The following is a 40,669-nucleotide window of genomic DNA, read 5'->3' as shown; positions in this document are numbered from 1 at the left end:
AAATGCTGTTTTATGAAAATACGTTAATGGTTTTACTATCGATTAGTAATCGGCATTGTAATTGGTAGTTTACTTTCAAAATCATTCCTTCAGTTATTAGTAAGCATGATGGAATTAGGCGTAAACGTTCATTTTGAAGTACCGATTGGAGCGGTTATTGATACAGCATGTATTTTTTTGTTTCATTTTTCTTTATACATCTTTTAAAGGATATAGCGTTATTTATATTAGTTATTATTTCTTAACGGTTCATTCTTACTTTCGGATTGTGAGTAAATGAAAATAGTGATAAAGTTTTTCGGGAAACGAAAGAGAACATAGTGAAAATTATGTTCTCTTTCGTTTTTTATTAGCTAAAATGAGGTGTGCATAACTAAGGTTTGATAAGGGGAATTTGAAACAGAAAAGAGATGGAAAAACCATCTCTTTTCTGTTTCAATGTTTTACGCTATTATCTATTTTCTTTCTATTCACATATAGGAAATGCATCTTGTAGATAAGGAGAAAGATAATCCTTTATTCTAATATTTAAAGTGGAGAAAAGCAGAAGTTAGAGCTTTTGTAATAAACGCTCGCTACTATTCATATCATTTTTGCATAATGGACATTTTGGTTCTTCTTCTAATGAAAAATTTTTACGCATCCATCCACGGCAGTCTTTTGCCGTGCATTCCCATATAGCTATCGCTTCGGGATCTTCTACAGGCTTATCATTTTTTCTCCAATACATGTGATCGCTCCTCTAAAGTGAAAAGTTTTTTTGAAAAAATAAAAAGGTTGTTAACATTTTTTGTTAACAACCTTTTACTTATTAATTATACTGTATTTTTCGCAAAAATGCGAAGTTTAGTAATTATTAAAGTATAATAAAGTATTGATTACACAACCGCAGGATTATAAATCATCGTAAAGTGTCCTTGTAATAGTTCAATATGACAAGGTGTATGAAGCGAGCTTTCTCCATCTGTATCTACTTCTTTTTCTTCTTCTGTTTCAATATGAATGGATTTCGCTTTTACGTGGAAGATGTCATTTTCATTTGAGTCTTCAAATAGTTTCTTTCCGATATAATCTTTAAACGCTTGAATGCCTGTTGATTTGACTACGAAAATATCAAGTGTTCCGTCGTCGCATTTTACGTTCGGGATAAAGGACGGGATCCCGCCAAGATATTCACCGTTTCCAACCATAACAAGGACAGCTTCGTCTTCATATACTTGTCCGTCGTACGTAATTTTTACTGGGAATGTTTCAGCATTTTTGACAGTTCGAATTGTGCTTAAGTAGTAGCCGATTTTTCCAAGCTTTGCTTTCTCTTCTGCATCAATATTGTTTGATACTTCAGAGACCAGTCCAATGCCCCAGAAGTTTAAGAAGTGTAGGTCGTTTGCTTTTGCGACGTCAACTGGTTTTACATGTCCTTGTGTAATAAGTTTTGCTGCTTCTGCGATGTTTTGCGGAACGCCAAGTGTGCGAGAGAAGTCATTGCAAGTTCCGCCTGGAATGATTGCAAGTGTAGGTCTAGTTTCAAGAGGTGCTAAGCCATTTGTGCATTCAAATACAGTGCCGTCACCACCAAAGACGATAATTAAATCTACTTTACTAGCAAACTCCTGACAATATTTTGTTGCATCACCTTGCTTTTTCGTATGAAGGATATGTAAGTCAGGAAAAGCTGCCGCAAGAGGTGGTACAATTTTCGTTAAATTCGTATGTAAATCGCCTTGCCCTGCTTTTGGATTTACGATGAGGAGTACTTTTTCAAATTTTGTTTTTGTCATTTTTATTCTCTCCCTTTGTCTTTTACGAATCGTGATAGAAAATAAACTTCCACCAGTAATTGATGGTGGAAGTTTATTCTATTATATTATTCCGTTACAACTGAAGCGATAAATGGTAAGTTACGATATTTTTCTGCGCAGTCGATACCGTAGCCAACGATAAATTCGTCTGGAATTTGGAAGCCAACATATTCAGCTTTTAAGTCCACTTTACGACGCTCAGGTTTATCAAGTAACGTACAGAATTTCAATGCTTTCGGTTTATGCATAAAGAAGTGATCTTTTAAGAAGTGAAGTGTTAAACCAGAATCGATAATATCTTCTACGACAATTACGTTTTTTCCAGTAATGTTTACATCGATATCTTTTAATAGTTTTACTTTTCCAGTTGTTTCTGTTTGATTTCCGTAGCTAGATGCAGAAATAAAGTCGATTGTTACATCGTTTTTAATGTGACGAATTAAATCGGCAGCGAATACGAAAGATCCTTTTAATACAGCGATTACTACGATTTCTTCTCCTTCAAAGTCACGTTCGATTTGAAGTGCTAGTTCTTTTACTTTTTCTTGTAATTGTTCTTCAGAAATTAAAGTATCTTTTATTTCAAGATTCATTGGAGTCCTCCTACAGTGTAAAACTTGTGAACATTTCGACTGTAAAGGAAAGAAGGGGAAAAGTCAAAGAAGATATAAGTTTTTTACAGAAATCCCCACAAAATAGTCAGATGATATGATATACTGATTACATCAAGAAAACGCTTCCAAAAGGATGATTATGATGAGAAAGAAAGAGTATACAAGTGCAACATTTATAAAAGCATTACTTTTAACAATTGTTCTTGGTAGTTTGGCTTACATAATTGATGTACCAGCGATTCGGATTTCACTAATTGGAATGACTTTAGTATTAGGCGCAATTTCCCACGGTATGATGTCACAGCTACAAGAAGCTGGAGTGGATCATATGAAAAATCATATAGATAAGAAATGAGAAACCTTCACGTATAGAGAGTGAAGGTTTTTTGTTTCTTACAAAAATGTAAGGTAGTTGTAAGGCAAATCGATAGTTGCATAGTAGTGTTTTGGATAAACTATAAGTGTAAGGTAAAAGGCAAGCATATTTTAGGTAAATTAAGTTTTAGGCACTCTATATGTGAAAAAGGAGTAGGAGGGCATGGAGAAACGTTGGACGACCTTTTCTTTTTTAGCAACTAGCAACACCGTAATGCTAGCTGGCGAAATGGATTTTTTGCACTTGTTTGATCGAGAAGACGATCATTTTTCTTCTAAATTTACAATGAAATGGAATAAATGGAGCGAAAGTTGTAGGTTTGAAGAAGAGGCCCCTAACGAAGAGCAAAAGATTATTTTGACAAACCCTATTAAAGCGTGGGTTGTTCAACGTCGTAAGTGTAACGTCAAAAATCACTTAAAGAAAACTGAGCCGAGACAATTAGTTATCGCTCCGGCCTGTTCTACTTCTACATCACGCGAAAGTAACATGTAAATATTGAGACACACACCCGAAAAAACATCGCATATATTGCGATGTTTTTTTATTTTTCTACAATGAAATCTTTAAATGAAATATATTTCATCTGCATCTTATATTTATATCTCTTGTTTATTCTAGTGATACATCCGATGCGAGTTGATGTGAATAAAATATAAGGAGAGAATGAAGATGAAAAAGAGACTATTACCAATTTGTGCAATGGCACTTTTAACAGTAGGATATTCTTCAGTAGCGAGTGCGGATACTGGAACAGTAACAAAGGAAGAACAGGCACAACTGCAGCAAGATAAAGCGAAAAAAGAAGCATTGATTAAAGAACAGCAAAAAAGTGAAGAAGAGAAAAAGCGAATAGCGCAAGAGCAGTTGAAAAACGATAAGGCGAAAAAAGAAGCATTGATTAAGGAACAGCAAAAAAGTGAAGAAGAGAAAAAGAGAATAGCACAAGAACAGTTGAAAAATGATATGGCAAAAAAAGAAGCAGCACAAGTACAACAAAAAAATGGTGCGGTAAAAAAAGAAGTAGCGAAGCCAGCTGTACAAGGTGAAAAATTACCAAACACAGCATCTAATAATGTAGCAATGATGGCACTAAGCGCATGTCTTGTAGGGATAGGGACATTATTTGGTTTGAATCGTCGCAATAAAGTTAAGGCGTAAATAAAATATTGTCCTATAAAGAATGGAATAATTTCATATATTAAAAATGGTAGGTTATTCCTACCATTTTTGGCATGGAGGGATGAACATGAAGTTACTCAATTATATAGGTATCATATTGATGGCCATAGGGCTATTCACGGGATCATATTACGCTATGGAATGGTATAAAGGAAAAAGCTCTGCTCAACAATTAACGAAAGAAGAATTAAAGAGGCTTAAAAATGTACAACATAATCAACTTTCTTACGAAACACCTGTAACTTCCCAAGTACCTTCTTCTCAAACAGAACATAAAGAAGGAGAAAAGGTTGCACTGTTAAATATACCGAAAATAAAGAAGAAGTTTTCTATATACTGGGGAGCGGATGATGCAACGTTGAAGAAAGGAGTTGGAATGTTCGTTAGTGATGTAACGACAACACCATCTGGAGGGGGACATACTGTACTGAGTGGACACCGGGATACTGTCTTTACAGATTTAGGAGAGTTAAAAGAAAAAGACACTCTTGTTTTAGAGTATGATAATAAAACTTACACATACGAAATTCAAAAGATATGGATTACCCATGCGGATGATCGTACTGTTATTATAAAAAAAGAAGAACCGATATTAACACTAACGACTTGCTATCCATTTGATTATATAGGGGATGCACCAGATAGATATATTATCGAGGCGAAGTTAACGGCTAGTTATTCAAAATGAAGTGATAGTTTCTGAAAGCGGAAGGGGGATACATAAGTTATGTCAAAAAACATTTTAATTGTGGAAGATGAAGATATTTTGCGTGAAATATTAAAAGATTATTTTTTGAGCGAGCAATATGTAGTGTTTGAAGCAAGAGATGGGAAAGAAGCTTTAGTTGTATTTGAGGAAGAAGAGGTTGATTTAGTTATTTTAGATATTATGTTGCCGGAACTTGATGGATGGTCTGTTTGCCGAAGAATTCGTAAAACATCTGAGGTTCCTATTATTATGCTGACGGCACGTGTAGATGAAGATGATACGTTACTTGGATTTGAACTTGGGGCGGATGACTATGTGACGAAGCCGTATAGCCCACCAATTTTATTAGCAAGAGCGAAAAGGCTGTTAGAAAGTAGAAAAGTAACGAAGCAACTTCTAGAGAATGAAGATGATACATTATCCATCCACGGTATTCACGTCCACTTCCCATCGCGCACTGTTACGGTAGATAGGACAGACATTAATTTAACACATACTGAATTTGAAATATTAGCGTATTTCATGAAAAATCAAGGGATTGTTTTAACGCGAGAGCAACTCATTTCAAGAATTTGGGGATATGAATTTGCTGGTGACGATCGAACGGTTAATAGTCATATTCGTAATTTAAGAAATAAATTAGGAGAGAAAGCAAAGTGCATTACAACTGTAGTACGAACAGGTTATAAATTTGAGGGGAATGTATGAGAAAGGGGATTGTACTAAAATTATTTGCCCTCACAACAGCATTATGTATGTTAATTTTAGCGACGATATTTATTGGACAAACGATATTTTTTAAACAATATTATGCGAATCGAAAAGTAGAAGATATTAAAGTGAATTTAAATTCCTTTGAGAAGAATTATTTGAATTATGCAGGAAGTGCAGAAGGAATTCAGAAGCTGGAGCAAGACTTTTTAAGAGAAAATAATACGTGGATTACAACGTTAGATCAGAATGGGAATTTAAAACATGCGGATGATTTTTATTTTGAAGTAACGATAGATCGTAGGCAACAAAAGAGCTTTGGACAACAAATATTCAAAATTCCTTTATACAATCTCGTCAATATAGAGGAGATTGATAATAAATTATCAGATCCGTTTTTAGGACAAGAAATTTATTTTTCTGGCGTGAAAAAAGGTGATAGTTTTATTCCATTCTCTTTCGCGTTAGGTAAGCAAAATTTAAATGGATCTAATAAACCGTTAGAAAAAGCGTTTCAGGAGAAAATGAAATTAGATGAGGAGAAAAAGAGAGCGGATCAAGAACAACTTGTTAAAGAAAAGAAACCAGCTGTTCAGGAAGAATCTGCTCAGGAATTAGATACTTACATAAGAGGACGTGTTACGAAAGTACAGTTTCCTGATGTAAAAGGTCTTGTAAATCCAATTTATAAAAATAGTCTATTCTTAGATAGCATAAAAGAGTTTCAAAGGGATGTATTACTAAATGAAAGTAATCAAATAGAATATTCAATAAAAACAATGGACTATGAAAAAAATGATATAAAATATAAATTATTAATGAAACCAATAACAGAAAGAGACGGATCAGTCACATATATTTATGCGATGGCTTCTTTACAGCCTGTAGATGAAGCTGTACAAATGGTGCAAGATTACTACATTTACATCATTGCATTTGTAGTCGTTCTTATTTTTCTAGCTTCGTTCTATTATTCAAAACAAATTGCAAAGCCGTTATTAAAAATAAATGATACGACGAAGAAAATAGCACACTTAGATTTCACAGAACAAATACCGATTACTTCAAAAGATGAAATTGGTGATTTATCGAAAAATATTAATGTATTATCTAATAAGCTCCATTCGCATATTGGACAGCTAGAACAAGATATTGAAAAGGAAAGAAAGTTAGAAAATACGCGGAAAGAATTTATTTCTGGTGTTTCGCATGAATTAAAAACACCGCTGAGTATTATGAAAAGCTGTATTTCTATTTTAAAAGATGGAGTAGCTGAGCATAAAAAAGAATACTATTTTCAGGCAATGGAACGAGAAGTAGATAAAATGGATACTTTAATTTTGGATATGCTGGAGTTAGCTAAATTTGAGTCAGGTACATATAAAATGAAAAAGGATGTATTTTATATCGATACAGTAATTGAAGATATATGTGAACACCTTTCTGTGGACATAGAGAAAAAAGAACTTCATGTGCATAAGAATATATGTTCATTTGAAGTAGTCGCAAATCAAAGTCGGATTGAACAAGTAATCGTGAACTTCATTACGAATGCCATACGTTATACACCGAATAAAGAGGATATTATTATTTCTACAATAGATGAGAAAGATCGTATAAAAGTGTGTATTGAAAATAAAGGTACTCACATTGAAGAAGAGCAATTAGATAAAATTTGGGACCGTTTTTATCGCGTGGATGCAGCTCGCCACCGTTCACAAGGTGGAACTGGGCTTGGTCTAGCTATTTCTAAAAATATTTTAGAACTGCACGATGCTGAATATGGGGCAGAAAATACAGAAGATGGTGTATTATTTTACTTTTATTTACCTAAAAAAGCGTAGATGATGCATGCTACGCTTTTTTTAATTTATTTTCATATTATCTTTACCTAATCTTTATTTTTAAACGATATAATCTGGGTAGAAAATGAGGTTATGTAAGGAGTCGATGAACCGTGCATAGCAAGTGGCTAAGTATAATGGTATTTATTTTCTTTTGTGCATTTATTGTATTTTTAATTGATATTACGATATAACAAAAAGAGCGCTTATTAAGCGCTCTTTTTGTTTGAATTTATTTGATAAGCATTGATGCTCTTGAATAAGCGAGGTGAAGTAAGAAATAAAAATATAAGTAAAACGGTACATAAAATAAAAGAACCGAGCATTGTACTGCCGTTTACGATTAATGAGTATAGAACTGCTGATTGACCTTTCGGTGCATATTGTCCCCAGAAAATAATACCAGCAATAAAGTGGCAGAAATAGCGAGCAAAGCTACCGATAAATGTAGCAAGAATAATATAAGCAAGGACTTTCTTACCTTCGTTTTGTTTTGATGAAGGTTTTTCTTTACGGCTACCTAAACTTGATTGTTCTAAGTTATTTTCATTAGACGTTAAAAGTGCTTTTTGAATTGGACGATAGAATAAGCCAGCAAATCCGATAAAAGCAAAGGCAATGAAGTACTCAATGAAAGCTTGAATAGGTGTTAAAATGTAAGCATCTCCTACGACAATTTGTAATAGTCCCCAAACTAAACCACCTAAGAAAGCTGATTTAAAGCCCCAGCGGTATGCAATAATAAAAATAGGAATCATAGCGAATGAAATGGAACCGCCTGTTGGAAGTTTGATTGATAATGGTAAAATGTCGATGACCAAGGCGAAGGCTGCAAGAATTGCAGATTCGATCATCGCTTGTAAATTGGTGTTACGCATGTTGTCTCCCCCTAAATCCAAGTTGTGCAAAAAAGAATAGATATCATAGGAGGATACGAAATACGTAAATAAAAAAGAGGTATGTATTTCGGACGTTTGCACAATCCCTGCGTTAGCATTAACTAACAGGTTCGAAGGGTCGGAACGAAGTGTTCCCTCTCAGCGGCATGGCTCCCCCAGTGATAACGAGATTCTTTATTTGCTATTGTTTATTGTAAGCGAAATGGATGAGAATGGCAAACGAATACAGTATGACAATGATTGAAATAGAATTGTAGTGAAATGTTAATAAATATGAAGCAAAAGGGTATAGTACAAGAGAAATAGAGTGTGCTATAATTTTTTTGAAAATAATTATCATTCTCTTCTGAGGGGGAAGGTTATGAGCTTAGTAGATATTAAAATCGGTGAGAAAGTGTTAGTAAAAAGCGTTCAGTCTTTAGATCATTTACTGAAGAGAAGATTGGCTGCTTTCGGTCTTTCTGAAGGAAGCGAACTTCGCATGAAGCAGAAAGCGATGTTCAAAGGTCCTTGTACATTGGAGTGTCGTGGACAGTTAATTAGTATTCGTCATTGTGACGCGAAAATGATAAAGGTGGAATTAGCGTGAATAAGGTAGCTTTGCTAGGGAATCCGAATACAGGGAAGACATCATTATTTAATGCACTTACTGGTTCTTATGAATACGTAGGAAACTGGAGCGGTGTAACAGTAGAAAAGAAGGTTGGTAAATTAAAAGATAAGCAAGGAACATTAATTGATTTACCAGGTGTTTATGATTTGAATCCAGTTTCACGTGATGAAGGTGTCGTTACAAATTTTCTACTAACAGACGAATTTCATCATATGTTAAATATAGTGGATTCTTCGCAATTCGAGAGAAATATGCATTTAACGTTGCAATTACTTGAGTTTGGAAAGCCGGTTTCAATCGGATTAAATATGGTCGATGTGGCAAAGCAACGAGGCATTGTAATTGATGTAAAACGATTATCAGAGCTATTAGGTGTAACAGTCGTTCCGGTCGTTGCAAGAAGTGGAAAAGGCTGTGAAGAACTACTTGCTACTCTTAAAGAAAATGACAAAAACGAGAAAAAGCCATTCATTATTTCATATGGTGTACAGATGGATGAAGGAATTGGAGAGGTAATAGCTCTTTTAGAGACAGCGAATTATAAGCATCCAAGATGGTTAGCCCTTCAATTTTTAAGCAATAACGAAGTAGTAGAAAAAGAAATGAAAGCATTACCAATTTATAAGGAACTTGTAGCCATTCGATCTCGCTTAGAAGGAAAACTTGATTGTACGTTGGAAGAGCACATTTACAAAACTCGTGAAGCGTATATTGAAAAGTTAAAAACAAATGTTATGAAGCATGAGAAAGAAGGAAAAATTCCTTTTTCGGAAAAAATTGATAGATTAATTACACATAAAATTTTAGGACTTCCAATCTTTTTAGCAGTTATGTTTTTTATTTTTCAGGTTACGTTTACGTGGATTGGTACACCTTTATCCGATATGTTAGATGAATTTTTTGGTGGACAGCTTACGGATTGGGTAACGGCTGGGCTCACAAGTGTTGGAGCTTCTGATTTTATTCAAGCACTTGTTACAGAAGGTATTATTGCCGGTGTTGGTGCGGTATTAGTATTCGTTCCACAAATCTTTGCACTATTCTTTTTCATTTCATTATTAGAAGACTCAGGATATATGGCGCGAATTGCAGTTGTTATGGATAGAATTATGGAGTTCTTCGGTTTAAATGGAAAAGCATTCATTCCGATGATTATCGGTTTTGGATGTAATGTTCCAGGTATTATGGCAGCGAGAACGATTGAACAAGAAAAAGAACGTTTACTTACAGTTCTTGTAACACCATTTATGTCTTGTTCGGCACGTTTACCTGTATACGCATTATTTGCGGGAGTATTCTTCCCTCATAGTCAGGCAACTGTTGTGTTTTCTTTATATGTTGCAGGTATTGTTCTTGCATTATTAGTTACAAAAATTATGTCTCTTACCATTTTAAAAGCGGAAAAGTCTATTTTCGTCATTGAACTACCTCCTTACCGCGTGCCACAAGCGAAAACGTTATGGCTAAGCACGTGGGAGAAAGGGAAAGGATTTGTTCGTAAAGCAGGTACATTCATCTTCGGTGGTTCTGTTGTCATTTGGTTATTAAACTATGCAGGTCCATCAGGATTTGGTGTTGATATGGGAGATAGTTACTTAGCGATGATTGGTGGATTTATTGCACCACTATTTGCACCGCTCGGCTTTGGAACGTGGCAAGCTGCAGCATCTCTTTTAACAGGATTTTTAGCGAAAGAAGTTGTCGTTTCTACAATGGCAATTATTTATGCGGTGAAAGAAGATGTGCTTGGAAATGTAATGGGAGCACATTATACTGCGTTATCAGGATATGCATTTATGTTCTTTATTTTATTATATGTTCCGTGTTTAGCGACAGTAGCTGTTATTAAACGTGAAACAGGATCAACGAAGTGGACAATTTTCTCTGTCGTTTATCCACTCGTTGTTGCTTATGTATTAACGTTCATTATATACCAAGTTGGATCCTTACTCGGATTCTAGAAGGAGATGTATTAGAGTGATGGTCAATATTATAATCGGAGCTATCATTTTTGGTTATGCAGCATACACGTTAGTTAATTTTGTAAAGAGAAGTAAAAAGGGAAAATGCGCAGCATGTTCTTTAAATAAATCATGTCAGTCGCAAACTTGTAGTCCGGATATGGAGCAAGTTGCTCATAAATAGAAAAAAGCTTTGCGAATTTCGCAAAGCTTTTTTGTTTTACTTTTTAATTTTTACAAGTTGAGAAGCTTCTACACCGTTGTAGCCAGGGAATTCTTTACTAGGGTCTTTATCGAATTTTAATACCCCAACAGATTTTTCATCGCCTTTTACATTTACGTAAGTTGCATCATCAACAATCGCGAACATGTCGGCATATGCACGTCCACTTCCGATAATTGTATTGCCTTCGTATTTTAATTTTGCCCCATCAAGTGTAGCATTTTCTACTTTTTCTTTAGCAAATAATACACCTTGTTCTGCTGTTACAGCTGGTAATTTATTAAGTGGTTTCGTGTCGTCTTTTTCATCAACTTTGCTAAGTAACTCTTTCTTCACCAGTTCTTCACCAGTTTTCTTATCCATAACAAGAACTTTTTTACCCTCTAATGTAGTCATTTTCATTTTATAGAAGTCTTTTTCTTTCACTTCTTTTTTGTTTTTATCTGTAATTTGTTGAACTTGTTCTTCTGATCCGTACAGTACAAAACCGTTTGCTTTCTCTCCTAATAAAGAACAACCTGATAATGCTCCGAATGAAATTGCTGCTGCTAATCCGATGCCTACTAATTTTTTCATGATGATTTCTCCTTTTTATATGTTTTATTGTAAATACAGTTTTTGTATTAGTTCTGAAATGATGAGAAGCTTGTTCGTTGCTTCTGGTATTAGTGTATAAGAAATATTGCAACGTAACTATCGAGTTAGCTTACAGTAACATTACAATAATGTAATTTAGTGAAAGTGCATAAAAATAAGTCAATTCTGAAGAGGGTTAATGAGAATATATTAGGAATACAATGTTTTATATAGAATGTCATATTATATTGGCTGTATTTTGGAAATAACATGTAAGGACATATTAGTTTTGTTATAATAAACACGTAGGCTGTAAAAATGAATATTCTTTACTGTTAAGGGAGATTTTTCAGTTTTCCAAGTAGTGAATTTGAAATATGAGGTAAGTCATAGGAGGAATTAGAATGTCTGTATTTAAACGATTACGAGATTTAACAATGTCGAATGTATATTCATTAATTGAAAAAGCGGAAGATCCAGTTAAGATGACGGATCAATATTTACGCGATATGCAAGCGGATGTACAAGAAGCTGAGAAAAGTGTAGCAGCTCAAATTGCACTTGAGAAGAAATTCAAAATATTATTTGAAGAGCAAGAAGCACTTGTGAAAAAACGTGAAGAGCAAGCTCATATGGCTGTTCAAGCAAGCAATCTTGATCTTGCACGTCGTGCTCTTGAAGAAAAACAAAACGCAGAGCAAAAGATGAATGAGTATAAAGCAAGCTATGAGCAAAACAAAGCTGCTGCCGATAATCTTCGCCTGAAGCTAGAAGAAATGCGTAAGCAATTAACAGAGCTGAAAAATAAACGTGAAACACTTGTAGCACGTGTAAATGCGGCGAAAGCACAAAAGAATATTAATCAGGCGATGTCTGGATTTGATTCAAATTCAGCAAAAGCTGGTTTAAGTCGTATGGAAGAGAAAGCTCTTCAATTAGAAGCTGAAGCAGAAGCAAGTGGTGAAGTGTATAAAAAAGAAAAGTCATTAGATGATGAATTCGCAAGCTTAAACAAAAATTCTGCTGTTGACGATGAATTAGCTCGTATTATGAAGCAGTATGAGAAATAATATAGAATAGACAAAGAAACCGACATGTCTGAAGAGAATTCATGTCGGTTTTCTATTACATTTTAGAGGAGGTTTTGCAATGACATGGACAAATGTGTTAGCCATGCTTGTATGGACTGGAGCAAGTGCAGTACTTTTATTTGCAATTATGTGGGTTGATTCAATTTTTACTAAATACAATGATTTAAAAGAAATAAAGAATGGGAATACAGCTGTAACAACGCGTTTCGTTATGAAATTATTCGCGCAAGGGTACATTTTATCTCAATCCATAACGAAAGCAAATGACTTATGGCAAGCGCTACTTGCATCAGCAGTTTCTTTCGTTATTTTATTAGTGGTAGAAATGTTTATCGAATTTGTGTTAAAGAAAATGTCCGGTTTAGATTTAGAAGAAGGTACGAAAGAAGGCAGTGTTGCGCATGCGATGTTGGCCGGATCATTACATATCGTTGGTGCACTTATTTTAGGTGCTTGTTTATAAAGAGAGAAGGAGGGGTAAATCATGAGTTTATTTAAACGAATTAAAAATATAATGAAGAGCCCAGAACCGCCGAAACCGGAGAAGAGTTTGTTAACGTTAGCTCCTGGCGATATGATTGAAGTTTCATTAGTCATGTACGAATTAACTGGGAAAACGAGTATGCATTCTCGTAAAGAAATTGTTTTAACACTGCAAGACGGGAAAGATATTCGTTATTTAAAAATTGAAGATCGTGAAAATACGTATTACAAATTATATACACCAATCGATGGTCGTTTAGATTCAATTGATGAAGTTCCGACGACAATTGAAATGGATGATACAGAGTACCATATGGAAGAGCAATATAACGGACGTGTTGTTGTGATGGGGAAAACACCATTCTCTGCTTCAGAGGAACAGTACGTATGGGAATTCCAATCAGATAACCGAAAATTATTACGTATTGAATGGCAAAATGGTCGCACAATGATGTATGAGGGAGAAGCAATTATTCCTGCTGATGTACAAATTATAAGAGCAACGTAAGGGGGCGTAATCATGTCAAACCGATTGTTTACCATGATTAAATCGTTCGTAATCCCTATACTTGCTATCGTTCTATTACTTGTTGTTGCTGGATATGCCTTATCAGGTTGTCAAGGCGGACAGACAAAGTCGATTCAAGACCGTTATCCACTAGAATCTGTCGCAAAAGAAGGTAAACAAGAATCTTACGTGTATAGGGCCGCCAATCGGTCAGTTCCTGAAGTCGCAAAGGAACTCATTAATGAAAGAGAACCGAAGCAAGCATCTAAAGAAGACGAAAATCAAATGTTCCTCGTTTATTCTGATAAGATTTATAACTTGCAAAAGGATAAAGAGAAACCTTCTGATACGTTAATTGAAATAAGTAATAAAGAATTTGTCCGTCAAAATTACCAACCATCCTTCCTGCAAGGATATATTATGGGAAGTATTTTAAACGATATATTCGGTTCACGAAAATCATCATACGGTGATTATCGCGGATATAATGACAGACAAAATCATAAACCGGTTATTCCAGAGAGACCGCCTACGAAAGAAGAAAAGAAAACCCCGCCTCCAATTACGAAGGAAGGGAAAGGATCTATCATTAAGCGAGGCGATAATGTAGATTCGAAACCTTCCGTAGGAGATACAGGAAGTATTACGAAAAAAGGAAGTAGTACGCCTCCGCCTTCTACTGGAAGCAAAGGAAAAATTACAAAAACACCAGGTGGCTCGAGCGGATCAGATGTGAAGCCGAAATCATCTATTAAAACGCCGCCAAGGAATACATCCCCTCCGAAAACGAGGGTCGGTGGTTCAGGAAAAATTACGAAGAGAAGATAGGTATAGAGGCCGAAAAGGAGAAGTTGCTTTTCGGTCTTTTTATTATGGAAATTAATTCCTTGTAGCTGGTACAATTAAGTTATAAGGAGGAAATTAGTATGACTATATATAAAAGGTTTAGTTTGATTATGTTCCTCGTTTTATTCCTCAGTTTGTTTATTAGCACAACGATGAAATTTCACTTTGTAGTAGGTATTCTATGGATACTATGTACATGTACTCTTTTTCTATATGTTCCGCTGCGCTTTCAACATGAAGTGCCTGCCTTTCAAAAATATGTAGCATGGATTAAGAGAGGAAGAAGATGGGGAGAGTAAAATTATATCAGCGATTATTGAAATATATCGACTTACCGACAACGACCGCAACTTCATAATAAGAAGAGGGTGTGCCAAATTGTTGGCACACCCTCTTTATTCATGATGATTAATGAATATCACGTTTCTTAAAGTTACCGCCTTTTACTTCTGCTACGTCATAAACTGTAATAAAGGCGTGTGGATCGATTTCATTAATAAGTTCTTTCATTTTACTTTCTTCTAAACGGTTAATTACACAAGAAATTTCTTTGAATTTCTCTCTTGAATAACCACCGTATACTTCGTTATATGTTGCACTTCGGCCTAAACGATCACGAATTGTTTCTACCATTAATTCAGGCTCTTTCGTAATGATTTTAAATGCTTTCGAACCACTTAAACCAACTTCAACGATATGAATCACTTTCGAAGCAATAAAGTAAGCAATTGCCGAAAGGATAGCTCCTTGAAGACCGAATACTGTTGATACGAAAATAAATACGAACATGTTTAAGAATAAAATAAGGTCACTTGTTCCAAAAGGTAACTTACGAGAAAGCAATACAGCTAGCATATCGATTCCATCTAATGCGCCGCCGTTACGTAATGCTAGTCCCATACCGAAACCGATAATAATACCACCAACAACTGTAACAAGTAGTGTATCGCCTTCAATAATAGCTGGTATTCCGTGCATAACAACAGTACCTACTGCTAATGAAGCAATCCCGATAATGGAATAAATAGCAAAGCTTTTACCGATTTGCTTATATCCTAACCAAACGAAAGGAATGTTAATAACTGCGATTAGAGCTCCTAATGGCAATCCAAATAATCTTGAACTAACGATACTTAAACCAGTCACACCACCGTCTGATACGTTATTTGGAATTAATACTGCTTCTAATCCGTACGCTGTGATAAATGCCCCAATAATAATCATCAAAGCTTTTGAAGCAATTTTTAGCTTATTGGGCTTGTTTTTGATAATTTTCTCCATGTAATTTCCTCGTTTCAAACTAGTTTCTTATTTGTTACGTCATTCACACCTAACTTCCATTTTAACATTTAATTTGAAAAATTTCTCCTTTAATGGATGTATGCAGGGGATATTATGACCATACTCACTTTAAAATATTTTTGAAGTGAGTATAAGAAATCCCATCCTTTCAAAGGATGGGAGACTATTAAGAAATGATAAAACTAAGCACGGATAGGAATAAAGAAAATCCTAAAATAGCTCCGCAAACTTTCATATGACGTTTACGTCCCATCACAACGATTGCGACATACTCACGAATCATTGCATTAGGCCAGTAATAAAATGCAGTTTTTGATCCGATTCCTTGGCTATTAAGCCCCGCTTGTCTTGCATATATACCAGCGCGGAAAAGATGGAAATTATTCGTTGTAAAAATACTTCTATACTTACCTTCAGGTTTTAAAGACTCCATAATTTCTTTAGAGAACGACATATTTTGATATGTGTTTACAGAGCGATTTTCTTGCACTGTATGTTCAAGCGGGATTCCTTTTTCAACAGCGTACTTTTGCATCGCTTCCGCTTCTGGAAGACCTTCATCTGGACCTTGTCCACCAGAGAAAATGATTGTTGGTGGTGTATTCACAGCGGCTTGTTTCCAGTAAAAGTCGATTGCTTTATGAATACGACTTGCAAGTAAAGGCGGTACTTTATCATTAATTAAGCCGCTACCAAGAACGATGATGAAATCTTGATTACGCCTTGGTCTGTTGAATTGATATAGAAAATAAGCGCTTAAGAAGTTAGATAAGTGTATAAAGAAATATAAGGTTATAAGAGAAATTCCACCAAAAATAGGTTGCAAATGCGGTGAGAAGAAACTTGCTGGACTTATGAAAAAGAATAATATACAGAATAAAATACCTAAAGCAGCAATGAGTGTTAAACAGTTAGTGAACCGTCGTCCTTCGCGTTTCATTAAAATTCTCGCATTCAGAAATAGCCCAAACATTAAAGCAACAACACCGAAAGGAATCATAAGAATAAGTGCTAAAATAGGTAAAATTATACTATAGCGTAGGACATCAATACTTGAATTTACAGATATAATCACACAAAAAAGAAGGAAAAAACAGAAAAAAACATTAAATAAAAAGCCGTTTATTATTTTTCGCGGATCCTTTAAGTAAGAGATAAGAAAAATAATAAACAATATAAGAGGAATAATTCCAAAATACATAAATATAGTACACCTCAATTTGTATAATAATTTGACATACCCTTTATATTACATGATTTTATAATTGAAAATGAAAGAAAAAATGATTTAGAATTTTCTCAATAAAATATATAGATACATATGTTACAATGTATGGAAAGCGATATATTAAAAGTAAAATGGTTGAAAAGGCACTCTATGGAGTGTCTTTTCTTTTTTTCATGTAATTATGCATATTATATTTATTTTCAAGTGAAGAGGATTAAAATATAAGTGGTAGGCAGACTATATAAAGCAGAATTTCTTACAAACATTTCCCTCTACTTTTTGTATCTAACAATCGTATAACAATAAATAATTCTGTTTTATAGCGTCTGTTTATGAAAGGTGCCCTCTTTGAAGGCACCTTTTTATTGTTTCATGTAGATACTTTTCACTGTTGATATAGTGGAAAGTATCTATACTAAACATTAGCAATCTTCCGTATAAATATTATCAATTTACTATATATTCCAGTGGTGTTAACCTACATATGAAAGGCTTTCTTTTTCAAAATATTACCCCTAATAAATTTTTGAAGAAGTCAACTGTCTCCAAAACTGCCATTCATGCTTAGCAAAAAAGAATCCTTTTGGATTCTTTTTTGTGTTCGACATAATGTGACAAAATATATTTAAATAATTTGTTATATTGTTAAATGGTTATTATAGGAAAGAAAAGGAGACTTAAGTATGGGATTTAAAAAATTAATTTTAACAGGTGCAATTGTTGCAACTACAGCATTTACTTCAATTGGAACAGCGCAGGCAAGTGCAGATTTTAAAGATGTTCCAAACAATCATTGGTCTTATAAAGCGATTATGGATTTAGCAAATAAAAACGTTGTTGCTGGATACGGAAATGGGATTTTTGGATTTGGTGATGATGTAACACGTGAGCAAGTTGCAGCTCTTATGTTCCGTCATTTAAAACCGACAGTAAAAGAACAGTATAACAATCCGTATAAAGATGTTACGGATCGTTCAACTATGTTTAAAAAAGAGATTCTTGCTTTAACAGAGATGGGTGTATTCGTTGGAGATAACACAGGAAAATTTAGACCGAAAGATTCGTTAACTCGTGAAGAAATGGCACAAATTTTGACAAGGGGATTCCAATTGCAAATAAGAGGCGATCATAATTTCCCGGATGTAGATAGAAATGGATGGGCGAATCCTGCGATTACTGCAATTAAATCAAATTATATTACGGCTGGAACTGGTGATGGTAAATTCGCACCTAAAATGCATGTAAGTCGTGAGCAATACGTTCAGTTCTTATATAATGCAACGTTACCATTTGAAGAAAGACCAGGAGCAAAACAACCACAACCAGAAGTGAAGCCAGAAGTAAAACCTGAAGTGAAACCGGATCCGAAACGTTTTGCTAATTGTAAAGAAGCAAACGATGCTGGATATTATGACATTACAAGAGATAGTCCATATTATGGTAAGCATTTAGATCGTGATGGCGATGGAATTGCTTGTGAGAAAAAGAAAAAAGGTAAATAAGAAAAAGCACTCAGTTTGAGTGCTTTTTCTTATGGAAACATGCTATTTTTTTAGGCGGTTCTCATAAAATAAAAGTAAGGAAATGAAAGTAGGTGATAAAATGCCGTCAGTTGTGGAAGGCGTTATTATTGAAAACTGTAACGGAACGATTAATTTAGGAGATAAATATAACGTGCAGCCGATTGAAAAAACGAAAGCTTATAATGGATCAGGATCATCGAATACAGGAAAAAAAGTACAAACATTTAGTGGTATTAGTACAGCAGATGTAAGGGATAGCGATGCGAACGATCAAGGAATACAGTTTACTTTATAGATAAATATGTAAAATTGCATAAAATGATGAACGTGCCCTGTGCTACAATCTAGCTGTGAGCTGTTCATGATTCTTCTGTATTATAGTTGTTAGATTGGAAATATAACATCTTATCAAAAATCATACGTACAAAAAAGACACTTCAAACGAAGTGTCTTTTTTTATTTTAGTGATACCCTTTAGCAGAGTCTTTATGAATTTTATTTTTAAAGATACTGTAGCTCCAAAGTTGATATCCAATAACAATTGGTACCATAACCATTGCAACGAAGAACATAATTTTTAAGTTTAATTGACTACCAGCTGCGTTATATAGCGTTGTACTATAAGCATCATTAATACGAGATGGTAACATTCTTGGGAACATACCTGCAAATCCAGTTGTCATAAACATTGCGATTGTTAAGCAAACGAATGTGAATGCGAGACCTATTTTATGTTTGTACACCATAATAAGTGCGAGTACACTCATTAACATGGCAAGTACCGGAAGAATGAATAGTACCGGATATTCTGTGAAGTTTTGGAATAAATTTGTACGATTTGCAGTTGCTACATAGAAAATAGCTAAAATGATAGCAGCTGCCATTGAAAATGGTCTTGCGATTTTATAAGCACGATCAGATACTTCACCAGTTGTTTTAATCATAACCCAAAGGGCGCCAGATACGACGAATATAGCAGTGAAGAACAGACCACCTAAAATACCATAATGATTTAGTAAGCTTAGTAAATTTCCTTCATAGCCATTTTTTCCGATTTGTAGTCCGTAATAAAGGTTAGCGAACGTAACACCGAATAAGAAGGCGATTAGGAAACTACCAATTGTAAATGCCCATTTACAAGTTTTTTGCCAAATTGGTGAATCGTCTTTATGCATAAATTCAAGTCCGGCAGCACGAGCAAACAGTGCGAGTAATACTAAAAATAGTGGTGTATATAGGTAACTAAACATATTTGCATATGTGACTGGGAAGGCAGCAAATGTTGCGCCACCAGCTGTAATTAACCATACTTCATTACCACCCCAGAATGGGCCGATTGCTTCTTGTAATTGATTTCGTTCTTGTCGGTCTTTCGCAACGAAAGGAAAAATCATTCCGTTACCAAGTGCATATCCATCAAGAATGAAGTAAACTGTCCAAATCACGCCCCATAAACCAAACCAGATAATTGCAAGCATATCATGAGACATGAGCTGCACCTCCCTCAGTAGCAGGTTCTTCTAATGCTGCTGGTCCTTTTTTCGCGAACTTTAGCATTAAGTATACGTCTGCGATTAAAAGTAATGTGTAGAACAAGATTAAACTAATTAATGAGAACCAAATTTGTGGAACAGATATAGGTGATACAGATTCTGCTGTACGCATTAGTTTATAAACTGTCCATGGTTGACGACCTACTTCGGCAACAATCCAACCAGCGTTAATTGCGATATATGGTAGTAAGACAGACCATATTGTAATTTTTAAATAACGTTTTGAGTTTTCTAGTTTTCCTTTTCGGTTTAAGTAGAAACCGTACCAAGTTAATGCCATAAAGAACATACCAAGTGCAACCATTAAGCGGAAGCTATAGTACACGAGGTTAACATTTGGACGTTCATCTTTCGGGATATCTTTTAAACCAACAATTTCGCCATTAAATGAGTTTGTATAGAAGAAACTCCCTAGTTTCGGAATAGTAAGGAATTCAAAGTTCTTTTCGTTTGTTACATCAGGAATTTGAACAATCGAAAAGCCTTGTCCTTTTCCAGTTTCCCAAACTGCTTCCATCGCAGCTCCTTTAGCTGGTTGATATTTAGCTGCTGATACACCAGACTGATGACCCATAAACGGTGTAACAGTTGCAGCGAATAAACCTAACATTAAACCAAATTTAAATGATTTTTTGAAGAATTCCACTTCATTTTTACGTAATAAATGATAGGCGCTAATTGCCATAACGAAGAAAGCACCAACGATATAACAACCAATTACAGTATGGAAGAACATGTTCCAAGCATATGGATTTGTCACAAGTGCCCAGAAATCATTTAATTCAGCGCGGCCGTTACGTACGACGTAGCCAACAGGATTTTGCATAAAACCGTTTGCTGTAATAATCCAAAGGGCGGAAATATTTGTTCCAAGTGCAACCATCCACATACAGAAGGCACGGAACTTTGGTGAAATTTTGTCTTTACCGAATAACCATATTCCCATGAAAGTAGATTCTAAGAAGAAGGCAACGAGTGCTTCGATTGCGAGAGGTGATCCGAAAATATCTCCCATATATTTGGAGTACTCAGACCAGTTTGTTCCAAATTGGAATTCCATCGTAATCCCAGTTATAATCCCCATTACGAAGTTAATTGTAAATAATTTACCCCAGAAATTTGCCATTTTGCGGTATGTTGGATTCAATGTGCGGGCGTATTGAGTTTCCATACATGCTACTAAAATAACAAGTCCGATTGTCAAAGGTACAAATAAAAAGTGATAAAAAATAGTAATTGCAAATTGAAAACGACTCAGTAACAGAACGTCGGACATAATGAATATTCACTCCTTTTTTACATTATCTACAATCAGTTTATAGTGAAAATACGTTTTAAATAGGAGGGACTTGTTACAAAGGTGTGTGTATATTTTGAAAGAATTATGTCGGTTATCTGAAAATATCTTTTTTTCACTATAAAGTAATATCCTTTTTGAGTTTTTTAAATTTTGGTACACTATATAAGTAATGTAAATGAGAGAAAAGAGGGTTCTTTACTATGAAGTCATTAGAAGAGATTTTACAATACAATGAAAAATTCGTTGAAGAAAAAAAATACGAAGAGTACGAAACAGGTAAATTTCCAAACAAAAAGATGGTAATTATCTCTTGTATGGATACACGTCTTGTTGAATTATTACCGAAAGCGATGAATATGCGTAACGGTGATGTGAAAATTATTAAAGTAGCAGGCGCTGTTATTTCACATCCGTTTGGAAGTATTATGCGTAGTATTTTAGTTGCTGTATATGAACTTGGTGCTGATGAAGTTTGTGTAGTTGGTCACCACGATTGTGGTATGGCAAAAATTCAAGCAAGCAGTACAATTGAGAAGATGAAAGAGCGCGGTATAACAGAAGAGAAATTAGATACACTTCGTTATTCTGGAATCGATTTAGAAAGATTCCTACAAGGATTCTCTAGTGTAGAAGAAAGTGTAGAACATAGCGTATCAATACTTCGCAACCATCCATTACTTCCTGAAGAAGTACCTGTTCACGGTCTTGTTATAGATCCTGACACAGGAAAATTAGATTTAGTTGTGAATGGTTACGACAATTAAGAATTTACTTTGTCATCCTTTTTATCTGGGACAGGATCAAATCCTCCCGGGTGGAAAGGGTGACATTTTAATATACGCTTGCATGTAAGCCAAAACCCTTTCAGAGCACCATGTTTTTGAAATGCTTCTAATCCATAATGAGAGCAAGTTGGGTAAAAGCGGCACGTTGGTGGTGTCATTGGAGAAATGAATTTTTGATAAAAGCGTATAATCCCAATAAAAATCTGTTTCATAATGGTCTCCTTTTCAGCATAGTCTTAAAGTATTATAGCACGACTGTACATAATACTTTACTAATGTTGATTTCCGTTATATCATATTGGATATAACGGAATTAAATTAAAAGCGGGAGAGATGTTGTATGCCATCAGTAGAAAGCTTTGAATTAGATCATACGATTGTAAAGGCGCCTTATGTAAGACATTGCGGAGTTCACAACGTAGGTAGTGACGGTATTGTAAATAAATTCGATATTCGTTTTTGCCAACCGAATAAACAAGCAATGAAACCAGATGTTATTCATACGTTAGAACATTTATTAGCATTTAATTTACGTAAATATATTGATCGTTATCCGCATTTTGATATTATCGATATTTCACCAATGGGCTGCCAAACAGGATATTATCTTGTAGTAAGCGGAACACCAACGGTTCGAGAAATCATTGATTTATTAGAATTAACATTAAAAGATGCGGTTCAAATTACAGAAATTCCAGCTGCAAATGAAACACAGTGTGGCCAAGCGAAGCTTCACGACTTAGAAGGAGCACAACGCTTAATGAACTTCTGGTTAAGCCAAGATAAAGATGAACTTGAGAAAGTATTTGGATAAAAAGAAAAAACTGCCTGTGAAAGGGCAGTTTTTTTGTAACACGATGATAAATGAAATTATATCGACGATTTTTCGAATATATCGAACACAACTTGAAATATATCAACGATTTTTTTAATATATCGATGTTTCGAAACTGGATATCGACTTACCGACAAAAACTGCCAATAGTATGAATCAAATATAAAGAAGAGGCCGTCTAACATATGTGTTGGGCGGCCTCTTTTTTATGAAAGTATACTAGACACCCCAACATATAAAATAAAGGCAGAACCGAGAAAATAAACAAATGCTTTTGCTTTTTGCCGCTCTTTTATTTCATCGATTCCAAAAAGGATAAACATAATACTCAAAAGGATAAAAACGTATGGTAAAAGCATAGAGATATTTGCGAAGAAGCTAAATAGGGCGAGAATAAGAGCGATAGTAGCTATTATAATTCGAATGTTTTTAAACATATAATTCTCCTTTAAAAGAACATTATAAATGGAATAACAAAAACAATCGTAAAAAGACTTAAACCGATGCTAATAGCTCCAATTTGTTTTTGTTGTTTTTGAATCGTCTCAATTCCTACTAAAATGCCATATATACTAAAGAGGAACAAAATGATAGGTGAAAAGGTTTGAAAGTTCATTGTAAATGTGCTGTATAAACATAAGATTAAAGTAATAAAAACGATGGTTAGCTGTAATTTTCTTATATGCATTATAACCTCCTAGTAGAAAGATAGTTATTGAGAGACAAAAATTATAATAGCAACGATTAAAGTGAATACGCCAGAAAAGAAGGAGGGTGTACTATGTACTTTCTTTTGTTTCTGTTTTTCTTCTGCGCTCATGATGAAGGTCATAACAGATAAGGCGATGAGCATATAAGGCATTGTAACAGGTGCGTTTGTAAACATTCCGGATAAAGCGAGAGCGATGACGATAAGAGCCGATACAATTCGTAATGTTTTTAGCATACAAATCTCCACCTTTTAAATAGATTATTTACCGGAATATTTCTGAGAAGCCAAGCAGTAAAGCACCAGCTCCAGCCATGAAAGCAAGTATGCTGCTAGATTGTTTCTGTTTTTTTATTTCCTCTAAACCTATAGTGAAAGCCATAGCCCCTAAGAAAATGAACATGTAAGGCATAATGTCTCTGTTACCGCTAATAAATCCATAGATTGCTATAGATAAGGCGATAAGTGCAAAAGTAATTCGAACGCCTTTTAACATAAAAGCCCTCCTTCTAGTTTATGTAGGTAATGATGGGAACAATCTAAATGAAAGCACCTGCAACAATACAAATAAATCTAGTTCCTGAATCCTTTTTCCTGATTTGTTCAATGGTAATAAGAAGCAGTAAAACTCCTAATAGAGATTGTGAAAGTGGTAGAAAGTTATGTTGACCTGTCAATAAACTAATACTGAATATGATGTGGGCTAAAATAAGTGGTATATGAAGCGTATTATGAATTCTTCTTGCTGTTTTTTGTATAAGGGTTATCTTCTGGCTTATCAACAGAATGTTTATAAGCGTAGCCTTTATTAATCGTCATGACGGAGAGTACTAGTATGACTAGGACGATTATAATACCGATAATTAATATTTTGAACATGGAATCCCTCCTTTTCTTTATTTTACATAATTTTGTAATTGATGAAAACAATAGAAATTAAAAGGATGAAAGAAGGGTGTTACATGGAGACGAAAAAAACATATTATATATCAATAGGAAACGGTCAAATTTCACAAGTGAAGACGGCGGATACGTATAATTTTGAGATTTCCGCAAGTGATGAGGAAATTACGGAGTTAAGAGAGTACTTTGATCAAGCATATGTAGAGGATTTAGGTTCATTTGTACGTTCTCACGTTCCATTTGTTGAGTATCATCACGATTCGAATAATGACCGATATGATGAACAACTACAAAAAGCATATAAAATGATTTACGATTTAGGTAATCATGAGACGAAAGAATTAGTCGCGCAAATGGGAATAATCAATGGATTGTAATTGGATAATATTATGCAGAAAAGCGAGAATATGCTACAATTTGTGGTAGGAAAAACTTGTAACCATCAATAGGGGAGTAATGGCATGTACAAATTTAAAGATTATTACCACAATACTGTACAATTATCGTTTGAACGTTATCCATTTTCTCCTGAGCCAAAGCATGTTTGGGTTGTATGCCGGTACGGGGATCAATGGTTATTAACGCATCATTTACGTCGCGGTCTTGAATTTCCAGGTGGTAAAGTAGAATTAGGGGAAACACCGGAAGAAGCGGCAGTTCGAGAGGTTCATGAAGAAACCGGCGGCATAGTTTCTGATTTAACTTACTTAGGACAATATAAAGTATCTGGAAAAGACAAAATAATCATTAAAAACATTTATTTTGCAACAATTAGTGCGGTAGAAGAACATACGCATTACGAAGAAACGAAAGGATCTGTTTTATTAACAGACATTCCTGATAACATTAAAACGGATAGAAAATTTAGCTTTATAATGCGTGACGATGTACTGGCGCGCACGATGAAACATATAGAAGAAATCGGCTGTTTTACGAAGTAAAGTGGCCGGTTTCTTTTTTTGTGTGTAAGAATAAATGTAAATATATCTTTATATTATTTTGGGTATATTATACAATTTTGTAAAGATATATTTACATTTTAGGAGGGGGAAGATGGATAAAAGAAAAGAAACGACTGTTACTGTTTCGATGGGGAAATTAAATTTCTATTCATGTTGTATAGCATTTGCTCTGGCGATTGGAGTTAGTTTTTTACATTCACTTCTTTCAGGTGAGTTTCAAATTGAAATTACGTTACCAACCTTGTTTCTTTTTATTATCGCAATGATTGTTCTTGTTTGTATTCATGAAGCGATACATTTAATGGGGTTTCGCTATATCGGTGGTGTTCCGTGGAGTGAACTGAAATGGGGTGTTAATTGGAAATTAGGTGTTGCATATGCTCATTCTAAACAGGCGATTACAGTAAAGCAAATGAAGAAAGTGTTAATGCTGCCCTTTTTACCAACTGGAATTTTGCCAATTGTAATTGGGTTAACTACGAATGTGCAATCCATCTCATTTTTAGGGATTTTACTAACAGCAGGTTGTATCGGTGACATTGCCCTATATCAAAAAGTTTCAAAGTTTCCAGATGGTGCGCAAGTTAAAGATCATCCGAGTAAACCGCAGTTTACAGTATATGAATAATAAAGGAAGGGGAGGCGTTTTTGAAAAACGGCCTCTTTTTTGTTTGTCAGCTTTTGTCGGTAAGTCGATATATTGTAAAAAATCGCCGATGTAATTTATTTACTATTATTTTGTTTTCATTTCTACCTCTAAAAACGAAAGCACCTCCAACAAATCGTTCACCATGCGTGAATGTTCAAAGTCACCCCAAAACGAATCTCTCTTCCACACACCAAGAATCCCTACTTGTTCAGAACCAAGCACGTCGTTTTCTGGATGATCTCCAACGTAAAGACATTCTATGGCCTTAACATCTAGCTTTTTTAAAGCCCGTTCGAAAATCTCAGGATGTGGTTTTTTAATTCCTTCCGCTTCTGAAACGAGAATTGTATTTGTATACGTATGTATGTTTAGTGCGCGAAGATTATTCATTTGAAAGTCAGTAAAGCCATTTGTAATAATACCAATTTTAATATTTTGTTGTGTTAAACGATGAAGTAATTCATGCATGTTTTTGAAAGGAATACAATGGTGTTGAAAGTTTGTAATATAGTCGTGCAGCAGTTGCTCTGGTGTTAAAGTGGTAATGTTGTATTCGCAAAGGAGAGTAGCATATACTTTATCTTTCCACGTATAGCCATTATTATCGAGTTCAAGAAACCGAGAACAATACCCTGCTTTTTTTATGCTCATTAAGTGAGAGGCAAAGCGATTATATTGATCATGAATAAATTGTTCTAGAGATTGGCGCCGATCTAATAGTGTTCCATCTAAGTCGAATAAGACTGCTCGAATCATGAGAAACCTCCTTACAGTTTGTATAATTAATTATCGCATATTCGTTAAAAAATGATTATGATATTTTTGTAGAATGGAATAATGGAGGATTGTATGAAGAGACTGTGTGGCAAGTTAGTAGGGTTGATCGTCGCAATTGGTTTAATAGCAGGATGCGATAGTTCTATGAAGAGTGTGAAGGAAAAAGAAATTTGTAAAACAGAAGAAGAATGTGTGGAAATAGGAGATAAGAAACTTCAAAAAGTATATGAAAAAATAGATGGATTATCTGAACTTGAAGCAGTAGAAGATTATGATATAGAAGAGCATGAAAGTGCGGATATGAAAGGAGCAGAACAGAAAAAAGAAGAGGATGAAAATTACTTCTTTTTAGTTTCTTATTATATTGATGGTGATGAAATTGTAGATCCTTATTTTGAAAAAATAGAACGGAAACGTTTAAATAAAGTATTCGCTGAAGATAAAGAAGCGAAAGAAGAGGTGCTACAACAGCGTCAAGATAGAGGTTATCATGAAGACTTATGGGATATGTACCGCACGCTCATTCCAGCTAAATATCGCGGGAATATAACCGAATTTGATTTAATAACGGACGGTTATGACGGTGTTGTTGCTCACGTTATGCCTAGTATGGAGAATCCGAAAGATTGGACCCTAAGCTTAGATACACTTGATTCCGCGGTAAATATCGATGAAGTGATGAAAACATTAATTCATGAGACGGCTCACGTGTTGACGCTCGGGCATAAGCAAATACCAGTAGATGAAAACTATGTAAAGGATTTTGAAGAAGATAAAGATATTTCAACGTACCGAAATAACTGTGAAACTCTTTTCTTACAAGAGGGATGTGCGAGGGGAAAATCTTATATTAATCAATTTTATAACTCTTTCTGGAAGGACATTGAGCAGGAGTGGATAGAAAAGAAAGTAGAAGAAAGTGAAGAAACTCAAATTGAATTTTTTAAAGAAAAGCATGAGGAGTTTGTCTCACAGTATGGAACGACAAACGTAGCGGAAGATATTGCAGATACGTTTACAGCATTTATTTTGCAAGATTCAAAAAAGGTGAAAGAAGGATCGGAGTTAAAGTATAAAAAAATTGCGTTCTTCTATCAGTTCCCTGAGCTTGTAAAAATGAGAGCGGAAGTGTTGACGGGATTATATGATGTTTCGAAAACGTTAGAACAACAAAGTGGACACTAATGTGAGTTATATATGTTAGCCAAGAAAACGTAAAGAATTTTAGTTCTTTGCGTTTTTTATGTTGATAAAATTGAAGATTCTGTCTTTTTATCAAAAAGAAGAAGGAACTGAAGCTTTAAAAGAGAATTAGTATAAAAATGTCACAAATTAGACACAATTATAATGCGCATATTGTAGGGACTATAAGTTTACTCTCAAGGAGGTAATGAAACGTATGAAAACGATTCTTGCGGTTGCTGGTCTCATTTGGGTAATGTCTCACGGTTTTCCGATTTTTGAAGGAGAGCAAATTCGTAGTGCATTAAATAAAAAGTATGATGATTATCATGTAATAGATCGAAAAGAAAATGTCGTTACAGTACGTGTGAAGGATTGTTTCCATACAGTTACAGTTGCGGATGGAAACGTTACAAATGAAACAAAGATGTGTGATAAAAGGTAAAGAAAGAAGCTGACTATAGTTTATCGCCCTAAGTCAGCTTCTTTTTCGTTTTCCAATTAGAAGTTTTTCAAATGCCTCAACAAACACATACATAAGTGTTGCGAGGACGCAGGTGAGTAGTACGCTCAGTAAGACGAGCGTGAAATTAAATACTTGGAATCCGTAGCTAATTAAGTAGCCAAGACCTTGTTTAGAGACGAGAAGTTCGCCGAATATAACACCGACCCATGATAAACCAACGTTCACTTTTAACGTTGAAATAATTGCTGGGAAGGATGCAGGGAGAACGACTTGCTTATAACATTGCCATTTATTTGCGCCAAACGTGTCCATCACTTTTATATAGTTAGAATCGACTTCTTGAAATGCGCTGTAAATAACGAGAATGGTAATGATGATGGAAATGATTACCCCCATTGCAATCGACGAAGAAATATTTGGACCGAAGATTACAATGATAATAGGTCCAAGTGCCACTTTTGGCATGGCGTTTAGGACGACGAGATAGGGGTCGAGCACGCGAGCGAGAAGTGGCATCCACCAAAGAAAAGTAGCGATAATAGCGCCGAGCACTGTTCCAAGAATGAAGCCTACTCCTGTTTCAAGTAATGTCGTCCATATGTGAACCCAAAGCGAACCGTCAATCCATTTACTAAGGAAGAGATCCCAAATGCTTGAAGGAGAGCTAAAGAGTAAAGGATCAATCCACTCTTTTTTGCTAGCTATTTCCCATAGTGAAAAGAAAAGAATGAGCAGTAAAAGCTGCAGTGAGCGTGCTAACCATGCACGCTTACGTTCTTTTTTCTGAAACTGTTCATGTAGTTGCTTTATATTATCCAAGTCGCTCCAGCTCCTTCCATATATCTTGGAAGAGGGATGGGAAGTCAATGGTGGTGGCGTGATTCTAACGGTGATAAGGAACGGATGCTTTCTGGGACGATAAATGTTTTTGCAATTTTCCCGGGATTCGCTTGTAGTAAATAAATACGATCACTCATCGCAATTGCTTCTTCAATATCATGTGTTACGAGTAGTGACGTTTTCTTATATTTGCGTAGTAAGTTGAAAACGAGATCTTCTAGTTTCAATTTCGTTTGATAATCGAGTGCTGAGAATGGTTCATCTAGCAATAAAATTTTAGGATCTGTCGCTAACGTTCGAACGAGAGCGGCACGTTGACGCATACCGCCGGACAGTTCACGAGGGTATTGCTCTTCTACATCATGTAGACCGACTTGTTTTAAAAGCTGTAAAGTATGTTCTTTCGTCTGTTCATTGTAAATTTTTCGGGTGTGAAGTCCGAGCATAATATTTTCTTCAATTGTTTTCCAAGGGAACAAGTAATCTTGCTGCAGCATATATCCCATAGATGAAGTTTTCGTTGTAATAGGCTCACCATCTAAAAAGACGATACCTTCAATTGGATCAAGTAGCCCGGCAATAATGGAGAGGAGTGTCGTTTTGCCGCAACCACTTGGACCGAGTATAGAAATAAATTCGCCTTCTTCCACTTGTAAGCTCATATCTTCGAGAATTAGTTTGGCATTCTCTTTCGCGAAAAAGCAGTGAGAAACGTTACGTATTTGTAAAAAACTCATACACTTCGCCTCTATTTCTTAATAACGCTTTCGGCAATTTTTGTATTGACGAGCGCTTCATGTGGAACTTCTTTTTGTAATTCGCCAGCTTCTTTCATAATCGTTTGGAGCTGTTTCCATTCTTCAGCATCTAATAGCGGATTTGTCGCATAAGAATGTTGCTTTTTATAACGTTCAATTACTTTTACTGTAATGTCCTTTGAAGTGTCTTTAAATAATGGAGAAACGGTGTCAGCAATCTCTTCTGGACTATGTGTATCAACCCATTGTTGTGCTTTATAGAGCGCACGTGTGAATTTTTCAGCAGCATCTTTATCTTTCTTTAAGAAGCTTTCTTTTGCCATGAACGTTGTATACGGAACAGTTCCAGATTCATTTCCGAACGAAGCGACGATAAACCCTTTTCCTTCTTTTTCGAATATACTTGCAGTCGGTTCAAAGAGCTGTACAAATTCCCCAGTACCAGATGCAAAGGCACTTGCAATGTTAGCAAATTCGATGTTTTGAATTAAGTTTGTATCTTTGCGAGGATCAATGCCATTTTTCTTTAAAACGTATTCTCCAACCATTTGCGGCATGCCGCCTTTACGCTGTCCTAAAAACGTAACACCTTTTACGTCATTCCAATTAAAAGAGTCTAATTTTTTACGCGAAACTAAAAATGTTCCGTCTGTTTGTGTAAGTTGTGCGAAGTTAATGATAGGGTCTTTTGCACCTTGTTGATGAACATAAATAGACGTTTCAGAACCGACGAGAGCAATATCAATTCCGCCAGATAATAGGGCGGTCATCGTTTTATCTCCGCCAGCTGTTGTTTGGAGGTCAATATTTAATCCTTCATCTTTAAAAAATCCTTTTTCAATCCCGACATATAAAGGGGCGTAGAAGAGAGAATGGGTAACTTCGCCGATGCGAATGTTTTGCGTTTGTTCTTTCGTACCTTCCTTTTTACTACTGCAAGCAGCAAATGTGAAAACAGATAGTAACATGATGCAAAAAACAGCTATAAATTTTTTCACTATATGACACCTCCTAGAAGTCACTCTACAAGCATGATATGTAGGTAAGTGCCCATATGTGAGTGTAGATAGCAGGAATTTTTTGGGTGATAAAGAAGTACAAATATAAGGGGTGATAAAATGGAGTACGAATATGATGATAGCGTACATTTACATCTTGACTATTTCGGAACAGAATGTGATATGGAATCGATTGCTTATAAGCGGAAGAATGAAGACGTGTGGGATGTGTATTTTAATTTTGGAACATATGGTCTTCAGAAAGATGAGATCGAGACAGGTAGATTTATGGACGAATATGCTGGTCATTACGTTTTTTCTGTACATGCTCGTGATCTTAGTTGGGAATTTGGAAGTGCTCAATTTGAAGAGTGGGTCTTGAAAAATCATATAGTAGAAAAATCGCTGCAAAAATAGGGAGGAATTTTGTGGTCGATTTTCTCATTTTCTTGTTCATTTTCGTAGTCGGTTTTTTTATTATGCAAGTACTCATTTACAGATTTGCAAAGAAAAACATTCAAAAATATACAAAAAGAAAATGGATTCATATGTGGCTAGAGATGAATATGAAAAAGGGCCCGAGATTAGATCTTTTTGATTTTGTAGTTATCTTACTTGTATGTATTATATGGAAAGTATGGATGTATTCTCTTATATAATACATATGCTCATGTCTGTTAGAATGAAGCAGAACCTGTCAGTGTTGATAGGTTCTTTTCTTATGGTAACAATTTTGTGAAGCGTAGTTCATTTATGCTGTTAGAATATAGAGCGAAGAAGGTTTATCCCGTTCAATCCTGAATGGTTCGGACTTATTAAAGTTTCACTGCATTTTTAAGGGGAAATTAAGGATACATGTGTATTATTACAAGCACATAGGGAGACTAGCTGCATACAAATATGGTATTTTGTATATGACAATATGTTTGTTGATGCGAGACGAAGGGGTAAAGGAAAGAGGGAATAAATTGCGCTTTAATGTTTTTACACAGCGACGAAGAAGAGATGAATTTCATTTTAGTTTCTCGGCTCAGCAACCGAGAAAGAATCTATTAATTTCTATCATTCTTAGTGGAATGTGGGCGATCTGTTTAGAAACGCTATTCTTTGTTATGTTAAGGTCTTTCGAATTTGAGAGAACGAAAGATTTTTTTAATGGGGAAATACCGCTAAGTATACTCATTATTGTTTTGTGGAGTGTACTACTATATATCATTCATTTGAATAAAGGCATCAGTCATAAGCTTAGGCCGGCTATTCGAGTGTATGTCGTATTATTTTTAATTGCTCATACAATGAATTGGATGTATATCATAGTGCAGGAGGACATGAACCTTATAGTAGTAAATACATGGGTGTATTTACAATATGGACAGTATATATTAAGCCTGTTATTTATTTATATGGTATACGTTTTTGCATATAATTTGCTTGGAAGAGTTTTCTTAAGTACAACGATAACTAGCTTAGTCTTACTTATTTTTGTGATGGTGAACCATTTTAAACTCATTTTTAGAGGAGAGCCATTCTACCCGTCTGATTTTACACAGATTGGTCATATGAATTCCGTTATACCGATGGTCATGGAGTATTTTAGTTTTTGGAATATGTTCCTGACAATCGTTGGCATTGTGTTGATTGTATTTGTAGTTACGTATATACGAAAGTATATTCCAGTTATAAAATCACATATTATTATGAGGATTATTTTAATATGTGGCTCTGGGTTTATGTTGTATGGATATAGTAACTATCCTACTACCTTTATGAATGATTTATTTATAAAAGGTGGAGTAGACATCCGTGCATGGAATCAAGCTGCAAATTATAAAGCGAATGGTTTTATTATTGGATTTTTAAGTAACTTAGATACGACAGTTATTAAAGAGCCAGAGGAATATTCAAAAGAAAATATGCAGCAAATTGCAAAGGATATAGAAAAACAATATAGCGGCAAAGTAAAAGCACAAAAAAAAGTAGAGAAGCCGAACATTATATTTATTATGAGTGAAGCATTTTGGGATCCAACAAAATTAACGAATCTTTCATTTAGCGAAGATCCAGTGCCGAATTTACATCATTATACAGAGAATTTTCCAGGTGGACAAACGATAGCTCCTACATTTGGAGGGAATACAGCGAATACAGAATTTGAAGCCTTAACGAGTTATTCGATGAGTCTTTTAATGCCAGGTTCTATACCATATCAACAAGCTGTTCCAAGCCAAAAAGAGATTCCATCGATTGCAAGTGAGTTGAAAAAACAAGGGTATTATGCAAGTGCAATTCATGCGTTTAATCGATCGTTTTATAAACGTGAAGATGTATATAAAACATTGGGATTCGATAATTTTAATGCAGAAGATACGATGAAAAATAAAGAAGTAGTGGGAGACAATATTGGTGATTTATCTATGAGTAAAGAAATCATAGATGAATTAAATAAGAGAAAAGAACCTACATTTATTCATGCGGTGACGATGCAAAATCATTTTCCGTATACGCCAAATATGTTTGGAGAAAATAAAATAGAAATTAGTGGATTAACAGAAGAGGAATCGAAAGCGGAATTAGAAGCATATACAGAAGGTGTAAGACTGTCTGATGAAGCTCTGCAATATTTAATCGAGCAGCTTAACGATTTAGACAGACCTACTTTATTAGTCTTCTTTGGAGATCATTTACCTATGTTAGGAACTAATAAATCTATTTATAAAGAAGCAGGATATATAGAAAATGAAGAGACGGTAAGAGAAAGATTAATTATGTCAGAAACACCATTGTTAATGTATGCAAATTTTGATTTGCCAAATGACAATTTAGGTTTAGTAAGTCCAATTTATTTTTCTAATCTTGTTTTTGATTATGCAGGACTAAATCAATCACCGTTTTATCAATTTTTATCGGAAATGCATAAAGAAATACCGGTTCTTAGAGATGAGTTAAAGGTTAATAAAGATGGGGAAGAGATAACAGATTTAACAAAGAAACAAAAAGAAATGTTAGAGCAATATAAAATGATCCAATATGATTTACTTGCTGGAAAGCAGTATAGTAAAGATATACTTTTTAAATAGAACAAACAAAAAGAACTTGTATAACGATACAAGTTCTTTTTTTTATAGTATTTAACGGGGTAACCAGACAAGCTGGGTTTAGGGAGTATTACCTGTACATTTAGTATAAATGAAAATGTAATCGTTTTATTGATTGATTTGTGAGAAATATGTGAATTTTAATCTTTTCAAAAAATGCGTTCCAATTGAAGCGATTTGGTATAGATTTTTATGAATGCAAAAACTTTATAAGTTCTGCATTTAATTCATCCGCTTGATCAATTGGAGAGCCGTGACCGCTATTTGTAAGAGGATGTAACTGAGAATTTTTAATCCGCTTTTGCGTGAGTTCAGCGCTTTTGTAAGGGATAAGTTGATCGTGAACACCGTGGAATATTTTTGTTGGGACGTTAATTTCACTTAAATCTTTCGTTACATCTTCATTTGCGGCTGCTTGCAATATTTTGATGAGAGCGTAGGAAGCAGACTGCATACCGAGATAAGAAAACCATTCTAATGTAGCAGATCCTAAGTTTCTATTAAAAAATGATAAAGATACATCATTTAAAAATTTTGGCATATTGGCATACATTTGATTAATGAGGGTATCTGCTTGTTCTTTTGGGACACCATAGGGCGATTCTTGATTTTTAACGAAAGAGGGGGAAACAGCATCGACTAATACAAGTTTAGAAATACGATGGCCATTATAGCGGGACATGTACCGAATAGAAAGAGCACCACCTACTGAAAAACCGACTAATGTAGCATTTTCTACTTGAAGTGCTTCGAGAACAATGGCGATATCGTCTGCTAAACGATCGTATGTGTAACCAGTCCATGGTTTATCAGATTGCCCGTTTCCGCGTATATCCATAGCGATGCAGCGGAAACCATGCTGTGGTAACACATTGAGTTGATATTGGTACATTTGATGATTTAAAGGCCAGCCATGAACGAAAAACACGGTTTTACTACCGGGTCCAGGATTAACGTCTTGCACAAAAATATGCACATCTTTCTCGACGGTAACAAACATAAATTATCCCCCTAACCTATTCATATGCTCTATCCCAAAAGCGTTGTTTCGTCATGGCTTTAATAAATTTATTTGCAAGTTGCGTAGGGTTTTGTTCTATTAGGACGCCAGGCTTTCCTTCAATATTTAAAGATTGAATAACGGTAGATCCATTTTGAAAGGCACCAATTGGCTTAAAGTGATTATATGATTCTACGACAAATGAACTCGCTTTATTAAGAAACAGTTCATCAAGGTTTCCTCCAATAAGAAGTAGCCCGTCATAAAGAAGTGAAGATCCCGTTAAGAAAGTGTCATTCACGTCCCAACGTACATTTTGCGTTCCTTGCACAATACCTAATCGCTCGGAAACAATTACTGGCTGCAACCCAACTTGTTTGAATTGATTTAGTATATATTGCGCGTTTTGTCCGTCATATCCATTTGCAACAATGACACCTACTCGTAATGTATTAGGACTAAATGTCGTATTTGCCATACTGAGTGCTGGCGATGATTTCGTAACGCCCGATTCTTGAATATTTGGGACTTTTGCTCCGATCGCTTCAGCGACTAACGTAGCTAATTCAGTACTAATATGCCCAATCATAGTTACGACTTGTTGGCGGACCGATTTACTTTTTACTTTTCCTAATTCAAAGGAGAAGGCTTGCATAATATGAACCTTTTCGACGTTACTCATACTATTCCAAAATAAACGTGCTTGAGAGAAATGATCTTTGAAACTAGCGGCTGTTTCTCTCGTTTTATGCCCTGATACAGTAGAAGGATATGTAACGAACCCACCCTTTGTACCGGGGACAGTGTAAGGAGTGTTATTTGCTAAGGAATTATTATGGTAAGCAATTTTTCCTTTGTCGATTATATATTTAGATGCACCATCTCTTTGATTGTTGTGAAATGGGCATATCGGACGGTTAATCGGTAATTCTTGATAATTTGTACCGACGCGTGCCAATTGAGTGTCTGTATAAGAAAAGAGCCTACCTTGTAAGAGCGGATCATTTGTAAAATCAATACCACGGACGATACTTCCCGGATGAAGCGCGACTTGTTCCGTTTCAGCGAATACATTCTCGACGTTGCGATTTAATGTCATTTTCCCGATGATTTTAACGGGGAAATCTTCTTCAGGCCAAATTTTCGTCGCATCTAATATATCGAAATCGTATTTAAATTCATCCTCTTCTTCTAAAATTTGAATGCCAAGTTCGTACTCAGGATAGTTTCCAGCATTAATATTTTCCCATAAATCACGGCGATGGTAATCTGGATCAGCACCACCTAATTTTTGCGCTTCATCCCAAATTAATGAGTGAATGCCGAGCTTCGGCTTCCAGTGAAATTTTACGAATCGTGACTTTCCATTTTTATTCACTAAGCGAAATGTATGAACGCCAAACCCTTGCATCATTCGAAAACTTCTTGGAATGGCACGATCAGACATAATCCACATCATCATCGCAGCCGATTCTTGGTTATTGGCGATGAAGTCCCAAAATGTATCATGTGCTGTTTGTCCCTGTGGAATCTCATTATGCGGTTCAGGTTTAAGGGCGTGAATAAGATCAGGGAATTTAATGCCATCTTGAATGAAAAAAATAGGAATATTGTTTCCTACTAAATCAAAATTTCCTTCTTCTGTATAAAATTTAACGGCGAACCCTCGTACATCTCGATTTGTTTCATTCGCTCCTTTTGATCCAGCTACTTCAGAGAAGCGAACGAAAAGGGGTGTTTTTTTTGAAGGGTCTTGTAAAAAGTGGGCCATTGTTAGCTCTTCTAAAGATTCATATAGCTCGAATATACCATGTGCACCGTATCCACGTGCGTGAACGACTCTTTCAGGAATTCGTTCACGGTCAAAATGAGCAAGCTTTTCTCGCATTAGGAAATCTTCTAGAAGGGTAGGACCACGATCACCAGCGGTTAAAGTATTTTCATCATTTGAAATGGTAACACCTGTATTTGTCGTCATTTTCTTTCCTTCATTCTCACGCGTGAAGGGTTCCAGTTGTTCTGTTTTTTTATTTTTTTTGCCGTCCACATAAAACACCTCCCATAATATACGTATTATTGTTTATAGCTTTTATGCTTATATAGCCTGAAGATACTTTGCTTTATTGGGATGATTTTCCTCAAATGTTCGATTTATCTTTGTTTGTCTATGAAAATCATTTATTATAATAAATGGTATTCTTCGAGATATTATTTTGAAGGGGTGTTGAAGTGAAAGGAAGTTTTCTATCATATAAAGAAGAAGAAAGGAATGCAAAAATTTTTTTATGGGTGCTATATGTCATTGTTGTTTCATACCAAATTTTCTATGCAATCGTATTAGAAAATAAATCATTAACGGATATGGGGCATAGCATACTATGGCAAGTTATTTGCGGAACTGCAATACTCGGTGTGAATGTATATTTAATAAAAAAAGAGAAAGCGAACCTTGTTAAATATGCATGTGTATTTGCATACATAGGAATAGAAATCGTTAATATACTTTCGTATATGCTTTATAATGAGGCGGCATTTGATGGAGTAAATATAATAGAAATTATTTTCATCTTCTTTGTACCTATATTTTTAAATAAAAAATATTTTGTGTTTGTACTTTCGACAATTGTAGGGAAATATGTTATTTATTTATTCGTATTAAAGGAAGTAAAAGGATTCATGTTCCTCATTATGTATACACTCGTATTAATAGCGGCATACATCATTTTAAATCGATTTATACAATACCTTTCAGCGGTAAAGGAAAGTATTAAGATTGCTAGTGAATCACAAAAATTAGCAGTAATCGGAAAAATGGCAGCGACAGTGGGACATGAAATTAAAAATCCACTTGCTTCATTAAAAGGGTTTACGCAATTACAACGAGAGAAGCATGAGGAGGACCCTATTTACGAACAGATGATTTTTGAAATAGAAAATATGAATAATATGATAAGTGAGTTAATGGAAGTTGCTACATGTAAACCTTCTGTTTATAAGAAACATAATATAGGTGAAATTGCATTACAAGCAGTAAAAATTGTTCGCGAAAAAATGAATGAATCTAGCGTCCAGTTTATTTCTAATGTGGAAGAAAAGACGATAGAAGTTGAATGTGATGAGCGGAAAATAAGAGGAGTCTTTCTATATGTCATAAAAAATGCTCTGGAGGCAATGGAGCAAGGTGGCACATTAGAGTTACGGTTAGAAAACAAAGGACAAGATTATGTAATGCTAAGTGTAATTGATAATGGTTACGGTATTAAGAAAGAAAATTTAGCTCGTGTTAAAGAGGCCTTTTATACAACGAAACAAGATAAAATTGGCCTAGGACTTACTGTAGCGAATCGGCTTGTTACTGAGCAGCATCTTGGTGAATTACATATTTCAAGTGAAAGAGATATTGGAACTAGAATAGATATTATGCTCCCGAAGCAACGTGGAAATAATGAAATCCAAGAGGGAGAAAAGCTAGGAGTTACGATATGAATAAAGACAATATATTTAAAAATGAAGAAATGAAGGCACTGAAAATATTTTTAAGTTTATTTTTCATTATATTTTTTGTATACGATCTTGCCTACGAATTTATTGTACCTTTAATAGGAGGAGAGCAAGAAGGAGTAGGACAATTTGAAGATGGTTTAGGTTTATGGCTTTATTTTCTAATGGTGATTTTGTTTTGTATTGGAGTATACTTCATGAAATGGAAGAATCCATTTGCAGTGAAGTATATTATTCTAATTGGATATAACCTATTAGATTTTATCCATAATTTTATGATTTACTACGGTAGTGATGCTGAGTTTGATGGTGGGAATATAGTAGAAGGATTTTTTATTTTATTTGCCCCACTCTTTGTGAACAAAAGGTATTTTTGGTTAGTTACTGGTATACTTGTTGGGAAATACGCTCTTATAGGAATCATTATTCACTCGTCACTCGTTTTAATCCCGATGGCATTATATAGCGTATTTACTATCATATGTTGGATTATGTTTTTAAGGTTTCAATCTTACGTTCGTACGCTTGAGATGATGGATAAAGAAATACAACAAACAGAAAAGCTAGCAACTGTTGGGAAAATGGCTACAGTTATTGGTTACAAAATTAGAAGACCTCTAGCTAATTTAGATAAATTTGTTAATAAGCAAGCAAATAAATATCCTGAGGATAAAATATATAGTGATATTATGAAACAAGAAGTAGAGCGAATTCATACAATCGCTACAGAACTTAGTGGATTTGAGAAATCTAAATCACTAGAATCAGAAGTTCATAATATAGAAGAAATTATCGCTTATGTTATTCGAGTTATGGGAAAGCCTGCTTTAAAGCAAGGAGTGCACATACAAGGTATTTATAGTAAAGACATACCATCGATTACATGCGATGAAAAACGATTAAAGCAAGTATTTTTTAATTTAATTAAAAATGCGATTGAAGCAATGTCAGTTGGCGGAACGATTACGATTAAAGTGACTGTAGAAGATGCAATCATTGTTCAAGTTAAGGATGAAGGTTGCGGTATTCCAAAAGACAAAATTCCGAAGTTAAATGAAGCTTTTTACACAACGAAAGAAACGGGAACAGGTTTAGGTTTAGTAGTTACAGAAAAAATTATTAAAGACCACAACGGTAAAATGAGTTTTGAAAGTGAAGTTGGGGTTGGAACGACTGTGAAGATTGTATTGCCAATGTAATGAAAAAATTTTTAAAAGGGAGATTACTTATTTGAGAGTGATCTCCTTTTTTTGTTAAATAAATTACTGTTAAGAAGGAACTAAATATTAGTGATTAGAAAAATAGAATATACAGCACTGGCAGTAATTCCAGGGTTAATATAAAGAGATATAGCATCCCCTCTTGAAACAGGGTTTCCAGTTGTAATGCTAGTCCAAGTTACAGCAGCCGGACCTACGGCTGGAGTAGGATTAAATACTTGAATTTGTCCTGATCCAGTATCCGTCGGTTTAATGGAAAATACTATAGTTCCGGTAATTTTGTCCGTGGTAGTTAAGGTAATAGTAGTTAAAATGTAACTGGAAGTAGGGGCAGTGAGGTTTGTTGGGACATTCCTGCAAATATCAATCGTATAAACAGCAGCAGGTAAGTTATTTACATTTATAGATGCAGCAAAGCCAACTACACTACCGTCTCCAGCAGTGACATATGGAATAACATTGGAGTCAATGCCAGGAGAACCCGCTATACGTTGAAAACCAGCATTTGTTCCTTGAAAAATAATACTTTTTGCTGAGGCACTACCTGCAGTTCCAGTAGGTCCGGTAATGCCAGTAGAACCAGTAAATCCAGTAGGTCCGGTACTACCAGTAGAACCAGTAAATCCAGTAGGCCCGGTAATGCCA

The 40,669-nt window shown here is 35.0% G+C and carries 49 protein-coding genes, 3 pseudogenes and 1 riboswitch; of the genes and pseudogenes, 29 read left to right on the top strand and 23 right to left on the bottom strand.

What is annotated here, in order from left to right; genetic code table 11:
- Positions 1–226 (top strand): annotated as a pseudogene (locus GFJ36_RS29890) (ABC transporter permease); the annotation flags it as partial.
- Between the two features lie 324 nt (positions 227–550).
- Here GFJ36_RS29890 and GFJ36_RS24840 read toward each other — a convergent pair.
- The 3 genes from GFJ36_RS24840 to hpt all read right to left on the bottom strand — a co-directional run bounded on the left by GFJ36_RS24840 (position 551) and on the right by hpt (position 2,395).
- Complete coding sequence (locus GFJ36_RS24840; protein WP_000289924.1) at positions 551–730, bottom strand: cold-inducible protein YdjO-related protein; 180 nt, start codon at positions 728–730, stop codon at positions 551–553.
- A 148-nt stretch (positions 731–878) separates the two neighbouring features.
- Positions 879–1,781, bottom strand: a complete 903-nt coding sequence (locus GFJ36_RS24835) for a diacylglycerol/lipid kinase family protein (RefSeq protein WP_000167910.1) — start codon at positions 1,779–1,781, stop codon at positions 879–881.
- 86 nt (positions 1,782–1,867) lie between these two features.
- Positions 1,868–2,395, bottom strand: a complete 528-nt coding sequence (gene hpt / locus GFJ36_RS24830; protein WP_001047287.1) for a hypoxanthine phosphoribosyltransferase — start codon at positions 2,393–2,395, stop codon at positions 1,868–1,870.
- 160 nt (positions 2,396–2,555) lie between these two features.
- On the opposite strand from hpt, the gene GFJ36_RS24825 reads away from it, so the two are divergent.
- The 6 genes from GFJ36_RS24825 (at position 2,556) to GFJ36_RS24800 (ending at position 7,238) form a co-directional block, all read left to right on the top strand.
- On the top strand, positions 2,556–2,771 hold the full coding sequence (locus GFJ36_RS24825; RefSeq protein ID WP_097889152.1) for a hypothetical protein: 216 nt from the start codon (positions 2,556–2,558) through the stop codon (positions 2,769–2,771).
- A gap of 183 nt (positions 2,772–2,954) precedes the next feature.
- A complete protein-coding gene (locus GFJ36_RS24820) occupies positions 2,955–3,287 on the top strand; it encodes a hypothetical protein (protein WP_097889153.1) in 333 nt (110 codons plus the stop codon).
- Positions 3,288–3,464: 177 nt separating this feature from the next.
- Entirely contained in the window at positions 3,465–3,953 is a 489-nt protein-coding gene (locus GFJ36_RS24815) for an LPXTG cell wall anchor domain-containing protein (RefSeq protein WP_097808224.1), read from the top strand.
- Between the two features lie 88 nt (positions 3,954–4,041).
- Positions 4,042–4,662, top strand: coding sequence for a class D sortase (locus GFJ36_RS24810; protein ID WP_157349759.1), 621 nt, complete (start codon positions 4,042–4,044; stop codon positions 4,660–4,662).
- Positions 4,663–4,701: 39 nt separating this feature from the next.
- Complete coding sequence (locus GFJ36_RS24805) at positions 4,702–5,391, top strand: response regulator transcription factor (protein ID WP_060486642.1); 690 nt, start codon at positions 4,702–4,704, stop codon at positions 5,389–5,391.
- Positions 5,388–7,238 (top strand): sensor histidine kinase, encoded by a 1,851-nt coding sequence (locus GFJ36_RS24800; RefSeq protein WP_088064655.1) that lies wholly within the window; start codon positions 5,388–5,390, stop codon positions 7,236–7,238. The genes GFJ36_RS24805 and GFJ36_RS24800 overlap by 4 nt, the downstream gene beginning before the upstream one ends.
- 209 nt (positions 7,239–7,447) lie before the next feature.
- On the opposite strand, the gene thiT is transcribed toward GFJ36_RS24800, so the two are convergent.
- Positions 7,448–8,116: an energy-coupled thiamine transporter ThiT gene (gene thiT / locus GFJ36_RS24795; protein ID WP_088064654.1), complete on the bottom strand. Its 669-nt coding sequence runs from the start codon at positions 8,114–8,116 to the stop codon at positions 7,448–7,450.
- An 86-nt stretch (positions 8,117–8,202) separates the two neighbouring features.
- A riboswitch (TPP riboswitch) is annotated at positions 8,203–8,304 on the bottom strand.
- 194 nt (positions 8,305–8,498) lie between these two features.
- On the opposite strand from thiT, the gene GFJ36_RS24790 reads away from it, so the two are divergent.
- From GFJ36_RS24790 to GFJ36_RS24780, 3 genes are read left to right on the top strand one after another with little or no spacing between them, the layout of a single operon-like run.
- Positions 8,499–8,726 carry a FeoA family protein gene (locus tag GFJ36_RS24790; protein WP_000060518.1) on the top strand — a complete coding sequence of 76 codons (228 nt, stop codon included), beginning with the start codon at positions 8,499–8,501 and terminating at the stop codon, positions 8,724–8,726.
- A complete protein-coding gene (gene feoB / locus GFJ36_RS24785) occupies positions 8,723–10,711 on the top strand; it encodes a ferrous iron transport protein B (protein WP_097889155.1) in 1,989 nt (662 codons plus the stop codon). The genes GFJ36_RS24790 and feoB overlap by 4 nt, the downstream gene beginning before the upstream one ends.
- 16 nt (positions 10,712–10,727) lie before the next feature.
- Positions 10,728–10,895: a FeoB-associated Cys-rich membrane protein gene (locus tag GFJ36_RS24780; protein WP_000989599.1), complete on the top strand. Its 168-nt coding sequence runs from the start codon at positions 10,728–10,730 to the stop codon at positions 10,893–10,895.
- A 36-nt stretch (positions 10,896–10,931) separates the two neighbouring features.
- On the opposite strand, the gene GFJ36_RS24775 is transcribed toward GFJ36_RS24780, so the two are convergent.
- Positions 10,932–11,510: a lipoprotein BA_5634 family protein gene (locus GFJ36_RS24775; protein WP_097889156.1), complete on the bottom strand. Its 579-nt coding sequence runs from the start codon at positions 11,508–11,510 to the stop codon at positions 10,932–10,934.
- Between the two features lie 404 nt (positions 11,511–11,914).
- Here GFJ36_RS24775 and GFJ36_RS24770 point away from each other — a divergent pair, with 404 nt between their 5' ends.
- The 5 genes from GFJ36_RS24770 to GFJ36_RS24750 all read left to right on the top strand — a co-directional run bounded on the left by GFJ36_RS24770 (position 11,915) and on the right by GFJ36_RS24750 (position 14,737).
- Positions 11,915–12,580, top strand: coding sequence for a PspA/IM30 family protein (locus GFJ36_RS24770; protein WP_000110287.1), 666 nt, complete (start codon positions 11,915–11,917; stop codon positions 12,578–12,580).
- 79 nt (positions 12,581–12,659) lie between these two features.
- Positions 12,660–13,064, top strand: coding sequence for a DUF350 domain-containing protein (locus GFJ36_RS24765; RefSeq protein WP_000220323.1), 405 nt, complete (start codon positions 12,660–12,662; stop codon positions 13,062–13,064).
- Between the two features lie 21 nt (positions 13,065–13,085).
- Complete coding sequence (locus GFJ36_RS24760) at positions 13,086–13,592, top strand: DUF4178 domain-containing protein (protein ID WP_000051753.1); 507 nt, start codon at positions 13,086–13,088, stop codon at positions 13,590–13,592.
- 12 nt (positions 13,593–13,604) lie between these two features.
- Positions 13,605–14,420 carry a DUF4247 domain-containing protein gene (locus GFJ36_RS24755; protein ID WP_000071201.1) on the top strand — a complete coding sequence of 272 codons (816 nt, stop codon included), beginning with the start codon at positions 13,605–13,607 and terminating at the stop codon, positions 14,418–14,420.
- Positions 14,421–14,518: 98 nt separating this feature from the next.
- Positions 14,519–14,737: a hypothetical protein gene (locus GFJ36_RS24750; protein ID WP_088064650.1), complete on the top strand. Its 219-nt coding sequence runs from the start codon at positions 14,519–14,521 to the stop codon at positions 14,735–14,737.
- A 109-nt stretch (positions 14,738–14,846) separates the two neighbouring features.
- Here GFJ36_RS24750 and GFJ36_RS24745 read toward each other — a convergent pair whose 3' ends face one another.
- The gene (locus GFJ36_RS24745) at positions 14,847–15,719 is read right to left on the bottom strand and encodes a YitT family protein (protein ID WP_000411244.1); all 873 of its coding nucleotides are present in this window, start codon (positions 15,717–15,719) and stop codon (positions 14,847–14,849) included.
- 187 nt (positions 15,720–15,906) lie between these two features.
- Positions 15,907–16,941, bottom strand: coding sequence for a YdcF family protein (locus GFJ36_RS24740; protein WP_087984896.1), 1,035 nt, complete (start codon positions 16,939–16,941; stop codon positions 15,907–15,909).
- Between the two features lie 710 nt (positions 16,942–17,651).
- Between GFJ36_RS24740 and GFJ36_RS24735 the strand changes: the two genes are divergently transcribed.
- Both GFJ36_RS24735 and GFJ36_RS24730 read left to right on the top strand, forming a co-directional pair.
- Positions 17,652–18,470 (top strand): S-layer homology domain-containing protein, encoded by an 819-nt coding sequence (locus GFJ36_RS24735; RefSeq protein WP_088609444.1) that lies wholly within the window; start codon positions 17,652–17,654, stop codon positions 18,468–18,470.
- Between the two features lie 82 nt (positions 18,471–18,552).
- Positions 18,553–18,786, top strand: coding sequence for a spore germination protein (locus GFJ36_RS24730; RefSeq protein ID WP_033657613.1), 234 nt, complete (start codon positions 18,553–18,555; stop codon positions 18,784–18,786).
- Positions 18,787–18,952: 166 nt separating this feature from the next.
- Here GFJ36_RS24730 and cydB read toward each other — a convergent pair whose 3' ends face one another.
- Together cydB and cydA are read right to left on the bottom strand one after the other, a co-directional pair.
- Positions 18,953–19,981 carry a cytochrome d ubiquinol oxidase subunit II gene (gene cydB / locus GFJ36_RS24725; RefSeq protein ID WP_000017650.1) on the bottom strand — a complete coding sequence of 343 codons (1,029 nt, stop codon included), beginning with the start codon at positions 19,979–19,981 and terminating at the stop codon, positions 18,953–18,955.
- Entirely contained in the window at positions 19,971–21,320 is a 1,350-nt protein-coding gene (gene cydA, locus GFJ36_RS24720) for a cytochrome ubiquinol oxidase subunit I (protein ID WP_097889157.1), read from the bottom strand. The genes cydB and cydA overlap by 11 nt, the downstream gene beginning before the upstream one ends.
- A 224-nt stretch (positions 21,321–21,544) precedes the next feature.
- Here cydA and GFJ36_RS24715 point away from each other — a divergent pair, with 224 nt between their 5' ends.
- Positions 21,545–22,108, top strand: a complete 564-nt coding sequence (locus GFJ36_RS24715) for a beta-class carbonic anhydrase (protein WP_000838167.1) — start codon at positions 21,545–21,547, stop codon at positions 22,106–22,108.
- Here the strand turns inward: GFJ36_RS24715 and yidD are convergent.
- Positions 22,105–22,341 carry a membrane protein insertion efficiency factor YidD gene (gene yidD / locus GFJ36_RS24710; RefSeq protein ID WP_000809334.1) on the bottom strand — a complete coding sequence of 79 codons (237 nt, stop codon included), beginning with the start codon at positions 22,339–22,341 and terminating at the stop codon, positions 22,105–22,107. The genes GFJ36_RS24715 and yidD overlap by 4 nt on opposite strands.
- Before the next feature lie 128 nt (positions 22,342–22,469).
- Between yidD and luxS the strand changes: the two genes are divergently transcribed.
- Positions 22,470–22,943: an S-ribosylhomocysteine lyase LuxS gene (gene luxS, locus GFJ36_RS24705; RefSeq protein ID WP_001141371.1), complete on the top strand. Its 474-nt coding sequence runs from the start codon at positions 22,470–22,472 to the stop codon at positions 22,941–22,943.
- 227 nt (positions 22,944–23,170) lie between these two features.
- Here luxS and GFJ36_RS24700 read toward each other — a convergent pair whose 3' ends face one another.
- Genes GFJ36_RS24700 through ytzI form a run of 6 tightly spaced genes read right to left on the bottom strand, consistent with a single transcriptional unit; the run spans position 23,171 to position 24,552 of the window.
- Positions 23,171–23,401, bottom strand: a complete 231-nt coding sequence (locus GFJ36_RS24700; RefSeq protein WP_088064646.1) for a YczI family protein — start codon at positions 23,399–23,401, stop codon at positions 23,171–23,173.
- Between the two features lie 11 nt (positions 23,402–23,412).
- Positions 23,413–23,652 (bottom strand): hypothetical protein, encoded by a 240-nt coding sequence (locus GFJ36_RS24695; RefSeq protein WP_097889158.1) that lies wholly within the window; start codon positions 23,650–23,652, stop codon positions 23,413–23,415.
- Between the two features lie 24 nt (positions 23,653–23,676).
- On the bottom strand, positions 23,677–23,910 hold the full coding sequence (locus GFJ36_RS24690) for a hypothetical protein (protein ID WP_097889159.1): 234 nt from the start codon (positions 23,908–23,910) through the stop codon (positions 23,677–23,679).
- 28 nt (positions 23,911–23,938) lie between these two features.
- A complete protein-coding gene (locus GFJ36_RS24685; RefSeq protein ID WP_088064643.1) occupies positions 23,939–24,169 on the bottom strand; it encodes a YczI family protein in 231 nt (76 codons plus the stop codon).
- A 43-nt stretch (positions 24,170–24,212) separates the two neighbouring features.
- Entirely contained in the window at positions 24,213–24,410 is a 198-nt protein-coding gene (locus GFJ36_RS24680; RefSeq protein WP_088609457.1) for a DUF3953 domain-containing protein, read from the bottom strand.
- Positions 24,403–24,552 (bottom strand): YtzI protein, encoded by a 150-nt coding sequence (gene ytzI / locus GFJ36_RS24675; RefSeq protein WP_000472802.1) that lies wholly within the window; start codon positions 24,550–24,552, stop codon positions 24,403–24,405. Before ytzI ends, GFJ36_RS24680 begins: the two co-directional genes overlap by 8 nt.
- Before the next feature lie 83 nt (positions 24,553–24,635).
- On the opposite strand from ytzI, the gene GFJ36_RS24670 reads away from it, so the two are divergent.
- From GFJ36_RS24670 to GFJ36_RS24660, 3 genes are all read left to right on the top strand, one after another.
- On the top strand, positions 24,636–24,953 hold the full coding sequence (locus tag GFJ36_RS24670; RefSeq protein WP_000448410.1) for a hypothetical protein: 318 nt from the start codon (positions 24,636–24,638) through the stop codon (positions 24,951–24,953).
- Between the two features lie 84 nt (positions 24,954–25,037).
- A complete protein-coding gene (gene mutTA, locus GFJ36_RS24665; protein WP_000276386.1) occupies positions 25,038–25,517 on the top strand; it encodes an antimutator 8-oxo-(dGTP/GTP)ase in 480 nt (159 codons plus the stop codon).
- A 112-nt stretch (positions 25,518–25,629) separates the two neighbouring features.
- Positions 25,630–26,166 (top strand): DUF3267 domain-containing protein, encoded by a 537-nt coding sequence (locus tag GFJ36_RS24660; protein WP_097889160.1) that lies wholly within the window; start codon positions 25,630–25,632, stop codon positions 26,164–26,166.
- Between the two features lie 105 nt (positions 26,167–26,271).
- On the opposite strand, the gene GFJ36_RS24655 is transcribed toward GFJ36_RS24660, so the two are convergent.
- A complete protein-coding gene (locus GFJ36_RS24655) occupies positions 26,272–26,943 on the bottom strand; it encodes an HAD family hydrolase (protein ID WP_097889161.1) in 672 nt (223 codons plus the stop codon).
- An 81-nt stretch (positions 26,944–27,024) separates the two neighbouring features.
- Here GFJ36_RS24655 and GFJ36_RS24650 point away from each other — a divergent pair, with 81 nt between their 5' ends.
- Together GFJ36_RS24650 and GFJ36_RS24645 are read left to right on the top strand one after the other, a co-directional pair.
- Positions 27,025–28,149, top strand: a complete 1,125-nt coding sequence (locus GFJ36_RS24650; protein WP_097889162.1) for a zinc metalloprotease — start codon at positions 27,025–27,027, stop codon at positions 28,147–28,149.
- A gap of 214 nt (positions 28,150–28,363) precedes the next feature.
- Positions 28,364–28,591 (top strand): hypothetical protein, encoded by a 228-nt coding sequence (locus GFJ36_RS24645; RefSeq protein ID WP_000849118.1) that lies wholly within the window; start codon positions 28,364–28,366, stop codon positions 28,589–28,591.
- A gap of 33 nt (positions 28,592–28,624) precedes the next feature.
- On the opposite strand, the gene GFJ36_RS24640 is transcribed toward GFJ36_RS24645, so the two are convergent.
- The 3 genes and pseudogenes from GFJ36_RS24640 to GFJ36_RS24630 all read right to left on the bottom strand — a co-directional run bounded on the left by GFJ36_RS24640 (position 28,625) and on the right by GFJ36_RS24630 (position 31,208).
- Positions 28,625–29,431 (bottom strand): ABC transporter permease, encoded by an 807-nt coding sequence (locus GFJ36_RS24640; protein WP_088064640.1) that lies wholly within the window; start codon positions 29,429–29,431, stop codon positions 28,625–28,627.
- Positions 29,424–30,189: pseudogene (locus tag GFJ36_RS24635) on the bottom strand (ABC transporter ATP-binding protein). The gene GFJ36_RS24640 and the pseudogene GFJ36_RS24635 overlap by 8 nt, the downstream one beginning before the upstream one ends.
- 11 nt (positions 30,190–30,200) lie before the next feature.
- Entirely contained in the window at positions 30,201–31,208 is a 1,008-nt protein-coding gene (locus GFJ36_RS24630) for an ABC transporter substrate-binding protein (RefSeq protein ID WP_137035365.1), read from the bottom strand.
- A 120-nt stretch (positions 31,209–31,328) separates the two neighbouring features.
- Between GFJ36_RS24630 and GFJ36_RS24625 the strand changes: the two genes are divergently transcribed.
- From GFJ36_RS24625 to GFJ36_RS24615, 3 genes are all read left to right on the top strand, one after another.
- On the top strand, positions 31,329–31,625 hold the full coding sequence (locus GFJ36_RS24625; protein ID WP_088064638.1) for a DUF3986 family protein: 297 nt from the start codon (positions 31,329–31,331) through the stop codon (positions 31,623–31,625).
- 11 nt (positions 31,626–31,636) lie between these two features.
- Entirely contained in the window at positions 31,637–31,867 is a 231-nt protein-coding gene (locus GFJ36_RS24620; protein WP_087984884.1) for a hypothetical protein, read from the top strand.
- Positions 31,868–32,140: 273 nt separating this feature from the next.
- On the top strand, positions 32,141–34,285 hold the full coding sequence (locus GFJ36_RS24615; protein ID WP_141542725.1) for an LTA synthase family protein: 2,145 nt from the start codon (positions 32,141–32,143) through the stop codon (positions 34,283–34,285).
- A 208-nt stretch (positions 34,286–34,493) separates the two neighbouring features.
- On the opposite strand, the gene GFJ36_RS24610 is transcribed toward GFJ36_RS24615, so the two are convergent.
- Together GFJ36_RS24610 and GFJ36_RS24605 are read right to left on the bottom strand one after the other, a co-directional pair.
- Positions 34,494–35,303, bottom strand: coding sequence for an alpha/beta fold hydrolase (locus tag GFJ36_RS24610; protein ID WP_088064636.1), 810 nt, complete (start codon positions 35,301–35,303; stop codon positions 34,494–34,496).
- 16 nt (positions 35,304–35,319) lie between these two features.
- Positions 35,320–37,350 (bottom strand): catalase, encoded by a 2,031-nt coding sequence (locus GFJ36_RS24605; RefSeq protein WP_097889163.1) that lies wholly within the window; start codon positions 37,348–37,350, stop codon positions 35,320–35,322.
- A 182-nt stretch (positions 37,351–37,532) separates the two neighbouring features.
- Between GFJ36_RS24605 and GFJ36_RS24600 the strand changes: the two genes are divergently transcribed.
- Positions 37,533–38,789 carry an ATP-binding protein gene (locus GFJ36_RS24600; protein WP_088064634.1) on the top strand — a complete coding sequence of 419 codons (1,257 nt, stop codon included), beginning with the start codon at positions 37,533–37,535 and terminating at the stop codon, positions 38,787–38,789.
- On the top strand, positions 38,786–40,003 hold the full coding sequence (locus GFJ36_RS24595; protein ID WP_097889164.1) for an ATP-binding protein: 1,218 nt from the start codon (positions 38,786–38,788) through the stop codon (positions 40,001–40,003). Before GFJ36_RS24600 ends, GFJ36_RS24595 begins: the two co-directional genes overlap by 4 nt.
- A gap of 80 nt (positions 40,004–40,083) precedes the next feature.
- On the opposite strand, the pseudogene GFJ36_RS24590 reads toward GFJ36_RS24595, so the two are convergent.
- Positions 40,084–40,669 (bottom strand): annotated as a pseudogene (locus tag GFJ36_RS24590) (collagen-like protein); the annotation flags it as partial.

Origin of the sequence: Bacillus sp. EE-W1 (genome assembly GCF_009760835.1) — a bacterium.
Taxonomy (GTDB): Bacteria; Bacillota; Bacilli; order Bacillales; family Bacillaceae_G; genus Bacillus_A; species Bacillus_A wiedmannii.
This window is presented reverse-complemented; position numbering and strand designations above follow the sequence as displayed.

Bases quoted from the DNA above. Each gene is read 5' to 3' on its own strand.
- GFJ36_RS24765 (WP_000220323.1), top strand. From the start codon at position 12,660: ATGACATGGACAAATGTGTTAGCCATGCTTGTATGGACTGGAGCAAGT.
- GFJ36_RS24800 (WP_088064655.1), top strand. From the start codon at position 5,388: ATGAGAAAGGGGATTGTACTAAAATTATTTGCCCTCACAACAGCATTA.
- GFJ36_RS24650 (WP_097889162.1), top strand. From the start codon at position 27,025: ATGGAGGATTGTATGAAGAGACTGTGTGGCAAGTTAGTAGGGTTGATC.
- GFJ36_RS24790 (WP_000060518.1), top strand. From the start codon at position 8,499: ATGAGCTTAGTAGATATTAAAATCGGTGAGAAAGTGTTAGTAAAAAGC.
- GFJ36_RS24645 (WP_000849118.1), top strand. From the start codon at position 28,364: ATGAAAACGATTCTTGCGGTTGCTGGTCTCATTTGGGTAATGTCTCAC.
- luxS (WP_001141371.1), top strand. From the start codon at position 22,470: ATGCCATCAGTAGAAAGCTTTGAATTAGATCATACGATTGTAAAGGCG.
- cydA (WP_097889157.1), bottom strand. From the start codon at position 21,320: ATGTCCGACGTTCTGTTACTGAGTCGTTTTCAATTTGCAATTACTATT.
- GFJ36_RS24700 (WP_088064646.1), bottom strand. From the start codon at position 23,401: ATGTTTAAAAACATTCGAATTATAATAGCTACTATCGCTCTTATTCTC.
- GFJ36_RS24735 (WP_088609444.1), top strand. From the start codon at position 17,652: ATGGGATTTAAAAAATTAATTTTAACAGGTGCAATTGTTGCAACTACA.
- hpt (WP_001047287.1), bottom strand. From the start codon at position 2,395: ATGAATCTTGAAATAAAAGATACTTTAATTTCTGAAGAACAATTACAA.
- thiT (WP_088064654.1), bottom strand. From the start codon at position 8,116: ATGCGTAACACCAATTTACAAGCGATGATCGAATCTGCAATTCTTGCA.
- GFJ36_RS24730 (WP_033657613.1), top strand. From the start codon at position 18,553: ATGAAAGTAGGTGATAAAATGCCGTCAGTTGTGGAAGGCGTTATTATT.
- GFJ36_RS24670 (WP_000448410.1), top strand. From the start codon at position 24,636: ATGGAGACGAAAAAAACATATTATATATCAATAGGAAACGGTCAAATT.
- GFJ36_RS24655 (WP_097889161.1), bottom strand. From the start codon at position 26,943: ATGATTCGAGCAGTCTTATTCGACTTAGATGGAACACTATTAGATCGG.
- yidD (WP_000809334.1), bottom strand. From the start codon at position 22,341: ATGAAACAGATTTTTATTGGGATTATACGCTTTTATCAAAAATTCATT.
- GFJ36_RS24770 (WP_000110287.1), top strand. From the start codon at position 11,915: ATGTCTGTATTTAAACGATTACGAGATTTAACAATGTCGAATGTATAT.
- GFJ36_RS24755 (WP_000071201.1), top strand. From the start codon at position 13,605: ATGTCAAACCGATTGTTTACCATGATTAAATCGTTCGTAATCCCTATA.
- GFJ36_RS24810 (WP_157349759.1), top strand. From the start codon at position 4,042: ATGAAGTTACTCAATTATATAGGTATCATATTGATGGCCATAGGGCTA.
- GFJ36_RS24820 (WP_097889153.1), top strand. From the start codon at position 2,955: ATGGAGAAACGTTGGACGACCTTTTCTTTTTTAGCAACTAGCAACACC.
- mutTA (WP_000276386.1), top strand. From the start codon at position 25,038: ATGTACAAATTTAAAGATTATTACCACAATACTGTACAATTATCGTTT.
- GFJ36_RS24715 (WP_000838167.1), top strand. From the start codon at position 21,545: ATGAAGTCATTAGAAGAGATTTTACAATACAATGAAAAATTCGTTGAA.
- GFJ36_RS24775 (WP_097889156.1), bottom strand. From the start codon at position 11,510: ATGAAAAAATTAGTAGGCATCGGATTAGCAGCAGCAATTTCATTCGGA.
- GFJ36_RS24685 (WP_088064643.1), bottom strand. From the start codon at position 24,169: ATGTTAAAAGGCGTTCGAATTACTTTTGCACTTATCGCCTTATCTATA.
- GFJ36_RS24625 (WP_088064638.1), top strand. From the start codon at position 31,329: ATGGAGTACGAATATGATGATAGCGTACATTTACATCTTGACTATTTC.
- GFJ36_RS24760 (WP_000051753.1), top strand. From the start codon at position 13,086: ATGAGTTTATTTAAACGAATTAAAAATATAATGAAGAGCCCAGAACCG.
- GFJ36_RS24740 (WP_087984896.1), bottom strand. From the start codon at position 16,941: ATGTATTTTGGAATTATTCCTCTTATATTGTTTATTATTTTTCTTATC.
- GFJ36_RS24660 (WP_097889160.1), top strand. From the start codon at position 25,630: ATGGATAAAAGAAAAGAAACGACTGTTACTGTTTCGATGGGGAAATTA.
- cydB (WP_000017650.1), bottom strand. From the start codon at position 19,981: ATGTCTCATGATATGCTTGCAATTATCTGGTTTGGTTTATGGGGCGTG.
- GFJ36_RS24805 (WP_060486642.1), top strand. From the start codon at position 4,702: ATGTCAAAAAACATTTTAATTGTGGAAGATGAAGATATTTTGCGTGAA.
- GFJ36_RS24745 (WP_000411244.1), bottom strand. From the start codon at position 15,719: ATGGAGAAAATTATCAAAAACAAGCCCAATAAGCTAAAAATTGCTTCA.
- GFJ36_RS24815 (WP_097808224.1), top strand. From the start codon at position 3,465: ATGAAAAAGAGACTATTACCAATTTGTGCAATGGCACTTTTAACAGTA.
- GFJ36_RS24610 (WP_088064636.1), bottom strand. From the start codon at position 35,303: ATGTTTGTTACCGTCGAGAAAGATGTGCATATTTTTGTGCAAGACGTT.
- GFJ36_RS24615 (WP_141542725.1), top strand. From the start codon at position 32,141: ATGCGAGACGAAGGGGTAAAGGAAAGAGGGAATAAATTGCGCTTTAAT.
- GFJ36_RS24835 (WP_000167910.1), bottom strand. From the start codon at position 1,781: ATGACAAAAACAAAATTTGAAAAAGTACTCCTCATCGTAAATCCAAAA.
- GFJ36_RS24840 (WP_000289924.1), bottom strand. From the start codon at position 730: ATGTATTGGAGAAAAAATGATAAGCCTGTAGAAGATCCCGAAGCGATA.
- GFJ36_RS24825 (WP_097889152.1), top strand. From the start codon at position 2,556: ATGATGAGAAAGAAAGAGTATACAAGTGCAACATTTATAAAAGCATTA.
- GFJ36_RS24695 (WP_097889158.1), bottom strand. From the start codon at position 23,652: ATGCATATAAGAAAATTACAGCTAACCATCGTTTTTATTACTTTAATC.
- GFJ36_RS24690 (WP_097889159.1), bottom strand. From the start codon at position 23,910: ATGCTAAAAACATTACGAATTGTATCGGCTCTTATCGTCATCGCTCTC.
- GFJ36_RS24750 (WP_088064650.1), top strand. From the start codon at position 14,519: ATGACTATATATAAAAGGTTTAGTTTGATTATGTTCCTCGTTTTATTC.
- ytzI (WP_000472802.1), bottom strand. From the start codon at position 24,552: ATGTTCAAAATATTAATTATCGGTATTATAATCGTCCTAGTCATACTA.
- GFJ36_RS24595 (WP_097889164.1), top strand. From the start codon at position 38,786: ATGAATAAAGACAATATATTTAAAAATGAAGAAATGAAGGCACTGAAA.